The following is a 42,405-nucleotide window of genomic DNA, read 5'->3' as shown; positions in this document are numbered from 1 at the left end:
AAGCGCCAGAAATGGCGAAATTCCGAAGTTCCAAAAGCCACTCTTCGGAACGACGCCACCTTCCGCCCTGTCAGGTCTCGTTGTTCAGACCTTCCTTAGCGCCGTTAACAGGAAATATGGCGAACATCGCAACCTATTGATTCGATAGTCATCGGGATGTTTGAAAACCGCTTGGGTCCGCCTGCTTTGCTGCGACGCGGTGTGCAGCAAAGAGCTTCGAACGCTTAATCTTTGCCAATACAGGACACATGGCCCACCCAAATTTAGATCGATCCAAGCCGGCTGATCTCCCTTACATATCTAAAAGAAGACGTGTTCGATGGTTGAGGCGGGCACTTCGCCGCGCGGGCATCGATGCCGTCAGGTGGTGCTTTCGGCACCGTGCAGGCACGCAAGGGTGCCTGCCGATTCCAGACACTGCCATACGCATGATGATGCCGGCGCTGTGGTGTTGATCGTCCGGCACGCGCCTTCCATCTGCGGCTTCGGCCGCCCTTTCCCCCCAAGGTGTTCCGCATGCTGTCAGTCGTATCGCCCAACCGTTCTACCGCGCGTGCTGTGTGCACGCCGCTCTGGCGCCGCGCCGCGGTCGGCCTGTGCCTGCTCGGCGTGGCCATGTCCGGCCCGCTAGCCGCGCAAGACCCGGCGCAGGTCAACACCTTCATCGGCAGCAAGGACGACGGCAATACCTATCCGGGCGCCTCGGCGCCATTCGGCCTGATCCAGGTCAGCCCGATCGGTGCGCACTACGCCGGCTGGCGCTACGACGACCCCAGCATCCGGGGTTTCGGCCATTCGTTCCTGTCCGGCGCCGGCTGCTGGGAGCAGGGCGGCCAGGTGTCGGTGCTGCCGGTCACCGGCCGTATCGGTCCCAGGGGCGACTTCGACACCAACGATGCCAAGGCCTTCGACCAGAAACGCTACGCCGCGCGTTACACGCATGATGGCGAAGTGGGCCAGGCCGGCTATTACAGGGTGCGGCTCACCGATTACGGCGGCATCGACGCCGAAGCCAGCGCGCTGACCCGCGCCGCCACCGAGCGCTACACCTTCGCGCCGGGTGCCGACACCGGCCATGTGCTGGTCAACGTGGCGCAGGCCAACGACCGCCATGTGGTGATCGGCAGCCAGCTACAGATCGTCGGCGACCGCGTGGTCGAGGGCAAGCTGACCACGCAGAGCTTCTGCGGCGGCCACGAATACACCACCTGGTTCCGGCTGGAATTCGATCGCCCGTTCACTGCGCATGGCGTCTGGGGCGAAGAGGGCGGCGTGCCCGGCGCGCGTCACGGCATGGGCGGCGAACTCAAACCCAACGGCGCCTGGCTCAGTTTCCCGCTAGGCAAAGACAAGAACGCGCGTGCGGTGACCGTGGTCAGCGCCATCTCGCATGTGGATGCGCAAGGCGCCCGCAGCAACCTGCGTGCCGATGGCATGCAGGGCGGCAAACTGCTCAGTCTTGAACAGATGCGCCAGCGCGCGCAGAACGGCTGGCGCAATGCGTTGGCCAGCATGCAAGTGGAAGGCGCCAGCAACGACGACCGTTCCGTGGCCTATACCGCGCTGTATCACGCCTTGCTGCAGCCGCTGACCGGCAGCGATGCCGATGGCCGCTATCGCGGCTACGACGATGCGATCCATCGCGCCGATGGCTGGACCTACTACGAGTATTTTTCGCTGTGGGATACCTACCGCTCGCAAAACCAGCTGCTCGCCCTGCTGCAGCCGACACGCGCGCGCGACATCGGCCGCTCGTTGCTGGCGATCCAGCAGCAAGGTGGCTGGCTGCCGCGTTGGGGCTACGCCAACTTCGACACCAACATCATGACCGGCGACCCGGTCACCCCGTTCCTGGTGGATCTGTGGCGCTTCGGCGCGCTGCAGGGCAACGAGGCGGACGCGTATGCAGCGTTGCGCCAGAACGCCTTCGGCCAGCCGCCGATCAATTCGCGCCACGCCGGGCGCTCGGGCAATGCCAACTATCTGGCCAACGGCTTCGTGCAGTACGACCGCGCGTTCCCCTCCAAGGGCATGGATGTGGACCCGCACCACGGCGGCTCGGCCACGCTGGAATATGCATTGGCCGATTGCGCGCTCGCGCAGATGGCACAAGCACTGGGCCACAGCGAGGACAGCGCGCAGCTGCGCAAGCGCGGCGGCAACTGGCACCGCGTCTGGGACGCGGATGTGCGCGATGCCGAGACCGGCTTTGCAGGATTCCCGCGCCCGCGGCTGGAAGACGGCAGCTGGTATGCGCCGTCCGACGATCACTACAGCCCACGTTCCGAGCACGGTTTCCACGAAGGCACCGCCTGGCAGTATCAGTGGCTGGTGCAGCAGGACATCCCCGGCATGCTGCAGGCCATGCATGGCAGCGAACAAGCCGGTAAACGCCTGGACGCCTTCTTCGCCTACGACGATCTGCTGAAAGATCCGCTCACTGCCGCACGCACGCACTGGGTGGTCGGCCCGTACAGCTATTACAACCAGTACCGCTATAACCCCAACAACGAACCGGACCTGCACGCACCCTGGATGTACACGCTGATCGGGCAACCGTGGAAGACCGCCACCGTGGTGCGCGCCGCGCAACAGTTGTTTACCAATGCGCCCAACGGCGTCACCGGCAACGACGACCTTGGCACCATGTCGGCCTGGTATCTGTTCAGTGCCTTGGGGTTGTATCCGGCGGTGCCGGGCAGCGGGCAATTCCTGCTGCATGCGCCGCGTTTCAAGCGGGTCACGCTGGATCTGGGCAACGGCAAGCGCCTGCGCATCGACGCCCCCGGCGCCGACGGCCGCGCGCTGCAATACGTGGACAACGTGCGTTGGAATGGCAAGGCCCAGCCGCAGGTATTCCTGGACTGGGCGCAGCTGCAGCAGGGCGGCACGCTGGCGTTCGCGCTCACCAAGCAAGCACCCACGCAAGGCTGGGGTACACAAGCGGATGCATTGCCGACATCGTTCTGTGCAACCCCGCAGGCGCAATAACACCACGGCGTTTGAAACCCCTCTCCCTGCGGGGCACAAGTGCAACAGCGCTTAACGCTAAAAGAGCGGCAGCGTGAAGCCCCTCTCCGGCCCGGAGAGGGGTGAGCGACAAAGTTCTCGTGACATCAAACTGCACGTGGCTACGCACCGACTCTCCTCCGCCCCTTCGGGCACCTGCTCCTCCATGAAGGGGGGAACAATTCCCGAGGGGGAGAAGGATGTCGCCCGCTCAGCCAGCCGAATTCAACCGGCTATTGCGTCGCCCATATGCCAGGTACACCACCACGCCCAGCGCATTCCACAGCAGGAACCAGCCCTGCGTCTTGCTCGGCAGGCTCCAGAACAGATACAGGCACCCGCCGATCGCCACCGGTCCCACCACCCACGCCAGCGGCGTGCGGAAGGCGCGCGCACGGCCGGGCTCGCGCACGCGCAACACCAACAGGCAGGCCGCCACCGCCGTGAACGCCGCCAGCGTGCCGGCGTTGGCCAAGGCGGCGATTTCGTCCAGCCGGGCCACGCCCGCCAGTGTTGCCACCAGCACCGCGGTGAACAGGGTGATCGCCACTGGCGTGCCGGTGCGTGCATTGACCTTGGACAAGCCGCGCGGCAACAAGCCATCGCGCGACATCACGAAGAAGATGCGGCTCTGCCCGTACAAAAACGCCAGCAACACCGTGGGTAACGCAATGATCGCCACCGCACCGATCACCAACGCCGCCTTGCCGTGGCCGAGTTCGCGCAGGATCAGCGCCAACGGCTCGGGGCTCTTGCCGAACACGGTAAAGCTCATCGCACCCACCGCGGCCAGGGCCACCAGCACATAGATCAGCGTGCAGCCGATCATCGAACCGACGATGCCGATCGACAGATCGCGCCCGGGGTTCTTGGTCTCTTCGGCCGCCGTGGAAATCGCATCGAAGCCGTAGAACGCAAAGAAGATGATCGCCGCCGCTGCCATCACTCCGCGCTCCACGCCATCGGGACCCATCGCCTTGGAGAAGCCATACGGCATGAACGGCTGCAGGTTGGCGCTGTTGAAGGCCGGCAGCGCAATGGCCACGAACACGCCGAGTGCGATGATCTTCAGCACGACCAGTACCGCGTTGAGCGTGGCGCTTTCCTTGGTGCCGGCCATCAACAGGCCAGCCACCAGGAAGGTGATCGCCACCGCCGGCAGGTTGACGATGCCGCCGGCGTGCGGCCCGGCAATGAGTTCATGCGGCAACCCCACGCCCAGCCATTGCAGGAAACCAACGAAATAGCCCGACCAGCCGACCGCCACCGTGCTGACCACCAGCGAATATTCCAGTACCAGGCTCCAGCCCACCACCCAGGCAATGCTCTCGCCCAGCGCGGTGTAGCTGTAGGTATACGCACTGCCGGCAGCCGGCATCATCGTGGCCATCTCGGCATAGGCCAGCGCCGCACAGGCGCACACGGTGCCGGCCGCCACGAACGACAGCAACACTGCCGGTCCAGCCTTGTCGGCGCCCACGCCGATCAGCGTGTAGATCCCGGTACCGACGATGGCGCCGATGCCCAGCGCGATCAAATGCGGCCAACTCAGGCTACGGACCAGTTGCCGGCCGGCCTCGTGCACGGTGACCTGATCGATGGATTTGCGCCTGAGCCAAGACGACATGTGGACCTCGCGGGAATCAAAAGAATGCGCGAGTGTCGCCCAACGCAGCGCAGCAAAGCTATCGGTCCAAGGTCATGCGGCCCGACCGTGCCTGGGCACGCTATGGCATCAGCTCACGCGCGGCGCATCGTGCATTTCCTTTGCCCGGCACAGCCATCCATCACGGCGTGTGCGATTGACGGCACGCAATCGCATATCGCACTCCGCTCACTCAATCGAGGCGCGATGCGGCGGGCGCGCGTTGCGGTAGATCAGCTGCACCGCCCAGGCGCCGGCAAGCCCAACCACACCGGCAGCGAAGTGGCTCCAGTCGAGCACCCGCGGGGCCGCGCCATTGGCTTCATGGCCCCACAGGTTGAACCACAGCAGCACCAAGGCGGTGATGCCCATGCCGATCCAGAACCACAGCCGGGTTCGGCCGATCGCATAGACCAAAAACGGCAACGCCGCACCGATCAGAAAATGCACGGGGAAAAAATACACCGAGCCGTAGGGCCGCATCAGGTACCAGACGATTGCCGCGAACGTGCCCAGGAAAGCAAACAGGCCCAGCGCCAATAGGCGGGTTCGGTTGGTGGCAGTGGTCATCGGTGAGCCTCGCAAAAGCAGACCCTCACCCTACCTATGCCCAGGTCAATGCAGTGCGAGCGTGCTGCATGCATCGCTTCGGTGGTCTGGTTCGCTTCGCACAAGCTGGTTCGCTCCGCACAAGGGCGATGTGCGGCATTAGGGTGCAGTGCAACCATGGCGCTGAAATCCAGCGCGTGTCTTCAAGTGTGCGTAATACGCCGCCACCGCGGGCAATGGCGCACGCGCGATGGGGCTGGCGACCCAGCGCTGTGTCGACAACCCCAGCACGATGTCGGCAAGCGTAAAGCGTGCGCCGAGGACGAACGGACCGCCGCGCTGCAGCTGTGCATCGAGGATCGCCATGTGCCGGTTCCACTGCTCCACGCTCGCCGCAATCGCCTGCGCATCGGTATGCGCTGCACTGCCACGCACGCTGGCCATGAATGCGTAACGCCAGGCGGTATTGAGTTCGGTGGCCTGCCAATCCATCCATTGCTCGACCAGTGCGCGCGCGGCGGGCGCGGCCGGCAGCAGATCGTGGCGTTGGCTGCGCGCGGCCAGGTAGCGGCAGATCGTGTTCGATTCCCATAGCACTAGTGCGCCGTCGCGGATCACCGGCACCAGCGCATTGGGATTGAGCGCGCGAAATTCCGGCGTCTGCACCGATGCAAAGCCGCTGCCATATGCGACAGCGTGTAGTCCAGCCCCAGCTCATCGCACAACCACAACACTTTGCGCACATTGATCGAGCACGGCTTTCCGTAGATCTCCAGCATGTGTTCCTCGGTGACACGCGTGATGGCTGGCAGTTGGCGGCGGTGATACGCGCTGCAGGCAACGCCGCACGCGCATGATGCAGCGAGCGCAGCCGTCTGCATCCACGCACGCTGCGGCGAATGGCAGAGCGCGGTGCATTCTCACCGCTGCACTCCTGCGCCGCTACAGCTCGATCTTGCCCGCGTATGCATCGCGCACGGTCTGGCTGATGTAGGTGCTCAGCCCGCGGCCGGCCGTGGCGAGCCGCTGCATGGTCGCGACCACCTCGGCGCCCGCGCTGTCGGCGGTATACACATAGGTCTCGCCGCTGCGAAAGCGCACGGCGATGGCGTCGTCGGCCAGCGCGTAGGCCACCACGCCCGAGTGGCCGTTGCGATTGCCATAGCGCTGCATGCGAACCGGGCTGGGTGCGGTCATGCCGGCAGGCTAGAGCCGCCGCAGTGATGGGCGCTTCAACGAACACGGCAATGACGCGCGCAGCAGCACCGCACGCCATGCGACATCGAACAGGTGCGTTGGCCATTTCAGCGTCATGGCGCAGCCGCGCAGCCATCATCCGCGCACCGAAAACGCGAAGGCCGCTGCAATGGCACGTGCCCGGCGATGCGGTGTACGACGCCGGCGCGCTGACCCGCCCGGGCACAATGCGCAATTTCACCTGGTGGACGAGTGCCTGGTCGGGCGCAAGTCGGCCACGCTCGATGACGCTGCGGCTGGGAGCACTACGGCCGCATCACCGCCGGCAACCTGCGCCGTGCCCACGGCAAGCTGGTGCTGGAAGGTTTCTGAGCGCAGACGCCTCACCCACGACAGCGACCTGGCATGGCCGCTGTCGTGCAGCTGCACCCAGCAGCGCTGGCGCGCGAGCGCCGCTGGCCAAGCTCCGCGACGCAGCTGTTGCGACAAGCACCGCTACACTGCGTACATGTCATCCCAATCTCTGATCCTTCTCGGGCTGCTCGTCGTAGTCCTCGTGTTGCAGCTGCTGGCGCTGCTGCGACGTCCGTCCACCACCGCGCTGGAGCATGCGCTGCGCGCCGAACAGCGCGATGGTCGCGGCGAACTGCGCGAGCAACTCGAAGGCCTGGCGCGGCAGCAGGACGCCCGCCTGGAAACCTTCGCGCGCAACCTCGCCGAACTGTCCACGCGCACCGACCAACGCCTGGACCTGCTGCGCGACGCGCTCGGCGAAGATGCCCGCAAGGCGCGCGAAGAAAGCGGTCTTGCGCAACAACGCATCGGCGAACTGCTGACCCTGCGGCTGACCGAACTGCGCACCCAGCTCGAAGGTTTCGGCCAGCAACAGGAAACCCGCATCCAGGTGTTCGGCCAGCAACTGGGCGAACTGATGGCGCGCACCGACACCCACATGGCCGCGCTGCGCGAAGCGCTGGCCGAAGACGCGCGCAAGGGGCGCCAGGAAGCCGGGCAATCGCAACAGCGTTTCACCGAAGCGCTGGGCCTGCGCTTGAACGAACTCACCCAGCGCAACGAACTGCGCATCGGCGAGATGCGCGCCACGCTCGAGCAGCAGTTGGCCAATCTGCAACACGACAACGCCAGCAAGCTCGAGTTGATGCGCGCCACCGTCGATGAAAAATTGCAGACCACGCTCAACACGCGTCTGGATGCCTCGTTCAAGCTGGTCTCCGAACGGCTGGAACAGGTGCAGCGCGGCCTGGGCGAAATGCAGCAGCTGGCCACCGGCGTGGGCGACCTCAAGCGCGTGCTCACCAACGTCAAGGACCGCGGTGGCTGGGGCGAAGTGCAGCTGGACAACATCCTCGAGCAAACGCTGACGATGGAGCAGTACGCGCGCGGCGTACGGGTCAAGCCCGACAGTGCCGAAGCGGTGGATTTCGCCATCCGCCTGCCCGGACGCGGCGACGAGAAGGTGGTGTGGCTGCCGGTGGACGCCAAGTTCCCGCGCGAGGACTACGAACGCCTGATCGATGCGCAGGAAAAGGGCGATCTCGACGCGATCAAGCAGTCGACCGCGCAACTGGAACGCGCCATCCGCATCCAGGCCAAGTCGATCAGCGACAAGTACGTCTGCCCGCCGCACACCACCGACTTCGCGGTGATGTTTCTGCCCACCGAAGGGCTGTATGCCGAAGTGATCCGCCGTGCCGGCCTGGTCGATCTGCTGCAGCGCGAGCACCGCGTGGTGCTGGCCGGCCCCACCACGTTCACCGCCTTGCTCAACAGCCTGCAGATGGGTTTTCGCACGTTGGCGATCGAAAAGCGCTCCAGCGAGGTCTGGCAGGTGCTGGGCGCGGTGAAGAGCGAGTTCGGCAAGTTCGCCGGCATTCTCGAAAAGGCCGAGCGGCAGATCAGCACCGTCGGCAAGAGCCTGGGCGAAGCCAGCCGCAAGACCCGCACCATCGAACGCCGCCTGCGCGGGGTGGAAACACTGGCCGGCGATCAGTCGCAGGCGTTGCTGGACGATGGCAGCGACGACACCGGCACCAGCAGCGAAGACGATAGCAACGACGAGCAGGCGTGATCCGGCTGCAGGCGGTGATGCATGGCGTCCGCGCGACAGCACAACGTAGGAGCGCATCCGGGCGCGATGAAGCGTTATCGGTAAAAGCTGGTCGCGCCCGGGGTGCGCTCCTACGAATGCAGGTCTTCGGCATGTTCTCTTGCGCCGATAGACCGCACATCACGCAGACATCGCCACCGCGATGCTTGCTCCCACCTGGTTCAAGACGAGATGCTCAACATGGCGACCCGATGGATCCACGCAGCGCTCTGCGCGCTGCTGCTGACCGCATGCAGCACTGGTCCGGTAACCAGGCCGGCTGCCGCGGCGAACGCTCCGCCGCCACCGCACACCGTCTCCGCCGATGCCGCCGAATGCACGGCGAAGGGTGGACAACTGCGGCCGGTCGGCCGCATGCAGATTCCGCGCTGCATCGTGCCGTACGCCGATGCCGGCAAGACCTGCACCGACAACAGCGATTGCAGCGGCGACTGCCTGGCCATCAGCATCGTGCCGACCGGCGCGGCGGCCGCCGGTATCTGTCAGCGCGACAGCGATCGCTTCGGTTGCCGCCAGACGGTGGTCGGCGGCAAGGGCCAGGCGGCGCTCTGCATCGATTGATGGCTTCGAAGATGGCCGAGCGCGTGGACGGCCGGTCAGCCGATCGGCCCGCGGACGTCGTTGCAGACAACGGCCAGCAGCGTGAGCCAGCGGCATCGCTCGCCTCACCGTGGCCGTTTATGCTCTGGGCTCTCCCTGCCCAGGACGCATCGATGAGCCAGACGCTATACGACATCCCCGTGACCCGCATCGATGGCCAGCCCACCACCTTGGCGGACTATCGCGGCAAGGTGATGCTGGTGGTGAACGTCGCCTCCAAGTGCGGCCTGACCCCGCAGTACGAAGGGCTGGAAGCGTTGTATCGCGACAAGCGCGCACAGGGCCTGGAAGTGCTGGCGTTTCCGGCCAACGACTTCAACGGCCAGGAGCCGGGCAGCGAAGCGGAGATCGCGCAGTTCTGCCAGCTCACCTACGACGTCACCTTCCCGATGTTTGCCAAGATCGCCGTCACTGGCGACCACGCGCACCCGCTGTATCAGGCACTGACCAGCACGCATCCGCACACCACCGGCGACGGTCCGATGCGCGAGAAACTTGCCGGCTACGGCATCGCCCCCAACCCCGCGCCGGGCGTGGTGTGGAACTTCGAAAAATTCCTGATCGGCCGCGACGGCAAGATCATCGACCGCTTCGCCCCGGACATCCCCGCCGACGATGCGCGCCTGCGTCAGGCGATCGATACGGCGTTGGCTGGCTAGTGCGTGGCCGAGTCAGCGCCAACGTTGGCTGTACTACTGCAGTCGCTGACGCCTGACGAAGTGCGCTTCATTGCCCAGCGCGACGACGGCCAGGACGCAGAGCGGCACTCACAGGCGCTTGCATCCGTGGTTGCGCGCGGTGGCCGGTTCGAGCAGGGCGAGGAGTGGTACCCGTATGAGGTCGTCGAGTTGGGCGCCCACATCCTTGTGCCGGGCCATGCGCGTGAGTTTGCGATCTGTACGCTATTGGTGATCGCCGCGGTGGCGGACGGGTTTGATCTGTCCACCACACTCGCTGACAAGTTCCAGGATCGTGCTGACGACTATGCCAAGCTGCCGCCGGATCTCCAGCAGGCGATTCTGGAGGCGTACGCCGCCACGTGATATTCCCGGCAGGACTGTAGTTCAGCCTCCCTGCCGCTACCGCCGACCAGCAGGCCCGCAAGAGAGCAGCGACAAAAAAGCCCGGGATCTCCCGGGCTTTGACCCTCGTCGCTGACCAACTCCCCGACCGCTCAACGTACCCAGCTCGGGATCGGCATGGCGTTACCCGGCACGGTATTGTCCTTGTCGTCGCGCAGGTATTCCGGCAGCTCGTTGTTCTTTTCGCGATGGCTCCGCAGGTCGCGGGTGATCTGGTAATTGCGTCGCTGCATCCACGCATCGCGGGTCAGCGCGTATTCGTCCGGCGCCTGGTCGCGCAACGAATCCAGCGACATCAGCTGCGCGCGCGTGTCCACCAGCTGCAAGCCCTGCAGGGCAAAGCGCGTACCGCCGTCGTCCACCTGGCGAATCCACGACAGCGGAATATCGCCCGCCAGCCCGAAGGTGTCGCGTACGGTGCGCGGCCCGAACAACGGCAGCTCGAAGTAACGCGAGTTACGCCAGCCCCACGCGCCCAGCGTCTGGCCGAAGTCTTCGCTGCGCCGCGGGATACCGGCCGCCGAGGCGGGGTCGAACAGCCCAGCCACACCCAGGGTGCTGTTCATCACAAAGCGCCCCAGCGACTGCATTGCATGGACCGGGTGGCCTTGCAGCAGCTGGTTGACCATGGTCAGCGGCGTGCCCAGGTTGTAGAAGAAGTTGGTCACGCCCAGGCGCGCCGGGCTCGGCACCACCTTGGTGTAGGCCGTCGCCAACGGACGCGCCACGCCGCGGTCCACCGCCATATTGAAGCGGTGCATGCCGCGGTTGTAGCGCTCCCACGGGTCGTATGCCGGCGCCGCGCCCGGTTGTGCCGGCGCACCGTTGGCGCCTGCTTGCGGGGTGGTCGGGCCATACAGTGCGTCGAAGTCGCTTTCGGCATCGGTGGGCGCGCCTGCAGCGGCGGTGTCGGCGCCCGCAGCGGCTTGCGGATCGGCAGGAGCAGCAGCGCTTGCCGGCAGCGCATCCGGGGCGGCCATCCCGGACGCGGCTGGCTGCGCGGTCATTCCGGCATCGTCGCGTACCGGCGCGTCGGCCGCAGGCGCGATGGCGGTACCGCCCGACGGCGGTGCGGATTTGGGCGCCTGGCTGGCGCAGGCACCCAGCAGCAGGCTGGCCAACAACGGAAGAGAACGGAACTGGGTCATGGGCTGGCGCTCAGGCCTGAAAATCGAGAGTGGGGGACAACCGGTAAGCGGCGCGCAATTCGTCCAGACCTGACGCCTCGCCGACCACTTCGCCGCTGCCGGCTTGACGCAACCGGGCAGCCAGTTCGGCCAGCATCGCCACGCCGGCACTGTCCAGGCGTTGTACACCCGACAGGTCCAGCGTGCGCGCGCCATCCAGCTGTGCGATCGCCTGCGGCCAGGCCGCGGTGACCGCCGCACGGTCGAGCACGCCGGTGATGACCAGCGTGTCGCCCGTGCGTTGCACGGTGTTAGTTGCCATTGGCCGGTGCCGCACCGACTTGCAGGTTGCCACTACGCAGCTCGGCGGCCACCTTGGCGATGCCCTTCTCGCGCAGCGGGCCGTCGAACTGGGTCTTGAAGGTCTGCACGTAGGAGATGCCTTCGATCATCACGTCGAAAATCTTCCACTGGCCGCCGGTATTGCGCATCAGGTAATCGACCGGGGTCGGGTCGTTGCCGGCACGCAGCAGGTCGGTGGACACCTTGACGCCGCGGTTGCCCGGCAGCGCGCTTTCGGACTTGGCGCGGAAGGTCGGCTTGCCTTCGAAATTCAGCAGCGCGGTGCCATAACGCTGCATCAGGTTGTCGGCCAGCGCATCGGCAAACAGCTTGACGTCGGCATCGGAGGCGCCGCGGCCATGCACACCCAGCACCAGACGGGCCGAGTAGTCGCGGTCGAAAGCCTTGTTCAACTCGCCGTTGATGAACTGACGCAGCGCCGCCGGATTGCTGCGGAACTCCGCACGGCGCTGGTCCAGCGTGCTCAGGATGCGGGTGCTGCTGTCGATGACGGTCTTGGTCGCCGCGCCCTGCGCAGGCGCGCTGGCAGCGGCCGGCTGCGCCAGCACGGTTGCCGGTGCGCACACCAGCAGGGTCGAGGCCAGGACGGCAGAAAGCACAGTGGTCTTCATTGGTGTGGTTCCGTAGAGGGAGGAGCGGTTTGGGCAGGCGCAGGCGCCTGGCCGTTGGCGGCGGCCGGGGCATTGCTGCCGCCACCGCCACCACTGAACATGTATTTGCCGACCAGCTGCAGCAGATCCACCGCCGGCTGGGTGAAGCCGATTTCGTCGCCCGGCTTGAGGGTGTCCGGGTCGCCGCCCGGCTGCAGCCCGATATAACTCTCGCCCAGCAAGCCGCTGGTGAAGATGCCGGCCGAGGTGTCGGCAGGCAGGTCCTTGTACTTGGTATCCAGCGACAGGGTCACGATCGAATCGAACTTGGTCGGGTCCAGGCTGATGTCGGCCACCTTGCCGATGGTCACGCCGCCGATCTTCACCGGTGCCTGCGCGCGCAACTGGCCAATCTGGCTGAAGCGGGCGGTCAGCGTGTACTGGCTGGAGCCAAAGCCCCAGCGCTGGTTGGTCGAGGCCACCGCCAGCACCAGCAGCGAGGCCAGGGTCAGCAGCAAAAAGGCGCCGACGGCGAATTCGAGTCGTGGTCCACGCATGGCCATAGTTATTCCACTCACCTAAACAACATTGCAGAAAGGACGAAGTTGAACATCAGCACCAGCAACGAGGCGTTCACCACCGCGCGGGTGGTGGCGACCGAGGTGCCTTCGATGGTCGGTTCGGCATGGAAGCCCACGTAGGCGGCAACCAGTGCCGCGGTGCCGCCGAAGATCGCCGACTTGAGCATCGCCACGCCGAAGTCGTCCCAGAAGTCCACGCTATTGCTCAGCCCCGACCAGAACGTGCCGTTGTCGATGCCCAGCACATGCACCGCTTCGAAATAGCCCCCGGTGATGGCCAGCGAACAGAACACGCCGGTCAACAGCGGCACCGTCAGCACCGCCGCCCAGAAGCGCGGCGCCACTGCCTTGGCCACCGGGTCGATGGCCATCAGTTCCAGCGCCTTGATCTGGTCGGTGGCGCGCATCAGACCGAGCTCGGCGGCGATCGAACTGCCGGCGCGGCCGATGAACAACAAGGCGGTCAGCACCGGCGCCAGTTCGCGATACAGCGACAGGCCCAACAGCGTGGACAACGCATCCGATGCACCGTAGGTGGTGAGCGTGCGATAGCCCTGCAAGGTCAGCACCAGGCCGACGAAGGCGCCGCCCACCGCAATGATCGGCAACGAGCGCGCACCGACCTTGTAGATCTCGCGCACCAGTTCGGCGATGAAATCGCGCGTGGGCAGCGAGCCACGCAGCACCGTCAGCGAAAACAGGCCGGCGCGGCCGAAGGCGCGAATGGAATCGGCGAAGGCCATCAGGCAGCACTCCGGTCGCGGCGCGGGGTGGCATCGAAGGCGATCGGGCCGTCCGGCTGGCCATGCAGGAATTGCTGCACCAGCGGGTCAGTGCTGTCTTGCAGCTGCGCAGGCGTGCCGGCGAACACGATGCCGCCATTGGCGATCACCACCGCCTGGTCGCAGATCGGCAGCGTCTCGTGCACATGGTGGCTGACGATGATGCTGGTCAGGCCCAGGCTGTCGTTGAGACGCTGGATCAGGCTCATGATCACCCCCGAGGCGATCGGGTCCAGCCCGGTCAGCGGCTCGTCGTAGATCATCAGCGGCGGGTCCAGTGCCAGCGCGCGCGCCAGTGCCACGCGCCGCGCCATGCCGCCGGACAACTCGCGCGGCCAGGCATCGGCTGCGGCCAGCAGGCCGACTGCATGCAGCTTCATCTGGACCAGGCGCTGCAGCACCGCTGCCGGCAACCGCGTGTGGGTGCGCAGTGGCAGCGCGACGTTCTCGGCCACGCTGAGGTCGGTGAGCAGGCCATTGCCCTGCAGCAGCACACCGACGTTGCGACGCATCTCCAGCAGCGCGCGGTTGCCGGTGGGAATGGGATTGCCGAACAGCGTGACCGTGCCGGCGACCGGGCGCAGCTCGCCGGTCAGCGCCGCCAGCATGGTGGATTTGCCGCTACCGGACGGACCGAGCACGGCCGTGATGCTGCCGCGTGGCACCTCCAGCGACACATCGCGCAGGATCGTGCGCCCGCCGCGATCGATGCGGACACCGGACAACTGCACGACAGGGGAAGCGGAAGCCGTCATCGGTGCCTTTAACAAAATTACAACGCGATAGAGTAGCCCGCGCACCGCTGAACATAACCAGACTGGCGCGTGCAGTATTGTCGCATTCACCGAGCGGCGATGTGCGGGTTGCGCGTCGCTGTCTGCGTAACAGCGTGTCCTGCAACGCAACCAGGCCACACGCAGGCGAGCGGGATCAAGAACGTACGCCGCAGTAGGGACGTAAGCGACCGTTGCCAAGGCGCGCGGTGTTTACCTGCAGATTGGCCCGTGCGCTGTCGTCGTCTTGCCTGGCGCTGTTGCAACGATCTGCCGAGCACGTCGCGTTGTCGGCAGCGGCATCTTGTCGAACCGGCCACAAAACGTGACGATCCATGGCTACTTCGTCGCTACAGGAATCTTGCATGGAGTTGCTGACGCTTGAACACTTCGCCGGTAGCGTCAACGAAACCTTTGCTGCCGCATTGAATGAGGGCGAGGTGCCGTTCGTGCTGGTGGAAGCGCGGCCCTTGCAGCATGCGCGCAATTCGCAACGTGCACCGTTTTCGTTGCTGTTTCGCAATGGCTCGGCCTTTTTGTTTCCACAGCAGACCTATCAGATGCGACATGCGCGGCTCGGCGAGATCGGTATCTTCCTGGTGCCGGTGGCACGCGAGCGCGACGGGTTCTTGTATCAAGCCGTATTCAATTGAACACGGCCAGTTGCTCGTTCAGCTGAGTAGGTGATCGCGCGGATGCCAGTGCATCTGCAGATGGGTCTGGGTGCTGTCGCCTGCAACGAATCCGAGGCGGGCATACAGGCGTTGCGCGGAGGGGTTGGCGTGCAGCACGTGCAGTGCCAACACGCAGGCGGTCTCGCGCGCCAGTGCCTGCGCATGTGCAATCAATTGCGAGCCGACGCCTCGCCCACGCCAGTCCGGCAGCAGGCTGATATCGACCAGCGTGTGGTGCGCGCCGGCGCGGTGCAGATAGAGCCGGCCGATCGATAGACCTTTGGCCTGCACGATCAGAAAGTCCGCATCGGCAAACTGCTGCCGGTAATGCGCGCGTTGCAGGGCGAACTGCTGCTGCAGGAAGGCGCGCTTGGTCGCTTCCGGCCACGGCACCGGTGCCAGCTCGTCGCGACGCGTGCTGGCGTACAGATCCTGCAACCAGGGCAGATCGGCATCCCGCTCCCCACGCAGGGTAATGGCGTGCACACCCGGTAACCTGGTCTGGCTTGCGTCGGCGGATGCCTTCACGACCTCGCTGGAAAGCAGGCGTGTCATGACATCAACTGAAGACAGGGTAGTCGCCGGACAGCGCGATGCAGAAGTTCAGCGCCAGATACGGCTGCCGGTTCTCGTGTGCCAGGGCGTTGCCGGTGGGCAGCAGCATGGCCGGGGAGAACTGCTGGTTCGGGGCGACCGCCAGGAACGGACGCTCGTTGGTGAGATTCAGCGACGACAACGCGGCACCGCTGGCAGGGGCACCGGTCTTCTTGGTCGCGTCCGCCTGCGAGAACGCATTGACGCCGTGCTGGTGCATCGGGATCTCCGTACTCGACAGGCTCACCCCTGCGGAGCCGAAATTGCTGCCTAGCGTGTGCGGAGTCAGCCCCGGGCCCGGGCCCTGCTGGCAGCCGGCACGCGCGCTGAAGTTCGGCAGCTGGAAGGTGCTGCTGCCGTTGCCGCCGTAGGCCACGCCGAGCAGCGAGTACAGCGCGCTGTTCTGCGTGATCGGCAGGATGGCGCCATTGCACAGGGCCCAGCCATACGGGTTGTAGTCGAAGCCAAACAGCTGGATTTCGCCGAGATAGGGTTCGGTCATGAGCGGATTCCTCCGGTGGAGCGGATGCGTGCCGCAGCCATGTCGGCGCGGCGCATGGGATCAGGCTTGCTGCGGAAAGATGCCGGTGGTGGCGATGCAGTACTGCACCGTCAGCGTCGGCATCGTGTTGTCGTGCGGCTGGTTGCCGCCGGCGTACGAGGTGCTCTGCCCGGACATCGCCACCATGCTGGCGCCGGTGAGGTCGTTGGCATAGAACACAGCGCCATTGACCGCGCCGGGTAGCAGCCCGGCAGGCGCCGGCGCAGTCGCCGCCGCGGTGGTGGCCTGCGCAGTGTGCGTATGCGCCGGCATCTGCAGATCGGTCAACGTGACCGTCTCGGTGCCGGCACTCTGGGCGAGCACGTAGTTGCCGAGGCCTGGCCCCTGGCCTTGATGGATCGGCAGGCGGCCACGCAGGTCCGGAACCGCGAAGGTGCTGGTGCCGTTGCCGCCGTAGGCGGTGCCGAGCAGGACGTACAACGGCTCGTATTCGGAGATCTGCAGCAACGAGCCGTCGCACGCCTGCCAGCCCTGGGGCGTGCGGCCGAAGCCGAACATGCGGATTTCGCCGATGAAGGGAGTACCCATGAGATGCTTCCTGGTCGATGAGGCGCCGCGCGCGCTGACGCGCGCTGGGCGCCCGAATGCGGATGCGCCTAGCTGCGCGAAGGGAAGATGCCGGACAGCGCGATGCAGAAATTGATCGTGGTGTACGGCTGCACGTTTGGATGCGCCTGGCTGCCACCGCTGTTGGCGATGGTGGACTGCGCCAGGGGCACCATCGCGCCGGGGGCGGCGTACAGCGCGTGTGGCGTTCCCGGACCAGGACTGACGACGTTGTTCGCGAACAGGCGACCGGAGGGCGCCCGGTTGTCGCCGTTGCCACTGCTGCAATCCATCAGGTGTGTGTGCGGAGGCAGGTTGTCGCTCACCAGCGTCACCGTCTCCGCGCCAGCGGCCTGACCCATCGGCAGCGCAGACGGCTGCCAGCTCGGATCGGCCGACGGGCCATAGCCCATCGGCGTGCGACCGCGCAGGTCTGGCAGTGCAAAGTTGGTCCTGCCGTCACCGCCGAAACGGGTACTAAGCAGACTGAACAGGGCCTGGTTCTGATTGATCGGCAGCAATTGCCCATTGCACTGCGCGAAGTACTTCGGCGCGAACGCATAACCGCTCAGCATGATCTGACCAATGAAAAACTCGCTCATCCAGATCTCCTGCGTAAGTGACCCGTCGACCAGATGTCGGGGGGGTCCTCTAGAGATACCCGGCAGTCAGGGGCGCGGCAAGCCGCGCTGCACCAGAACTGGGATGAAGTATTAATTTTTTGTTCTTTAACTGGCAGTCAGTTCCTGTTCAAATGGTACGGCAGCGCAGAGCTATGCCATGAAAGGCATCGAAGCGCTGAGCTGAGGCACCAGGACCGTTGCCGACGCCATCGGGGTGGCGTGTCTAAGGGGATAACACGATGTATACGAATTGCACCGGCGCGGGCAGCGTGCGCCTGGCCCTACGTTGGCTGATGGCGGTGATGCTGTTGGCGACCTCTCATGTCGCGATGGCCGCCTATTGCACCAGTCCACAGAGCGCAACCGTCAATTCCGGTGGGTCGGTGACGTTCGACGTCAGTAACTGCGATGGCCCCGACAACTTCGGCATGAGCGATGGTGCACAACCGTCGCACGGTAGCTACGTCCTCACCGGTCAGCTCGATGGCGCAGGCACTGAGCGGGTGACATACACCAACAACGGGGACGGCGCGACGTCGGACTCGTTCTATCTTCTGGACCAGGACAACGGCCAGGTCGTCTTCAACATCACCATCAACCCTTCGCGGACGGCCAGCATCGCGGTCAGCCCGTCCGCCGCCAACGAGGACAGCGGTACGTCCTTCGTCTACACGGTGACGCTGAGCCAGACCAACACCTCGGCGACCACGGTCAACCTGACGCGCAGCGGCACCGCGACCAGCGGCACGGACTACTCCGGCGCCGCGACCAGCGTGGTGGTGCCGGCCAATACCAGCTCGGCCAGCTTCGCCGTCACCCCGATCGCCGACACCACGGTGGAAGCCGACGAAACGGTGACCTTCAGCGTCGCCAGCGGCACCGGTTATTCCACCGGCAGCCCCGCCAGCGCTACCGCCACCATCGTCAACGACGATTTTCCCGTCGCCTCGATCGCGGTGTCCCCGGCCAGCGTGACCGAGGACGGCGCCACCAACCTCCTCTACACGGTCACCCTGGACCAACCGTCCCCTTCGGCGCTGTCCATCGGCTTTGGCGTGAGCGGCACCGCGACCTCGGGCACCGACTATACGGCGGTGAGTTCGCCGCTGGTGATCGCCGCCGGCCAGACCACCGGCACCATCACCATCAATCCGACCGCCGACACCACTGTCGAGCCCGACGAAACCGTGGTGATCAGCCTCAACACCGGCAGTGGCTACACGGTCGGTTCGCCGAACAGCGCCACCGGCACCATTCTCAACGACGACCTGCCGGTGCTGTCGATCAACGATGTCTCGGTGAACGAAGGCACTGCCGGCACCACCAATGCCACCTTCACCGTGTCGTTGAGCGCGCCGGCCGGCGCCGGCGGCGTCAGCTTCGATATCGCCACTGCCGATGGCACCGCCACTGCGGGTGTGGACTATGTCGCCTCCAGTCTGACCGGGCGGACCATCCCCGCCGGCAGCAGCAGCGCCACCTTCACCGTGCTGGTCAACGGCGACACGCTGGCCGAGCCGAATGAAACGTTCTTCGTCAACGTCAGCAACGTCACCGGTGCCACCGTGAGTGACGGGCAGGGCCTGGGCACGATCGTCAACGACGACGCGCAGCCGGCGCTGTCGATCGACGATGTGAGCGTCAACGAAGGCAACAGCGGCACCACCACGGCCACCTTCACGGTGAGCCTGAGCGCTGCCAGCGGGCAGACGGTCACGGTCAACTACGCCACCGCCGACGGCACCGCCACCGCCGGCAGCGACTATGTCGCGCGCTCCGGCACGCTGACCTTCGCGCCGGGCGTGACCGCGCAAGGCGTGGCGGTCACCGTCGATGGCGATACCGCGGTCGAGCCCAACGAAACCTTCAGCGTTGGCCTGTCCGGCGCCAGCAATGCGACCATCGCCCGCGCCACCGGCACCGGCACCATCCTCAACGATGATGCGGTGGTGACGATCTCGCCGGCGTCGCTGCCCGCAGCAACTGCAGGCAGCGCGTACAGCCAGACGCTGACCGCCAGCGGTGGCACCCCGGGCTACACCTTCGTGGTCAGTGCTGGCGCGTTGCCGGCCGGACTGACGTTGAGCGCAAGCGGTGTGCTGTCCGGCACGCCGACCGCCAGCGGCAGCTTCAACTTCACCGCAACCGCGACCGACAGCGGGACGCCGACCAGCGGCAGCCGTGCCTACACACTGACCGTGGCCGGCGCCACCGTGATCCTGCCGGCCACCACGCTGCCGGCCGGTACCGCGGGCCAGGCCTATTCGAGCGCGATCACGCCGGCCACCGGCGGTATTGCGCCCTACAGCAGCGGTGCATTGCCGGCCGGGATCACCTTGGCCAGCAACGGCACCTTGTCCGGCACGGCAACGGTGGAAGGCACGTTCAATTTCACCGTGCAGGCCACCGACGCGAACAGCTTCACCGGCACACAGGCATACAGCCTGACCGTGGCTGGCCCGAACCTGGTGTTGCCGGCATCCGCGTTGCCGGCAGGCACGGCTGGGCAAGCCTATGCAGCCGCGATCACGCCGGCTACCGGCGGCACTGCGCCGTATAGCTATGCAGTGAGCGCAGGCACCTTGCCTGCAGGCATTGCACTGGATCCGGCCACCGGCGGGCTGAGTGGCACGCCGACGGCGGCGGGTACCTTCACCTTCACCCTGACGGTGTCCGACAGCACGCCAAGCCCCGCAGCGCAGGCATCGCGCAGCTATTCTCTGAGCATTGCTGCCCCGCAAGTCGTCGTAGCGCCGACCACGTTGTCGGGCGCCACGCGCGGCACGGCCTACAGCCAGACGTTGACTGCCAGCGGCGGCACGGCGGCCTACACCTACGCGATCACCAGCGGTGCATTGCCAGCCGGGATCACCTTGGCCAGCAACGGCACCTTGTCCGGCACGGCAACGGTGGAAGGCACGTTCAATTTCACCGTGCAGGCCACCGACGCGAACAGCTTCACCGGCACACAGGCATACAGCCTGACCGTGGCTGGCCCGAACCTGGTGTTGCCGGCATCCGCCTTGCCTGCAGGGACCGCCGGGCAGGCCTATGCGGCTGCCGTCACGCCGGCCACCGGCGGCACTGCGCCGTACAGCTATGCCGTCACCGCCGGCGCGCTGCCGGGTGGCGTGGTACTGGACGCTGCAACCGGCGGCCTCAGCGGGACACCGACGGTGTCGGGTACCTTCACCTTCACCCTGACGGTCACCGACAGCACGCCCAGCCCCGCCGCGCAGGCCAGCCGGAGCTACTCGCTGACCATCAATGCCGCAACGCTGGTGCTGGCGCAGCCCACCTTGCCGGCGGCCGTGCGTGGCACCGCCTACAACCAGGTGCTCACCGCCAGCGGCGGCATTGCACCGTACCGCTACAGCATCGCCAGTGGCGCGTTGCCGGCCGGATTGACGCTGGCCAGCGACGGCACGCTGTCGGGCACGCCAACGGTACAGGGCACCTCGTCCTTCACCATTGCGGTGGCCGATGCGGGCAACGCCAGCGCCACGCAGGCCTACACCTTCACGGTGAACGATGCAGCGCCGGTGGCGGTGGCCGATGTTGCCGCCACCATGACCGACACCGCCGTCACCGCAGCGGTCACCGCCAACGACACCGGCAGCATCACCGCGATCGCCATTGCCAGCGCGCCCACCAACGGCACGGCCGTGGTCAACGGGCTGGAAGTGGTCTACACGCCGAACGCCGGCTTTGCCGGCACCGACGTGTTGAGCTATACCGCCAGCGGCGCAGGTGGCACCTCGGCAGCGGTGACGCTGACCATCACGGTCAACGTGCGGCCGGTGGCGGTGTCGGTGACTGCAGCGGCAGTGCCGGGCGAAGCGCAACAGGTGGACATCACCCGTAACGCAACCGGCGGGCCGTTCGTGGCTGCTTCGGTGGTTGCGGTGTTGCCGGCCTCGGCCGGTACCGCCACCATCACCCGCGTGGGCGGCACCGCCAGTGCGGCGGCGGCGCGTGCCTCCGGCCTGTCGCCTGCAGCCACTGCAATGGCCGAGACGCCGACCTTTACGCTGACCTTTACGCCCAACCCGGCCTTCGTTGGCCAGGCCACGGTGCAGTTCACCTTGTCCAACGCATTCGCCACCTCGGCCCCGGCCACGGTGGTGTTCAACATCGCGCCACGGCGCGACCCGAGCGTGGATGCGGAAGTGCGTGGCCTGATCGATGCGCAGTCCGAGTCCACGCGACGTTTTGCGCGGGCGCAGATCGACAACTTCCAGCGCCGTCTGGAGGCCACGCATCGCGGCGGCAGCAGCTTCACCAACGCAGTGAGCTTCCAGCCGACCTCGCATTGCCGCCAGGCCGACCGCGGCATCAGTGCGCAGCCGTGCAGCCCGGACACGCAGGACGCCGACAACGACTTCCGCGATGCGCCCGCGGCGACCGGCAGCACCGGCAGCAGCGCGCAGACGCAGGGCGACCTGGGGCTGTGGGTGGGCGGCGCAATCCGCTCGGGCAGCCTGAACCGGCAGACCAACAGCAACGGTGTGGATTTCCAGACCGATGGGTTGAGCGTGGGTGCCGACTACCGTGTTGCGCCGTCGCTGGCGATCGGTGCGGGCCTGGGTTGGGGCCGGGACGACAGCGATGTGGGCAGCAACGGCAGCCATAGCAAGGCCACCGCCTACACGATGGCGTTGTATGCCAGCTTCCATCCGGGCAAGGCGTTCTTCTTCGACACCTTGGTCGGCTACCAGCTGCTGTCTTACGACCTGCGCCGCTTCGTCACCGATGACAGCTCGCTGGCCGAGGGCAACCGCGACGGCAAGCAGTGGATCGCCTCGCTGTCCACCGGCGCCGACCTGTAACGCGGCACGCTGCAGATCACCCCGTACGCACGTGTGGATGTGGCACGCGCCACCTTGGACGGCTATGTGGAAGAAGGCGTGGCACCGTTCGCGCTGCGCTATGCCGACATGGATGTGGCCACCACCACCGGAAATCTCGGCCTGCGTCTGGAATGGCGTCGCGAGGTTGCCTGGGGACGGCTGACCCCGCAGTTGCGCGTGGAGTATCAGCGCGACTTCCAGGGCCGTGGCGATGCGATCCTGAGCTACGCCGACCTCACCGGCGGCCCGTTCTATCGCACTGCGCAGAGCGCGTTCGACCGCAACCGGTTGATGGTGGGCATCGGTGCGGCGTTGCTGACCGAACAGGGCCTGTCGACGCGGCTGGAATACCGCGGCATCACCGACGGCGACAGCAACAACGATCAGACCTGGATGATCAATCTGGAAAAGAAATACTGATCGGGTTGCAAGCCATGCAGTCATGCAAGGCGATGGGCCGGGCGAATACCCCGGCCCATCGCCTTGAGGGCGAGCGCGTCGCCGGGTACGCACGGTGGCGATGCTGCGTATCTGCGCGGTGCAGGGCGGCGCTTGGCGGTTCCAGGGCTTGCGCGTGACGATGGCAGTGCGTCGCATGCGGTGTGATGCCTGATCGCAGTCGTTGAAGCGGGACGTGCGGTCGATCGGCATCTTTCGCGCAGCGCCGGTGCGCGATGCCGTGCGGCCTTTGCGCCTCAGCGTGGCCACCTCGGCGCCGACACGGCGGCAAACAACGCCTCACGCGCGCATCCGGCACAATGCGCCACGCATGCACGCCACTTCCGCGCCCGATTTCCGTCTTTATCCATCCAATGCGCTGGATACCTTGGCCGCCTTGCTCGCGCAGGAATTGCGCCGGCCGATGCCCGGGCAGCCGTTGCTGCAGCCGGAGGTGGTGCTGATTCCGCAGGTGGCGATGCGGCGCTGGTTGCAGTCCACGCTTGCGGCCGAGCACGGTGTTGCGGCGAATCTGGAATTTCTCACGCCCGGCGAATTCGTCGCGCGCGCGCTGGAGCGCAACCTCGGCGCGGCCGACGACGACCTGGACATGGCCACCACGCAGTGGCGGTTGTATGCGGCCCTGCAATCGGACCTGGGCAGCGATGCTGCGTTGGCGCCACTGGCCGGCTATCTGTCCGACGGCGATGCGCTCAAGCCGTGGGCGCTGGCCGGCGAGCTGGCCAGCGTGTTCGAAAAATACCAGGCATGGCGCCGCGACTGGCTGCTGCGCTGGGAAGGGGGCGCTGACCCGGACGACCCGCAGGCACGGTTGTGGCGCAGCATCGCCGCCGGCCGGCAATACCGCGCACGGCGCATCGGCCAGTATCTGGATCGCTACGCGCGTGCCGATGGTCCGTTGCCGCAAGGCCTGCCGCCGCGCGTGTTCGCGTTCGCCATCTTGAACATCTCGCCGGACGTCTTGCGCGTGCTGGCCACGCAGGCGCGCGTGGGTACGCTGCACTTCTATCTGCCCACTCCGACGCAGGGCTACTGGGGCGACCTGCAGACCTTGCGGCAACGCCGGCGCGAAGACGGCGCCATGCAACTGTTCGCCGAGCAGGTGCAGGAAAACCCATTGCTGCAGGCCTGGGGCGCAGCCGGGCGCGACTTCATGGCGCTGGTGGGCGATTACGAAGTGGTGCACCCGCTGGCGGAAATTGCCGCCTACGCCGACCCGTTGGACTCCGGTCGCCGCACGCTGGCCGATGGCGGGCTGGGTGACAGCCTGTTGCGGCACATGCAGAGCGATCTGTTCCATCGCCGCGGGCCTGCAGCCGACGCGCGATTGCCGGCGGTGAATCTGCACGACCCCAGCCTGCAGGTGCACGCCTGCCACACGCGGCTGCGCGAGTTGCAGGTATTGCACGACCAGCTGCGCGCGCTGCTCGACGACGCGCGCTTCGACCCGCCCCTGCAGCCACGCGAGATCGCGGTGCTGTCGCCCAACATCGACCCGTACGTGCCGTATCTGGACGCGGTGTTCGGCAGCCATGGCAACGATGACGCGCTGCCCTATGCGCTGGCCGATGCCAGCCCGCTGGCGAGCGAACCGCTGGCCGAAGTGTTCCTCACCTTGCTCGGTTTGCCGATCGCGCGTTTCGGGCTGCATGAAATCCTCGACCTGCTGGCCAGCGCGCCGATCGCCGAAGCCGCCGGCCTGGACGAAGCCGGGCTGGAACGCCTGCGCAATTGGCTGCACGCCGCCGGCGCGCGCTGGGGCCTGGATGCGGCGCACCGGCGCCAGCACCAGGCACCGGGCGACGATGCCTACACCTGGCGTTTCGCGCTGGATCGGCTGCTGCTCGGCCATGCCAGCGGCGCCGACGAGGACATCGATGGGGTGGCGCCGTGGCCGCAGCTGGAAGGCAGCGCACTGGCCGCACTCGACACCTTGTTGCGACTGTTGCGCGTGCTCGAACGGCATCAAGCCGCGCTGGCCGAGGCGATGACACCGGTCGAGTGGCGCGAGCGTTTGCTGGGCCTGCTCGAGACATTGATGCCGACCACGCCGACGGCGCCGCGCGCGCAACGCGCACTGGATCGCTTGCGCACCTTGATCGACCAGTTTGCCCGCGATGCGGTACGCGCCGAGTACGCCGGCAAGGTGCCGGCCGAGGTGGTGCGTGCGCATTTTGCCGCGGTGCTGGGCGAATCGGATACACGTGCGCCGCTGCTCACCGGCGGCATCAGTTTCGGGCGCATGGTGCCGATGCGCTTGCTGCCGTTCCGCGTGATCTGCCTGCTCGGCATGAACGACGGCGACTTCCCGCGCCGCGACCCGGCCGCCGGGCTCAATCGCCTCACCGCAGAACTGGGCACCGAGCGTCGCCGGCACGGCGACCGTTCCACGCGCGAGGACGACCGTTTCCTGTTCCTGCAGTTGTTCGCCTCCGCGCAGGAGGTGTTTTATCTCAGCTATCTTGGTGCCGATGCGCGCGATGGCAGCGTGCGCGAGCCGTCGGTGCTGGTCAGCGAATTGCTGGCAAGCGCTGCGCAGTACCACGCCGCCAGCAACGCGCTCGACACGCTGGTGGTGCGGCACCCGTTGCAGCCATTCGCCGCTGCTGCGTTCGGTGCGCTGGGCGACGACGGCGCCGACCCGCGCCGTTTCAGTTATCGCCGGCAATGGCGGCCGGCGGTGGACAGCCTGGTCGGCCAGCGGCAGCCGCTGGCGCCGTGGGTGGCCGGTGCATTGCCGGCCGAAGAGATCGCCTTGCCGACCAGCATGTCCATCGACGCGCTGCGCCGCTTGTTGACCGATCCGGCCGGGCAGTTCCTGCGTCATCGGTTGGGCATGCGCCTGCCCGATCCGGCCGGCGAGGACAGCGATCTGGAACCGTTGCTCGCACCCACGCGTGGGCTGGATCAATACGGCTTGCAGCAGCAGGTATTCGAAGCCGCCCTGGCCGGCGACACCGAGCACCTGTACGAGCGTCTGCGCGCGCGTGCGCTGCTGCCGTCCGGCCCGCTGGGGCGGCGCCAGCTCGACGAGCGCGTGACGCAATTGCGCCCGTATGCCGACGCATTCCGGCAGTGGCGTGGCCAGTCCCCGGCCCAGTCGCGCCGGCTGCAGGTGCAGATTGGCGAGATCGAACTGCACGGCCGTCTTCCGGGCTGGTACGCAAGCGGCGTGGGGCGCGTGCAGGTCGGCGCGCTCAGCGGCCGTAGCGCTATTGGTCATGGTTTGGAATGGCTGCTGCTCCGCGCCGCCGGCGAACACGCGCCATACGTGCGTTTCTTCGAACACGACGACGGCCTGGGCCCGCATCCCATCGATGCACAACCGCTGTCGCAAACGCAGGCGCAGACAGCGTTGGCCGAGCTGCTGCAGCTGTATCGCCAGGGCCTGCAGACACCGCTGGCCTTCGCGCCGTACAGCAGCTGGAAATATCACCAGGCCGCGCGCGGCGGCGACCTGGACAAGGCCATCAAGGAGGCGGCAGGGCAATGGCAATCGGGCTTTGGCTGGAGCGAATCGCATAGCCCGGAACTGCGCCTGGTCACCCGCGGCCGCGACCCGTTTGCCGACGCGCAACGCTTCGCCGCGTTCGCCACCACCAGCCATCGTGTGTATGCATTGCTCGAACAGGGGTACACCGGCGCGCCGCTCGAGACCGAGCGCGTGATCGACAGCTGGCGACACTGGCACGGCGCACAGGAGGATGCCGAATGAGCATCAGCCCCGTCACCGACCCGTATCTGCAGTTGCCGCTGCACGGCGTGCGCCTGATCGAGGCCAGCGCCGGCACCGGCAAGACCTTTACGCTAGCTACGCTGTTCACGCGGCTGGTGGTCGAACGCCGCTTGCGGATCGGCCAGATCCTCGCAGTGACGTTTACCGAAGCGGCCACGCAGGAGCTGCGCCGCCGCATCCGCGAACGCCTGGTGCTGGCCGCAAACCTGGTCCCCGATGCTCCATCGCCTCTCGTCGGAGCGGACCTGGCCGCGAGCGAGTCGTCCGCAATCCAGTCGCCCGACGCCCCACCGGCTTCTGTAGGAGCGACCCAGGCCGCGACCGACCTCGCCGACGACCCGTCGCGGCCAGGTCGGCTCCTGCACGAAACCCCCGACATCCTGCTCACCCGCGCCATCCTCGCCACGCATCTGGCCGGCGCCAGCGAAACGCCCGCCGCCTTGCGTCGCCGCCTGCAGCAGGCGGTGGAAGAAATCGATCTGGCCGCGGTGTTCACCATCCACGGTTTTTGCGCGCGCGTGCTGCGCGAACACGCGCTGGAAAGCGGGCAGGCGTTCGCCGCGCCGGAATTGCTCGCCAACGATCGCGAATTGCTCGGCGAAGTCGCGGCCGATCTGTGGCGGCAGCGCGCCGCCGATGCGGTGATGGCCGAAGATCTCATCGCCCTGTGGTCGGGCGGCCCCGAGGCCTTGGCCAGCGATCTGCGCGCGCTGGTGCGGCACCCGACGCTGTTGCCGGCGGCCGCCGCAACCACCGACGATGCGGCCGCCTTGCTGCAGGCCGTGCACGTGGCGGCCAACGCACTGGCTGACGCATTCCAGAGGCATGGCACCGCATTTTTCGACGCCATCATGTCGGCCATCGAGGGCGGCATCCTGAGCAAGGTCAGCTACAAACCCGAGTGGCTGGCATCGCTGTGGCACTGGTTCGAACACTTTGCTGCCGCGCCATCGTCCAACACCGCGCCACACGCCAAACTGCTCAAGTTGACCGCCGCGGAGCTGGCCGCCGGCACCAACAAGAAGTTTGTCGATCGCACGCCGGCCTCGCCAATGAGCCACGAGATCGATGGCTATCTCACCGCGCTGGCGCGTGTCGAAGCGTGGCGCAGCCGTCGCCGTGTCGCGCTGCTGCACGCGCTGCGCGACGATGCCATCGCACGGCTGGCGCTGCTCAAGCGGCAACGCCGCGTGCAGACCTACGACGACCTGGTCGATGGCGTCGCGCACGCATTGCAGGGCGCACAGGCCGACGCCCTGGTCAAACGCCTGCGCACGCAATACGCCATCGCGCTGGTGGACGAATTCCAGGACACCGACGACCGCCAGTGGTCGATCTTTTCCAATGTGTTCGGCGAAGGCCCACTCGCACAAGCAGTAGGGCTGGAACCGGCGCTGTTTCTGATCGGCGACCCCAAGCAGGCCATCTATGGCTTCCGTGGCGGCGATGTGCGCACCTATCTGGCCGCGGCCGTCACCGCCGAACCGGCGCCGCCGCTGAGCCACAACTTCCGCTCGCGCCCCGGCGTGCTGGCGGCCATCGACGCGCTGTACGCACAGGCCGGCTACGCCGAGGCCTTTCTCACCGACGGCATTGCCTTCCACCCGGTGCGGGCTGGTACCAAGCGCGTCGATGAAGACCTGCAATGCGAGGGCGTCACTGCGCCCGCACTGACCCTGTGGCGCGCGCCGGAACCGCCGCCGCCTGCGAAAGGCAAGCCCAAGCCCTGGAGCGCCGGCCGCGCACGCGAGCTGGCGACCGCCGCCTGCGTTGCAGCGATCCGCGGCTGGTTGGCCGGTGGCCGCGACGGCACGGCCACGGTGTGCGGCCGCCCGGTGCAGGCCGGCGATATCGCCGTGCTGGTGCGCAGCCACGGCGAGGCCACGCGCATCCAGCAGGCGCTGGGCGCGGTGGGCATCCCGGCGGTGGCCGCCGGCAAGCAAAGCCTGTTCGCCACGGAAGAGGCGCTGGAATTGCTCGCCTTGCTGCAGGCCTTGCTCGACCCGGGCGACGACAGCCGCCTGCGCGCCGCCTTGGCCACGGTGTTGATCGGCGAGGACGCCATCGCCATCGCCGCACTTGAACGCGACGGCGAGCGTCACCGCCGCTGGCAGCAACAGGCGCTGGACTGGCGCGAACGCTGGCAGCGCGGCGGCCCGCTCGCCCTGATCGGCGAACTCGGCGCCACGCACGGGCAACGTCTGCTCGCATTGGTCGATGGCGAACGCCGCCTCACCAACTATCTGCAACTGGCCGAACTGCTGCAGGAAGCCGATGCGCGCGCACTCGGCCCGCATGGCCTGGTCGACTGGCTGTCGCGGCGCATCGCCAATGCCGACGACAACGACGAAGCCCAGCAATTGCGGCTGGAATCGGATGCGCGCCGCGTGCAGATCGTCACCCTGCACAAGAGCAAGGGCCTGGAATATCCGCTGGTGTTCCTGCCGTATATCGGCATCGGCCGCAGCGACAAGGGCGCCGGCCGCCATTGCGTGGTGCATGCGCCGGAGCTCGGCCGTCAGCTGCACTGGAAGACAGAGCGCGACGACCCGAGCTGGAGCGCCGCCGAAGCCGCCTGGAAGCAGGAACAACGTGCCGAAGACGCGCGCCTGCTCTATGTCGGCCTCACCCGCGCCGAGCACGCGCTGTGGATCGCCAGCGGCCCGTTCCATCAGCACGAACGCACCGCGTTGTCGGCCATGCTGCGTGCGCTCGATGCGCTGCAGGGCGCGGCGGGCGAGGGCACCGTGGTGGTGGACACCAGCACGCCGCCGGCCCACCTGCCGGGGCTGCCGGCTCCGAGCGAGGCGCAGGTGCCGCTCGCGCGTAATCCGCAGCGTCACATCGCACCCGAGTGGTGGGTGTATAGCTTCACCCAGCTGGCCAACGCCGATGCCGGCGCGGCCACCGACCCGATGGCCAGCGCTACCGTCGTCGGCAGCGGCGGCAGCGATGAACCGTCCGGCAGCGAGGCGGTTGCCGTGGCCGTTGCCACCGATGCCGAACCGTTCGATCCGCGCTTTGCCGGCAACCGCTTCGGCGTGGTGATGCACGACGTGTTCGAACGTTGCGACTTCGCCGCCTGGCAGGCCTGGCGACCGGGCCAACCCGCGCCCGACGGCCAGGCCGCACCCATCCTGGAGGCCCTGCAACGCGGCGGTTACGCCAAGGATGACCTCGACGACGGCCTGCGCATGCTCACCGCGCTGATCGGCCACACGCTCACCGTCGCATTGCCCGAAGGCACCCGCCTGGCCGACGTGCCCGAACTGCAGCGCCGCAACGAGATGGAATTCCATTTCGCCATGCGGCCCACCCGCGTCGATGCGTTGCTCGCCTTGCTGCATCGGTTTGGCGTGGTCGGCGACCGCCAGGCCTTCGGCGCGCGCCAGCGCCTGGAAGGCCTGATGACCGGCCTGATCGACCTCACCTACAGCGTGGACGGGCGCTGGTATGTGCTGGACTACAAATCCAACCGCCTGCCCAGCTACGCCGCCGCCGCCCTGGCGCGGGCCATGGCGCATAGCGAGTACGAACTGCAGGCGCTGATCTACACCGTGGCCCTGCACCGCTGGCTGCGCTTCCGCCTGGGCGAGGCCTACGACTACGCCCGCGACTTCGGCGGCGTGCGCTATCTGTTCTGTCGCGGCCTGGATGCCGGGCGTCATGCGGCAGCTGCCGGGTCGGAATCCGGTGCCGAAACCCTTGGCCATTCCATCGCGGGCCAGCGCACGTCCGCACCCACCCGCGCTTCCACGGGCGACAGACCCGACTCCGCGCGGAACGCTGGCGCCCCAACCGCCGGCGGTGCGCTCGCGCCGCTTGGCGATCCGGCACCGGGCATCTACGCCTGGCGCTTCGAACCAGCGCTGGTGCACGCCCTGGACGCCTTGTTCACTGGCAAGCCTACAGATGGCCTGTCCAATGACGCGCTAGAACAAGGTTCCGCCAACGGCCTCGCGCCCCACTCCCCCCGGGAGAGGGCTTGGGGTGAGGTTACGTCCGCCGAGGGAACGCCTGACCCATGAACCAATGCACCACGCCAGTCGCATGGCCGGCCCGCACCGCGTTCGCGTCTCTCAGCGATCGCGCCGAGCAGGCACCGCCCACGAGCCACTGGCGTCAACGCTGCTGCGCGCCCGCACCGCATGCCAGCGCACCGCACGCCAGCACAGGTGCGCGGAGCATGACGGGGTGCGGGCGCGCGTTCGCTGATGGAATGCCAACGCCATGACCCACCCAAACCTGCTCACCGCCCTCAACCAGAGCGGCGCCCTGCGCACCCTGGATCTGGCGTTCGCACAAAGCCTGCAACGCCTGGCCCCGGACACCGACCCACAGGTGCTGGCCGGCGCCGCGCTTGCCTCGCTGGCGGTCACCAGCGGCCACGCCGGCCTGGACCCCGCCCGCGCCGCCATGTTGCTGGACGCGCGCGACGGCCCGTCGCCTACCTTCCCGGACCCCGCCGACTGGCAACGCAGCCTGGCCGCCTCGCGCTGGGTCGACCAACCGCAGCCCGAGGCCCCGGCCGCCACCGATTGCCCGCTCGTCCTCGAACGCGGCCTGCTCTACCTGCGCCGCTATCGCGAGTACGAACGCCGCCTGGCCCTGGGCCTGCAACGCATCGCCGCGCAAGCGCCGCCGCCGGTCGACGCCGCCACGCTGGCGCCGCTGTTCGCGCAGTTGTTCCCGAACGCCACCCAAACCCCTCGCACCACCGACCGAACCCTTCTCCCTTCGGGAGAGGGTGCCCGAAGGGCGGGTGAGGGGACGGGCCTGCCCGCGCCATCCCTCCACGACCCAATCCCCCCCACGCCATCCCACACCCCCGACCGCCAGGCCCAGGCCGCGGCTCTCGCGCTACGCCGCGCGTTACTGCTGGTCACCGGCGGCCCCGGCACCGGCAAGACCACCACCATCGCCCGCCTGCTGCTATTGCGCATTGCGCAGGCACACGCGTCCAACACCCCGGCCCCACGCATCGCCCTGGCCGCACCCACCGGCCGCGCCGCCGAGCGCATGGCCGAAAGCCTGCGCGCCGCCATCGCGCGTGCCATCGCCGACGGTATCCGGCTCCCGGCCGCCGAGTCGTTCGCCACGTCATCGAAGAGCGCCGACCTCAGCACGTCCACGCGCCCGACCAACGCCGCCGCACCCGACGCGTCCGCGTTCGCGTCCACCGCAGCAGGATTGGAACCGCCGACGCATGCTGCCCAGGCAGCCCCGCAAACAGGCTCGCCGAAGCGACCGCAGCCGCATGCACCCTCAGACCAGGGCGAGCCGCCCAGTTGGGAAGCGCTGCTACCCAGCGGCGCCAGCACCCTGCATCGTCTGCTCGGCGTCATCCCGGATTCCCCGCACTTCCGCCACGACGCCGACAACCCGCTGCCGCTGGACCTGATCGTCGTCGACGAAGCGTCCATGGTCGACCTGCCGCTGATGTGCAAGCTGGTCGAAGCCGTCGCCGATGGCACCCAGCTGATCCTGCTTGGCGATGCCGACCAGCTGCCTTCGGTGGAAGCCGGCGACGTGCTGGCCGCCATCCTGCAGGCCGCTGGCCCGGGCGATGCCCTGCAGCCCGAAGACGCCCAGGCACTGCAACCACTGCTCGGCAGCGCGCCCGTCGAGCGTCCGTCTGCGGTCGCCTCCGCCACCCGCAGCGGCGGCCTGGCCGGCCACCGCGTGCATCTGCTGCGCGGCTATCGCCAGGCGGAGGATTTCGCACTGGCTCCACTGGCCGACGCCATCCGCGCCGGCGACGCCGACACCGCGCTGACCCTGCTGCGCAGCGGCGAACTGCCCGGCGTGCACTTCCACGAAGACGGCGAAGACCCGCTGGCCCTCGGCCGCGACGCCTTGCTCGCCCACTGGCGCGCGCTGGCCAACGCGCAAGACCCCGCCGCCGCACTGCGCGATGCCGGCCGCCTGCGCCTGCTCACCGCCGTGCGTGCCGGCCCGCACGGCGCACGCGGCCTCAACGCCCGCATCGAACAACTGCTGGCCGACACCGGCTCCGGCGCCCGCCGTCTGGGTGGTGCCTCGCCCTGGTTCCAGGGCCGGCTGCTGCTGATCACCGAAAACAGCTACCGCCACGGCCTGTTCAATGGCGATGTCGGCATCTGCCTGCGCAGCGACCCGGGCGCCTTGCCTGGCCGCAGCGACGCGGGCCCTTCCCTCGTCCAGGGCGAGGCAAGGGCCGTGACCGCGCGCGGTCACGCGGCACCGTCAAGGCCGGGCCACGCTGGCGACAGCGCACACCGTGACGCCCCCGCCCCCGACAGCCGTGCCCAAGGCCCCTTGGTCGCCTGGTTCGAAGGCGACGGCGACGGCCAGGTGCGCGGCTTCCACCCCGCCGCATTGCCCGCCCACGAAAGCGCCTTCGCCATGACCGTGCACAAGGCCCAAGGCAGCGAATTCGACGAGGTCTGGCTGCAACTGCCCATCCGCGATGCCCGCGTACTCAGCCGCGAACTGCTCTACACCGGCATCACCCGCGCCCGCCGCGCCCTGCACCTGGCCGGCAGCGAAGCGGTCATCCGTAGTGCACTGGCACGCCACGCCGCACGCATCTCGGGATTGGCGTGGCGGTTGGGTGGGGAGCAAATGCAATCCACTGCTGATGCTGCATCACCTTTGCGAGCAACAACGCCAACCGTGTTGGGCAATCCCATCCAGGGCTCTCTATTCTGATGTGGAAAACGTATGAACAGATGCAGAGATAACCAAGGAAAAGAAGGCCTCTGAGTCAGCAACAGGTAAAACGTGCTTGTGGCGTGAGGCACTGGACGAGAAGCGATCGTGTCCAGTAAATCCAACGCTTCTGAGACAGTCAGAATCAGCCACGCATCGCGCAGGCGCTATGGGATGCCATGGCAGTCCCCGACATAGCGTTCAGCGTCGGCCTGTGCCAAGCGAAGCACGCGAGTACGACGACCTCGGCACGGCGCGTGCGCTGCTCGCCAACACCGACGTGGGGTCGGGTTGATGCGGCGGCGGGCCTGTCGGTGTCTCTTCGTCGCCGCACACAGGAATTCACCACGCCGCCATGGTGCTGTGCTGGACGTGGGTAACGTTGCGAGCCTGGCCGCCCGCTCGACCGCGTGATCGCGCCGCACGCCATTGCCGCCGCCCACTGACGCACGCGTGAGCGCGAACGCGCGACTGTTCGTGCAGCGTTGTGCACGCATGAGCGTGAGCACCGGTTCTGTCGTGTTGCCGACAAGGGCTGCCAGCACCGCCGTTCACTCTCAGAGGTCCTCCCATGCAGCCCACCGCAATCCGTTCCACCGCCGGCTTGCCCAGCGCAGACATGACGGCTGACCTGCGCGATCCTCCACCCGTCTCCGCGCAGGCACAGTCCTCCGCAGCCGCGGCGCCGCCGGATGCCTTGCAGGCGATGATTGGCCGTGCTCCCCGCCCGGACGCGCCACGGCACCGACGCACGCAGAGCCTGCCCGCGCGATTGACGCCTGCCCAGCGCAGCATGCTGGCCGAACTCGGCGTCGCCGACACGCCCGTGCTGACGCCCACCGAGGCGGCCGTGCTGCGGGAGCTGCGTCTGCACCGGCCGCAGCTCCCGCTGGACACGCTGCTGTTCACCGACCCGAACAAGGACCCCGACGATGTCGTGACCTACACCATCGCCAAGCAGCTGCAGGTCGAAGGCTTTTTGCGTCTGACCGATGTCGTGGTCACCCTGGGCGATGCCACCATGCGATCGCAACGCGCGCAGCTGGCAAAAGGTGTCTTCGATCGCCTGGCTTTGCCGGATGTGCGCGTCGCGCGCGGCCAGGACTATCCCATGACGCCCACGCAGGCCCGGGAGCATTCCAAGTTCCTCGCCGAGGGAGCCGCGCTGCGTGCGGCGCCGGACGCGGTGCACACCGATGGCGTCGGTGCGATGCGTCAGCGCCTGGCGAGCTCGCCCCACAAGCTCGGCATGGTGGTCATCGCCGGAATGACCGATGCCAGCGCCCTGCTTGCCGAGGCGGGCGATCTGGTGCGGGACAAGGTCGCGTCCATCACCATCATGGGAGGCATCGACCCGGCCAAAGACGCCGATGGCCTCGTGCAACCGGACACGCGTGCCTACAACAACGCCACCGACATCCACGCCGCCCGTGCGCTCTACCGCCGCGCGCAGCAACTCGGCATTCCCCTGCGCATCCTGAGCAAGGAGGCTGCCTACAGGGCCGCCGTGCCGCCGGCGTTCTACGAAGGCATCGCACGCAATGGCCACCCCGTGGGCGAGTACCTGCGCGATGTCCAGAAAAACGCCTTGAAAGGCCTGTGGGAAGGCATCCAGGCCAACCTGATCCCCGGCCTGGATTCGGCGTGGTTCTTCCGTACGTTCGTCACAGCAGAAGCCCAAGAGGCTGCGGCAGCGGGTCGGCAAGCTGCCATGAGCTTCGACGCCATCTGGCCGCAGGTGACCAAGCTCAATCTCTACGATCCGCTGACCTTGCTGGCGGCGCTGCCCGGCACCGCGCGCCTGCTGTTCCAGCCAACGCCCATGCACCGCGAGGGAGCCAGCCCGGTGGAGCACGTGGGACACGCCGAGGTTGTGCGTCCGGAAAAAGCCAGGTTGTTGCTGTCGGCGCTGGCCAAGGCCGCGCTCGCCCAGCAGGACCAGGGGCAACACGCGCGCTGAGCAGTTGGCAGCATTCGCGGAGTGGCGCCGTCCGGCGTCATCCGCGAAGCGCGAGGTTGGGCATCCCCTCCAATTCGTCCGCCTGCGACCAGGTCGGGCGGCTTACTTGCCCCTCTTTTCCTGCTTGGCCGCGCGCTTTTCTTTCAGCGTCTTGGTCGGCTCTTTCTTCTGGTTCTTCTTCTGGTCCATCCCCTTGCTCATGACACCCTCGTGGTTGCTGGCTTGAACGCGCTGGCAGCGCCGGACCCGGCGTGCCAGCGCACTGTAAGGCTTGTGCGCCATCGAAGGGCAGAGGGTCTGGCGCAGTGGAGTACGTGACACCGGGTGGCGGCCGCCGGCGCCCATCGCCTCAGCGTGGCGCAAGCAGCCTGGCAAGGGTATCGGGCCGCCCGGCCAGCCGTTCCAGCCGTGGGTAGCGCAGCGGCCCGGTGTACTGGATCTGCACGTCCGCGCGCTGCCCGTCCTGCGCAATGCCCAACACGATGGGGCGGCGTGCCGCGCCGCGCACCGCATCGCGCAACGCGTCCTGCGAGAACGGCGATCCATTGACGGTCGACACGCGCGTGCCCGGCCGCAGCCCGGCGGCGAAGGCGGGGCCGTTCCAGGCCACCGTGCGCAGCATGCCGTCGGCGCGCGCCGTCAATCCGATTGAGTAGGTGAGATCGGCAACGCCAGCTTCTTCTTCGCTGGCACGGAACGCCGCAGTCGGCGTGTCCGTGTAGACAAGCGCCCAGCCGTGTTGGGTCAGGCCGCGCGTGGTGTCCAGTTCGTCGTGGGCATCGATCCACCCGCGCAGGAAGCCTGCCCAGTCCACTGGCGCTACCGCATGCAACGTGGCGCAGATGTCCTCGAACGTATAGGTGCGCGTGGGCGCGTCCGGCGCGGCGCCGGCAAAGAAGCGCTGCGCGAAATCGTCGATGCTGCGCCTGCCCCCGCTGCGCGTGCGCAGTTCGGCATCCACTGCCAGCCACAGCATCACCCCTTCGGAGTAGTAATCGCGCCGGCGTTGCCAGTCGCGCCACGCCACCGGCTGGCGCAACATGAAAGCCGGGTAGTGCACGTCGTCGGACAAAGAGCGCCATGCCCGCCCGGGCCGCGCTGCGATCTCCGCTGCTTCCAGCGCCAGGCGGTCGCGCACCTCATCGGGCGTGAACTGGCCGGCACGCGTCGCCAGCACGCGGCCCCAGAACTCGGTCTGTCCTTCGTACATCCACAGCAGGCTTCCGGAGACCGGCACGTTCGGCGTCGGTGCCCATAAATCGGCAGGCGTCCGGTAAAAGCCGTTCCAGGCATGCACGATCTCGTGCGCGATCAGGTCGCGCGAGAGGATCTGGCCCGGCCAGTCCTGGAAATGCGACGACGCCAGACCGTTCTCGCTGGACGCGCGATGCTCGGTGCCGCCGGCCGACCCCTCGTCGCCCAGCCGCGCCAGGATTTCGTAGCGTGCAAACGGCGGCGGGCCGAACACCGCACGTAGCTGCACAAGCAACGCCTGCAGTTCGGCCACACGTGCGGGCGGCACCTGCAGGTCGGCGGGCCGCTGCGCCACGATATCCAGCGACACCTCCCCGGCCAGCGGTAGCTGGGCGGCATACCGGCCCGCAAGCACCGGCGCATCCAGCAGCGTTTCCAGCGATGTCGTCTTGAAGGCGTAGTGCGTGCCGCCCGCGCGCTGCACGTCCAAGGCGCTGAACGGCCGCAGCCCGCCCGGCAGCGTCAACATGGCGGCCACCGGAATGTTCCTGGCATACCAACCGGCCGGGTACAGCAGCAACCGCTGCCAGGGCACGGACACGATGTCGCGTGTCAGCAACTCGCCGCCGGCCAGCATCTGGAACCGCACCTCAATTTGCTGCGTCCCGGCCGGCACTTCCACATGGAAGGCATGCGGCTCATAGCCATCGCGCCGCCATGGCAGGCGGCGCCCCGCTGCACTGACCTCCAGGCCGGCAAGATCGGTGACCGTCAGGCTGGGCCCGTGGCTGGCGGCCTCCCAACGTGGATACAGCAGCGTCACCGCGCCGCTGCCGTCTACCGGTATCTGCTGGTGCACAGTGAAGATGCGGCGCGCTACATCGGTGGCATCCACGTCCACGCGCATCACCCCGGCAAATGCGTGGTCCACCGGCGGCGCAACTGCCGGCGCCGGGGCAACGTACGTCGGGCCGTTACCGGCCTGCGCAAACCCCTGGCCAGCGAACAGTGCAAGCACCACCGCTAAGACCGACGCACGCGCAAGGCAGAAACGGGGGATGTGTCTTGAATGGATGCGCATCGCATGGCCTCGAACAAGGCCGTGATCCTATACGCCTGCAACACCACGCAGCCATCTTGAAGACAGCACGCTGCTCCAGCTCGCTTCGGCGCATTCATCCGCATCGAATGACGCACACACCTGCCCACCTGCCGAACGCCCGCGTACGACCGTCGGGGTCTGCACGCGGGTGCCGGCGACAGCTGCGGCCTTATTTGGCCGGCACGCGCTCGTACTGCTCACCACCGGTATTGAGGTGGCCGTTGCTTTCGTCGATGGCGAAATTCACCGTCTCGCCATCGTTGGTGACCTGCAGCGCGCCGTCCTTGTAGACCGCCGGGTAGCTCTCGGTCTTGGGCTGGCGGCTGAAGAACTTCGGCGTGGTGCTGCGGACCATGAAGGTCTCGCCATTGCGCTCGATGTCCATCGTCTCGTCCTGCGACTGCAGGTTGACCCAGTGACCAACGAACTTCTCGCCTTCCACCTTGGCGCAACCGCTCATCAACAGTGCCGCGGCCAGCGCGGTGCCCATCCACTTCATCATCGTGCGTTCTCCAGTTGAGGCCGCAGCGAGGATGGCGGGTGGGGGATGTATGGGAGGTCAAGGCGTATTCGCCCAGCCTTCCGATGCGCGCGTTGATGAGGTTAGAAGACGTCGACCCGACTCTTGTTGACGTCCATTTTGCATCTGCTCCCGCGCCTTACCCGCCAAGGCCGAAACGCATCCCCTGCCGAGCTGTTGCGACAAGGTACCGTCTCAAATACGCTGTTTGAACTGCATTCGTAGAAATGACGGAGATATCGTGAAGTACATATGGATAGCTGTGCTGGCGACAGGATGTGCCGTTGTCTCGGTTTGTGCCCAGGCCGTTGCAATCCGGTGCGACACCTGCCAGGTAGACAGCGATTTTCGTGCTGAAGCAGTGAGCAGGGGGCCTGGCACCCATATCGTTTACAACGTAAAAGATAACCTGGTTCAACAGTGGTACGTCGGACCAGACGACACCGTGCCCGCGGCGGTGAAAGCTCCACCGACACCCATCGTGCGGCAGCAGGCGCCACAAGCCAAGGCGACTCAATAGGTCGCAAACGCGCACACGTTTCACGTAGTCGATGGGGGCCACCATTCGACCTATCGACACTATTCCGGTCGACACGCTGGGCTTGAATCCCATGCGCGCGAGAAGAGCGCAGACGACGACGTGACCGATGCAAACCTCAGGGCAATGGTTGAATCTGCCACGGGCAGCAGCTTGCGGATACAACAGGCCACACGCTCCGGAATCACCGCGTCGCTGACCAATCCAGATCGGACAAACCTGATCTTCAACGTTGTCTTCTAGGACGGCCCGCATGTCGGCGTGATCGTTGATTTGAATCGGGCCAACGGAAAATCCGAACCCGGCAGCGAAAGAACAGCAGCGGGCCAATCGATTCCGAAGCCAAGCCAGCGAACTTCCGGGCACCTGGACCAACAACGGGGGCGACAACCTGGCTCCGATGGTGGCGCTCATTCAACGCCTTGGCGGCACTGTGAGCGACGCGGGGTCTGCGGGCGCAGGCGGCACAATCACTGCCATCGTGTGCGTGGCTCAGCACTGCACGGTCGCGCGTTCGGCGTCGTGATCGACCGTTGGACTACATTCCAGGCGCTTACGACGATCGTTCGCTAGACGGCTGGAGTGCTCGACATGGCACAGGCAGGAAACCGGAAAAACCGCGCTCAGGTTTCACTAAATGTCGCGCGACAGGTTCGGCGCCACGCTGGAGCAGATCCATCGGTTCTATGTGTCGCTATGCACGATCAGCACACAAAGCGACATGGTGCCCGCCTGCGATGCACCGTTCGCCCAGACCACCAGGCCGGCTAGGCGAACGCATCTTGATGTAACCCGGCAGATGCGAGGTTTGGTAGATACCGTCACTCCCCAGCGGCTGGGCGACGAGCGACCGGCATCGCCGGATCGGTGGCGACCATCGGAGAAAGCCACTGAAGTAAATCCGGACGTGTCTCCAGCAAACATGGCGACAACCGCCACCTGCGAGCGGTCGAGCGCGCGGTCGCTCTGGCTGATCGCAGCGCTCTTGCAGGCGGCCTAAATCGCCATGACTCCGCCATCGATAAACAACTCGTGCCCCGCGATGAAGCTGGACGCGTCCGAGGCCAGGAACAGTACCGCCTCGGCGATCTCTTCGGCGTCGCCCAAACGCCCGAACGGAATCATTTGCTTGAACGCGTCCTCGGCCCCTGCATTGGCTTGCAGGTAGGTCTGCATGGCCGGTGTGTGGATCATGCCGGGCGACACCACGTTCACGCGGATGCCGCGGCTCTTCAGGTCGCTCGTCCAGGTGCGCGCGAACGAGCGGATGGCCGCCTTCGTCGCGCTGTAGACCGAGAGCGCGCCGATGCCCTTGCTGCCAGCCACAGAGCCGGCCAGGATCACAGCGCCGCCGCTCGCCATCAACGGCAGCGCCTTCTGTACGGTGAAGACCGTGCCCTTGATGTTGGTCGCCAACAGGCGCTCCAGGTGCGCAACGTCGATCTCGCCAAGCGCGGCCGACTCGGAAACGCCCGCGTTGGCGAAGACGACATCCAGCCGGCCGTGCTCCTGCTGGATGCGCGCATAGAGGCGGTCCATGTCCTCGGGCACGCCGACATCGCCCTGCACGCCCACCGCGCCGCCGCCGATCTCCGCCGCCGCGGCGTCCAACCGGTCCTGCCGCCTGCCCGTGATGTAGACCTGCGCGCCTTCGGCCGAAAACGCCCGCGCCGTCACCAGCCCAATGCCGTCCGTACCGCCGGTGACCACGACCACCTTGCCGTCGAATCGCTTGCCCATCGTGCTTCCTTGGTAAGTGGAGGATTGTTCCACTTAGTATATGGAGGTAGCCTCCACTTCCACAAGTCACGCCGGAACAGCCCATTGACCGCCGACACCCCCTTGCGCGCCGATGCCCAACGAAACCGCGAGCGCCTGCTCGCCGCAGCCGAGGCGGTGTTCCTGGAGCGCGGTGCCGAAGCCTCGATGGAAGACGTCGCCAAGCGCGCGGGTGTGGGCATCGGCACGCTGTATCGGCGCTTCCCCACACGCGAGTCGTTGTTTGCCGCGGCCTATAGCGGGCGCTTCCTGTCGCTGGCGGCTTCCAGTCACGCGCGCGCCTGTTCGCTCGACGCGCTGGCCGCGCTGCGCGCGTATCTGGAGGATCTGGCACTGCACACCAGCGTCTACCGTGGGCTGGCTGCGTCGCTCGGCGCCGTGCTGCAGAGCGGCACGCCAGGGTGCGAGGCCGTCAGCAAGGAAGGGCAGCAGCGTTTGCGCAGCGCGCAGAAGACCGGCCTCGTCCGCCGCGATGTTTCCTTCGACGATCTCGTCGTCGTCGCCATCGCGACATCGCTGGCCACCGAACAGCTCGGCTCGCCAAGGACGCGCATCGCGCACCTGATCGGGTTGTTCGTCGACGGCATCGCAGCGCCACGGATGGGAACGGCTGCCTAAGTCGGTCGGCCAGCACGATGACGTCCGGATTGCTCGATCGTTCGTTTGGGTGGTGAGGGCTCGGAACCCACGCAACGCGCAGTCGTTGACAGGGGAGAACGATCGTTCTACCTTGGCGTCGTGGACAAGCCAACAAACGACACACAACAGAAGATCCTGGCAACGGCTGAGGCGCTGATCTATCAGCACGGCATCCATGCCACCGGCATGGACCTGTTGGTGAAGACCTCAGGCGTGGCGCGGAAAAGCATCTACCGCCACTTCGACAACAAGGACGAGGTGGCCGCCGCTGCCCTGAACGCACGCGACGTCCGTTGGCTCGAGTGGTTCAGGCACGAGTGCGACAAGGCCGGCAGCCCCGAGGCGCGCATCCTGCGCATGTTCACGGTGCTCGAGGAATGGTTCCAGTCTGCCGGTTACCGCGGCTGTGCGTTCATCAATACCGCAGGCGAAGTCGGGGACCCCGACGATCCAATTCGCAAGATCGCCAAGCATCACAAACAGAAGTTGCTCGACTACACGCAGGAACTGACCGGGCAACTGGGTATCACGCAGCCGGTCGCACTGGCCCGCCAGCTGCTGCTTCTCATGGAAGGCGCAATCACCCTCTCGCGCGTGATGGGCGACGAGGACGCCGCAGACACCGCACGGGATATCGCGCAGTTGTTGATAAAACAGGCCGTCCGCTAGCGGCCTGACGCTCCGCCGCAATCTCAAACGACGATGTATCCACTTCGATTGGAGGCTTTGCCATGTCCAACGCTCACACGCGACCGCCGCTTCCCCCCTTCACCCGCGAATCGGCGATCGAAAAGGTACGACTCGCCGAAGACGGTTGGAATTCCCGCGATGCCGACAAGGTGTCGCTTGCCTATTCGCTCGACACCCAATGGCGCAACCGTGCCGAGTTCACCAACGGCCGGGAACAAGCGCGGCAGTTTCTTGCGCGCAAATGGAACAAGGAGCTGGAGTACCGCCTGATCAAGGAGCTGTGGGCCTTTACCGAAAACCGTATCGCTGTGCGCTATGCCTATGAATGGCATGACGACTCAGGCAACTGGTTCCGCTCTTACGGCAACGAGAACTGGGAATTCGGCGCCGATGGCCTGATGGAGCGCCGCTTCTCGTGCATCAACGACATGCCGATCAAGGAAAGCGACCGCAAGTTCCACTGGCCGCTGGGCCGTCGCCCGGATGATCATCCGGGGCTGTCTGATCTGGGTATGTGAGGGGTCTACGCGAATGAGATGAAAGCTCTCGGTGGTGGTTCTGCACGGGGGCTTTTGTTCGCCCTAGCACGCCTCAGTGGCATGCAGGGTTGCTACAAGAGCAACGGCGTCAGATTCATTTATAAAGGGCAACCTGACCGTGTTCCCAACTCTGCGCATAATGACGCCTAAGGAAGGTCTGATCAACTCACCGCAGATGCGCGACACTATCGCCTTATGTAGAGGATTCATCCATGCAGCTGACGTTCGGTGACGCTGAGGGCTTGGGCAAGCGTAAGCAGACCCGGCGCGAGATCTTTCTTGCC

At 66.8% G+C, this 42,405-nt stretch carries 30 protein-coding genes and 6 pseudogenes; 18 read left to right on the top strand and 18 right to left on the bottom strand.

Annotation, left to right across the window (positions count from 1 at the left end; translation table 11 throughout):
- Window positions 1–516: 516 nt before the first annotated feature.
- Window positions 517–2,991, top strand: coding sequence for a GH92 family glycosyl hydrolase (locus tag J7360_RS16615; protein WP_057661792.1), 2,475 nt, complete (start codon window positions 517–519; stop codon window positions 2,989–2,991).
- A 229-nt stretch (window positions 2,992–3,220) separates the two neighbouring features.
- Here the strand turns inward: J7360_RS16615 and J7360_RS16610 are convergent, their stop codons facing one another.
- The 4 genes and pseudogenes from J7360_RS16610 to J7360_RS16595 all read right to left on the bottom strand — a co-directional run bounded on the left by J7360_RS16610 (window position 3,221) and on the right by J7360_RS16595 (window position 6,376).
- Window positions 3,221–4,636 carry an amino acid permease gene (locus J7360_RS16610; protein ID WP_209034285.1) on the bottom strand — a complete coding sequence of 472 codons (1,416 nt, stop codon included), beginning with the start codon at window positions 4,634–4,636 and terminating at the stop codon, window positions 3,221–3,223.
- Window positions 4,637–4,843: 207 nt separating this feature from the next.
- On the bottom strand, window positions 4,844–5,224 hold the full coding sequence (locus J7360_RS16605) for a hypothetical protein (protein WP_209034283.1): 381 nt from the start codon (window positions 5,222–5,224) through the stop codon (window positions 4,844–4,846).
- A 138-nt stretch (window positions 5,225–5,362) separates the two neighbouring features.
- Window positions 5,363–5,982 (bottom strand): annotated as a pseudogene (locus J7360_RS16600) (glutathione S-transferase).
- Window positions 5,983–6,145: 163 nt separating this feature from the next.
- The gene (locus tag J7360_RS16595) at window positions 6,146–6,376 is read right to left on the bottom strand and encodes a hypothetical protein (RefSeq protein ID WP_033481426.1); all 231 of its coding nucleotides are present in this window, start codon (window positions 6,374–6,376) and stop codon (window positions 6,146–6,148) included.
- Window positions 6,377–6,579: 203 nt separating this feature from the next.
- Between J7360_RS16595 and J7360_RS16590 the strand changes: the two are divergent.
- From J7360_RS16590 to J7360_RS16570, 5 genes and pseudogenes are all read left to right on the top strand, one after another.
- A pseudogene (locus J7360_RS16590) lies at window positions 6,580–6,698 on the top strand (zinc-binding alcohol dehydrogenase family protein); the annotation flags it as partial.
- A gap of 258 nt (window positions 6,699–6,956) precedes the next feature.
- Window positions 6,957–8,489 (top strand): DNA recombination protein RmuC, encoded by a 1,533-nt coding sequence (gene rmuC, locus J7360_RS16585; protein ID WP_176214975.1) that lies wholly within the window; start codon window positions 6,957–6,959, stop codon window positions 8,487–8,489.
- Window positions 8,490–8,684: 195 nt separating this feature from the next.
- Window positions 8,685–9,089, top strand: coding sequence for a hypothetical protein (locus tag J7360_RS16580; protein WP_209034289.1), 405 nt, complete (start codon window positions 8,685–8,687; stop codon window positions 9,087–9,089).
- 152 nt (window positions 9,090–9,241) lie between these two features.
- Window positions 9,242–9,787: a glutathione peroxidase gene (locus J7360_RS16575; protein WP_007968256.1), complete on the top strand. Its 546-nt coding sequence runs from the start codon at window positions 9,242–9,244 to the stop codon at window positions 9,785–9,787.
- A 60-nt stretch (window positions 9,788–9,847) separates the two neighbouring features.
- Window positions 9,848–10,171: a hypothetical protein gene (locus J7360_RS16570; protein ID WP_343237354.1), complete on the top strand. Its 324-nt coding sequence runs from the start codon at window positions 9,848–9,850 to the stop codon at window positions 10,169–10,171.
- A gap of 131 nt (window positions 10,172–10,302) precedes the next feature.
- Here the strand turns inward: J7360_RS16570 and J7360_RS16565 are convergent, their stop codons facing one another.
- The 6 genes from J7360_RS16565 to J7360_RS16540 are packed head-to-tail and all read right to left on the bottom strand — an operon-like array spanning window position 10,303 to window position 14,408.
- On the bottom strand, window positions 10,303–11,358 hold the full coding sequence (locus tag J7360_RS16565; protein ID WP_209034281.1) for a VacJ family lipoprotein: 1,056 nt from the start codon (window positions 11,356–11,358) through the stop codon (window positions 10,303–10,305).
- Between the two features lie 10 nt (window positions 11,359–11,368).
- On the bottom strand, window positions 11,369–11,659 hold the full coding sequence (locus J7360_RS16560) for an STAS domain-containing protein (protein WP_022560466.1): 291 nt from the start codon (window positions 11,657–11,659) through the stop codon (window positions 11,369–11,371).
- On the bottom strand, window positions 11,649–12,311 hold the full coding sequence (locus J7360_RS16555; RefSeq protein ID WP_003482305.1) for an ABC transporter substrate-binding protein: 663 nt from the start codon (window positions 12,309–12,311) through the stop codon (window positions 11,649–11,651). The genes J7360_RS16560 and J7360_RS16555 overlap by 11 nt, the downstream gene beginning before the upstream one ends.
- Complete coding sequence (gene mlaD, locus J7360_RS16550) at window positions 12,308–12,853, bottom strand: outer membrane lipid asymmetry maintenance protein MlaD (protein WP_005912377.1); 546 nt, start codon at window positions 12,851–12,853, stop codon at window positions 12,308–12,310. Before mlaD ends, J7360_RS16555 begins: the two co-directional genes overlap by 4 nt.
- An 11-nt stretch (window positions 12,854–12,864) precedes the next feature.
- Entirely contained in the window at window positions 12,865–13,614 is a 750-nt protein-coding gene (locus tag J7360_RS16545) for an MlaE family lipid ABC transporter permease subunit (RefSeq protein ID WP_003482308.1), read from the bottom strand.
- Window positions 13,614–14,408: an ATP-binding cassette domain-containing protein gene (locus J7360_RS16540; protein ID WP_007971131.1), complete on the bottom strand. Its 795-nt coding sequence runs from the start codon at window positions 14,406–14,408 to the stop codon at window positions 13,614–13,616. The genes J7360_RS16545 and J7360_RS16540 overlap by 1 nt, the downstream gene beginning before the upstream one ends.
- Window positions 14,409–14,791: 383 nt before the next feature.
- Between J7360_RS16540 and J7360_RS16535 the strand changes: the two genes are divergently transcribed.
- Window positions 14,792–15,079, top strand: a complete 288-nt coding sequence (locus J7360_RS16535; protein ID WP_011257259.1) for a hypothetical protein — start codon at window positions 14,792–14,794, stop codon at window positions 15,077–15,079.
- Window positions 15,080–15,097: 18 nt separating this feature from the next.
- Here J7360_RS16535 and J7360_RS16530 read toward each other — a convergent pair whose 3' ends face one another.
- From J7360_RS16530 to J7360_RS16515, 4 genes are all read right to left on the bottom strand, one after another.
- Complete coding sequence (locus tag J7360_RS16530; RefSeq protein ID WP_057664159.1) at window positions 15,098–15,655, bottom strand: GNAT family N-acetyltransferase; 558 nt, start codon at window positions 15,653–15,655, stop codon at window positions 15,098–15,100.
- A 4-nt stretch (window positions 15,656–15,659) separates the two neighbouring features.
- On the bottom strand, window positions 15,660–16,196 hold the full coding sequence (locus J7360_RS16525) for a tail fiber protein (RefSeq protein WP_007968268.1): 537 nt from the start codon (window positions 16,194–16,196) through the stop codon (window positions 15,660–15,662).
- A 60-nt stretch (window positions 16,197–16,256) separates the two neighbouring features.
- Complete coding sequence (locus tag J7360_RS16520; RefSeq protein ID WP_007968270.1) at window positions 16,257–16,784, bottom strand: tail fiber protein; 528 nt, start codon at window positions 16,782–16,784, stop codon at window positions 16,257–16,259.
- 68 nt (window positions 16,785–16,852) lie between these two features.
- Window positions 16,853–17,404, bottom strand: a complete 552-nt coding sequence (locus J7360_RS16515; RefSeq protein ID WP_007968272.1) for a tail fiber protein — start codon at window positions 17,402–17,404, stop codon at window positions 16,853–16,855.
- A 260-nt stretch (window positions 17,405–17,664) separates the two neighbouring features.
- On the opposite strand from J7360_RS16515, the pseudogene J7360_RS21675 reads away from it, so the two are divergent.
- The 6 genes and pseudogenes from J7360_RS21675 to xopQ all read left to right on the top strand — a co-directional run.
- Window positions 17,665–18,228, top strand: a pseudogene (locus tag J7360_RS21675) (hemagglutinin); the annotation flags it as partial.
- Window positions 18,229–18,246: 18 nt separating this feature from the next.
- A pseudogene (locus tag J7360_RS16510) lies at window positions 18,247–22,695 on the top strand (putative Ig domain-containing protein).
- A gap of 349 nt (window positions 22,696–23,044) precedes the next feature.
- Window positions 23,045–26,449 (top strand): exodeoxyribonuclease V subunit gamma, encoded by a 3,405-nt coding sequence (gene recC, locus J7360_RS16505; RefSeq protein ID WP_209034279.1) that lies wholly within the window; start codon window positions 23,045–23,047, stop codon window positions 26,447–26,449.
- The gene (gene recB / locus J7360_RS16500) at window positions 26,446–30,498 is read left to right on the top strand and encodes an exodeoxyribonuclease V subunit beta (RefSeq protein WP_209034277.1); all 4,053 of its coding nucleotides are present in this window, start codon (window positions 26,446–26,448) and stop codon (window positions 30,496–30,498) included. Before recC ends, recB begins: the two co-directional genes overlap by 4 nt.
- A gap of 202 nt (window positions 30,499–30,700) precedes the next feature.
- Window positions 30,701–33,064, top strand: a pseudogene (locus J7360_RS16495) (AAA family ATPase); the annotation flags it as partial.
- A 667-nt stretch (window positions 33,065–33,731) separates the two neighbouring features.
- Entirely contained in the window at window positions 33,732–35,120 is a 1,389-nt protein-coding gene (gene xopQ, locus J7360_RS16490; RefSeq protein WP_057678187.1) for a type III secretion system effector XopQ, read from the top strand.
- Between the two features lie 102 nt (window positions 35,121–35,222).
- On the opposite strand, the gene J7360_RS16485 is transcribed toward xopQ, so the two are convergent.
- From J7360_RS16485 to J7360_RS16475, 3 genes are all read right to left on the bottom strand, one after another.
- Window positions 35,223–35,402 (bottom strand): hypothetical protein, encoded by a 180-nt coding sequence (locus tag J7360_RS16485; protein ID WP_209034287.1) that lies wholly within the window; start codon window positions 35,400–35,402, stop codon window positions 35,223–35,225.
- A 67-nt stretch (window positions 35,403–35,469) separates the two neighbouring features.
- A complete protein-coding gene (locus J7360_RS16480; RefSeq protein ID WP_209034273.1) occupies window positions 35,470–37,395 on the bottom strand; it encodes a M61 family metallopeptidase in 1,926 nt (641 codons plus the stop codon).
- A 190-nt stretch (window positions 37,396–37,585) separates the two neighbouring features.
- Window positions 37,586–37,918: a hypothetical protein gene (locus tag J7360_RS16475; protein ID WP_003482333.1), complete on the bottom strand. Its 333-nt coding sequence runs from the start codon at window positions 37,916–37,918 to the stop codon at window positions 37,586–37,588.
- A 569-nt stretch (window positions 37,919–38,487) separates the two neighbouring features.
- Here J7360_RS16475 and J7360_RS21440 point away from each other — a divergent pair.
- Both J7360_RS21440 and J7360_RS16470 read left to right on the top strand, forming a co-directional pair.
- Window positions 38,488–39,000 (top strand): annotated as a pseudogene (locus J7360_RS21440) (hypothetical protein).
- 111 nt (window positions 39,001–39,111) lie between these two features.
- Window positions 39,112–39,474, top strand: a complete 363-nt coding sequence (locus tag J7360_RS16470) for a hypothetical protein (RefSeq protein WP_057661063.1) — start codon at window positions 39,112–39,114, stop codon at window positions 39,472–39,474.
- Here J7360_RS16470 and J7360_RS16465 read toward each other — a convergent pair.
- Entirely contained in the window at window positions 39,471–40,214 is a 744-nt protein-coding gene (locus J7360_RS16465; RefSeq protein ID WP_057661065.1) for a glucose 1-dehydrogenase, read from the bottom strand. The genes J7360_RS16470 and J7360_RS16465 overlap by 4 nt on opposite strands.
- Before the next feature lie 84 nt (window positions 40,215–40,298).
- On the opposite strand from J7360_RS16465, the gene J7360_RS16460 reads away from it, so the two are divergent.
- The 3 genes from J7360_RS16460 to J7360_RS16450 all read left to right on the top strand — a co-directional run bounded on the left by J7360_RS16460 (window position 40,299) and on the right by J7360_RS16450 (window position 42,100).
- A complete protein-coding gene (locus J7360_RS16460) occupies window positions 40,299–40,871 on the top strand; it encodes a TetR/AcrR family transcriptional regulator (protein ID WP_057661067.1) in 573 nt (190 codons plus the stop codon).
- A 120-nt stretch (window positions 40,872–40,991) separates the two neighbouring features.
- A complete protein-coding gene (locus J7360_RS16455) occupies window positions 40,992–41,561 on the top strand; it encodes a TetR family transcriptional regulator (protein WP_057661069.1) in 570 nt (189 codons plus the stop codon).
- A gap of 62 nt (window positions 41,562–41,623) precedes the next feature.
- A complete protein-coding gene (locus J7360_RS16450; RefSeq protein ID WP_057661070.1) occupies window positions 41,624–42,100 on the top strand; it encodes a nuclear transport factor 2 family protein in 477 nt (158 codons plus the stop codon).
- The last annotated feature ends 305 nt before the right edge of the window (window positions 42,101–42,405 follow it).

Origin of the sequence: Xanthomonas sp. D-99, from assembly GCF_017746145.1 — a bacterium.
In the GTDB taxonomy this organism is placed as follows: Bacteria; Pseudomonadota; Gammaproteobacteria; order Xanthomonadales; family Xanthomonadaceae; genus Xanthomonas; species Xanthomonas cissicola.
This window is presented reverse-complemented; position numbering and strand designations above follow the sequence as displayed.

Coding starts and splice junctions, on each gene's coding strand:
- J7360_RS16565 (WP_209034281.1), bottom strand. CDS start 11,358: ATGACCCAGTTCCGTTCTCTTCCGTTGTTGGCCAGCCTGCTGCTGGGT.
- J7360_RS16540 (WP_007971131.1), bottom strand. CDS start 14,408: ATGACGGCTTCCGCTTCCCCTGTCGTGCAGTTGTCCGGTGTCCGCATC.
- J7360_RS16575 (WP_007968256.1), top strand. CDS start 9,242: ATGAGCCAGACGCTATACGACATCCCCGTGACCCGCATCGATGGCCAG.
- J7360_RS16480 (WP_209034273.1), bottom strand. CDS start 37,395: ATGCGCATCCATTCAAGACACATCCCCCGTTTCTGCCTTGCGCGTGCG.
- J7360_RS16535 (WP_011257259.1), top strand. CDS start 14,792: ATGGAGTTGCTGACGCTTGAACACTTCGCCGGTAGCGTCAACGAAACC.
- J7360_RS16615 (WP_057661792.1), top strand. CDS start 517: ATGCTGTCAGTCGTATCGCCCAACCGTTCTACCGCGCGTGCTGTGTGC.
- xopQ (WP_057678187.1), top strand. CDS start 33,732: ATGCAGCCCACCGCAATCCGTTCCACCGCCGGCTTGCCCAGCGCAGAC.
- J7360_RS16465 (WP_057661065.1), bottom strand. CDS start 40,214: ATGGGCAAGCGATTCGACGGCAAGGTGGTCGTGGTCACCGGCGGTACG.
- J7360_RS16605 (WP_209034283.1), bottom strand. CDS start 5,224: ATGACCACTGCCACCAACCGAACCCGCCTATTGGCGCTGGGCCTGTTT.
- mlaD (WP_005912377.1), bottom strand. CDS start 12,853: ATGGCCATGCGTGGACCACGACTCGAATTCGCCGTCGGCGCCTTTTTG.
- recB (WP_209034277.1), top strand. CDS start 26,446: ATGAGCATCAGCCCCGTCACCGACCCGTATCTGCAGTTGCCGCTGCAC.
- J7360_RS16610 (WP_209034285.1), bottom strand. CDS start 4,636: ATGTCGTCTTGGCTCAGGCGCAAATCCATCGATCAGGTCACCGTGCAC.
- J7360_RS16555 (WP_003482305.1), bottom strand. CDS start 12,311: ATGAAGACCACTGTGCTTTCTGCCGTCCTGGCCTCGACCCTGCTGGTG.
- J7360_RS16450 (WP_057661070.1), top strand. CDS start 41,624: ATGTCCAACGCTCACACGCGACCGCCGCTTCCCCCCTTCACCCGCGAA.
- J7360_RS16470 (WP_057661063.1), top strand. CDS start 39,112: ATGTCGCGCGACAGGTTCGGCGCCACGCTGGAGCAGATCCATCGGTTC.
- J7360_RS16545 (WP_003482308.1), bottom strand. CDS start 13,614: ATGGCCTTCGCCGATTCCATTCGCGCCTTCGGCCGCGCCGGCCTGTTT.
- J7360_RS16530 (WP_057664159.1), bottom strand. CDS start 15,655: ATGACACGCCTGCTTTCCAGCGAGGTCGTGAAGGCATCCGCCGACGCA.
- J7360_RS16485 (WP_209034287.1), bottom strand. CDS start 35,402: ATGGCGCACAAGCCTTACAGTGCGCTGGCACGCCGGGTCCGGCGCTGC.
- J7360_RS16560 (WP_022560466.1), bottom strand. CDS start 11,659: ATGGCAACTAACACCGTGCAACGCACGGGCGACACGCTGGTCATCACC.
- J7360_RS16525 (WP_007968268.1), bottom strand. CDS start 16,196: ATGACCGAACCCTATCTCGGCGAAATCCAGCTGTTTGGCTTCGACTAC.
- J7360_RS16595 (WP_033481426.1), bottom strand. CDS start 6,376: ATGCAGCGCTATGGCAATCGCAACGGCCACTCGGGCGTGGTGGCCTAC.
- J7360_RS16520 (WP_007968270.1), bottom strand. CDS start 16,784: ATGGGTACTCCCTTCATCGGCGAAATCCGCATGTTCGGCTTCGGCCGC.
- recC (WP_209034279.1), top strand. CDS start 23,045: ATGCACGCCACTTCCGCGCCCGATTTCCGTCTTTATCCATCCAATGCG.
- J7360_RS16475 (WP_003482333.1), bottom strand. CDS start 37,918: ATGATGAAGTGGATGGGCACCGCGCTGGCCGCGGCACTGTTGATGAGC.
- J7360_RS16515 (WP_007968272.1), bottom strand. CDS start 17,404: ATGAGCGAGTTTTTCATTGGTCAGATCATGCTGAGCGGTTATGCGTTC.